Origin of the sequence: Vescimonas sanitatis (assembly GCF_049060325.1) — a bacterium.
GTDB classification, from domain to species: Bacteria; Bacillota; Clostridia; order Oscillospirales; family Oscillospiraceae; genus Vescimonas; species Vescimonas sanitatis.
In genome coordinates, this window is sequence record NZ_JBMGPW010000001.1 from 281,745 (window position 1) to 336,881 (window position 55,137).

Sequence of the window (55,137 nt, forward strand, 5' to 3'; positions counted from 1 at the left end):
ATGACAGCCCGCAACGCGACGCTGACCTCGGACAACTCACCGGCGGCTTTCTCCAAGCCGATGACCTGCACTTTGCCCATGTTGGCAAGGACGGTGAGGCGGTTGATGTTGCTGCCGATGCCCTTGAGCTGGCGGAGCAGTTCTTTTTGCCCGTCGATGACAACGATCCGCTTGCCGAGGCAGCAGGCGGTGACGTAATCGCTCATGGACATGTGGGCCTTCGCTGCCAGCGCCCTGATCTTCTCACGGTCAGCGGACGCCATGCGCGTGCTGAATTTGATATCTTTTTTCATGGTTTTCTCCAATCGTAGCTTTAAGTGGGTCCGGGCTTCCGCCCGGAATTTGGGTGCAGGGCTTTGCCCGCCCAGAGCGTTTGGCAGGGCAGCGGCTTCGCCGCAGACCAGACAAATGCGATGCTGGCCGTCGTCCGAGCGGACGACAAATCCCTCGTCCCGCCGCAAGCGGCAGGACTCGCTCTCTCTGTCGCTCGTCCTCTTCCCACCGAAACCGCTTCGCTGGGTTTCGGCGGGAGCCCTGTTGGGGGAGGTGATAAGACTCCCGTTTTGCATTTTCGGCATTTCCGTGTGGGGGGTGGTATCATTACCCTCGGCGTGCGCTTCATGCCGTTGAAACGCTGGACGCGCGGGGGGTTTGGCGGCGTATTCGTCGTTTTTATGCCGTCTCGGAATTTGCCCCGTGCGGGCTGAATCTCCCCTCGTCGGGTACACACACCACCCCAGCCTTTAACCGCGCACACAGCGGCTCACAGGGCGAAACAGGGGGCATTTTCACTGCCTAAGACATCGGCAGGGTCGATAGGGTCAACAGCTTGGGTACCCTGTGCATCGTCACTTTCGGCACGGCGCAGCTCAATGAGCCGCTTGCCGTTGCTGCGGCGCACCACGGCGGAAATGCCAATTTTTCTTAGTGCGGCAACGCTTTGCAGGATTAGACGGGATACCTTCTTCGGCGTGATGCCCTCGCTGCCCGCAGGGTCGATCTGCGCGGACAGCTCCGTGGGAGTGCCGATAAATTCCGTGCGGTCACGCATCAGCTCAGAGAGAAGAATGACGATCCGGCCACCCAACAGCTCCGGCTGCGTCCGGCTGTCCGACACCAGCTCCCACACATTTTCCGCGTTGCGCTCCAGCGTCAGCTCCCGGTACTCGATGTCACGCCCGATGCAGGAGAGAGTTGCCTTGCCGCTGCCGCGCTTGTCCTCTACCAGCGTGAAGCTGGAATCCACCGCGCCGCTAATGGCAGTCGTACCGGAGATGCGGCTGAACACATCGTCGGCAAACTCCTTCCGCAGATGGTGGATCAGAAGGATGGCGATGCCGTGGGTGTCCGCAATACGCTTCAGCGTGGAGAGGTCACGGTAGTCATTTGCATAGGTGTTGTCATAACCGGTGCCGCGGATCATTTGCAGCGTGTCGATGATGACCAGCACCGTGTCGGGGTGCTCAGAGAGGAACGCGCAGAGCTGCTCCTCCAAGCCCTTGCCAAGGGTGTCGCTGTTGGTGGAGAAGTGGACGTTGGCGGGAGCATCCTCCGTGATCTCAAACAGGCGGTTCTGGATGCGGAGGGTGGAGTCCTCCAGGCAGAGGTAGAGCGTGGTACCCTGTTTCACGCCCATGCCCCAAACGGCTTCGCCCTTCGCCACCGTGACCGCCAGCCACAGCGCCAGCCATGATTTTCCCACCTTGGGAGAGCCAGCAAGGATGTGCAGGCCCTGAGAGAGCAGCGTGTCCACCACGAAGTTCAGCGGCGTGAGCGGCTGACTCATCAGCGTTTCTCCGTCGATGGTCAGCAATCGGTTTTCTTTTTTCAATTTCGGATCCTCCTTAAAAATATTGCTCCCATCGGAACGATGAGAGCGAAAAAAGCAGAGGGGCGTTACCACGGGACGGCGCGTGGTTTCTTCCCTCTGCTTGTATTGTGGAGGAATTTATGCTATGCTGAGAAAAAGCATGGACAGATTAAAATTCATGTAGGACAGATTTTACCAGGAGGGGCACATATGGAGGGCAGCATCGTTTTCTACACCTATGGCAGTACGCTGGAGCTATACGGTCAGCAGTTCACTGCCGGTATGTTGACCGCCGATCTGCTGAACCTGTCGCCGGACGAATATCGACCCATGAGCAAACGCATGAAGCAGGTCACCAGCCTTGCGGAGGAATATGAGCAAAGCGGGAGCATAGAGCTTTGGTGGAAGCTGAATGAGGAGTTGGCGGCGCTATGCGGAGTGCTGCGCCGCTACGCTGTGTTCCGCCTGCTGCTGGACGAGAGCGAGGACGCTTTCTTCTCTGTCATACGGGAGGTCACGGGGCAGTTCGATTTGTTTCCGAAAGAGGAGCATGCGCCGTCAGAAGAGATACAACGGAAACGACTTGAGCGCGTGGCGAATGAAATCTCCGCGCGCAGTGAAACGGTCAAGGATGTTCCGCCTGACCTGTTCCATCCGAGCGAAGCAGCTTTGGAAAAAGGCGATGCCTTTTATTACGAAATGCTTCGTGCCATCGGCTCTACCAAGGGCGCATGGCGTGATTACAAAAAGTACATCCGCCGTTATGAAACATATCTTCACGACATTCGCGCTTTCAACGGTACTATTCGGAATTTCATCAGCTTTAGTCTGTCCAAGCTGAAGCATAACAGCCCAGAGGACTATGCCGCAGCACTCTACGGCTTCTACAATGATGAACGCATCGCAGAGAAGCTGATCGTCAATCCCATCCGCAACAACGGCGACTGCTATACGACCCACGATGCCTACGAGCTTTCCTATGTGCCGCGGCCGCTGCCGGACGGCTCTATCGCTATCTGTCAGGAGCATGTGACCGACAGCTTGCAGGCGCTGATGAAAGCGGATTATATGCTGGCGCTGAACAGTGGGCACAACATCCGCCGCTGCATCATCTGCGGACGGTATTTTCTGCTCAAGAGCGGTGTCCATGCTTTGTACTGCGAAGGGGCCTGTCCCCATGCGCCCGGCTACACCTGCCGGCAGTTCGGCACGGTGGAGGTGCAGAAGGAGCTGGCGAAGGACATTCCCAAGGTCAAAGTCAAGGTGACCGCCTTTGCCCGCATCACAAAGGATATGCAGCGGGGTGCGATCTCACAGGAGGACACAAGAAAAGCCAAGGACTATGTGCGGGATCTGCTCTATGACGCTCTACGTGACGCGAATATCTCCGTAGAGGCTTTCGAGCAGCGTATTTCCTCTGAGCGCGTTTACCAGCACTGTGGGATCACCAGAACGGCCAATCCGAGGGGCCGTCCGCCGAAGGAAAAGGCGGGTGAGCAATCATGACCAACGAGCAACTGGTTCGCCAATATTATGACGGCGATGATGCTGTGCTGGAAAAGCTGTACCATAAAAATATCGGTCTGATCCGCGGCATCGCCAAGGAAGCTGCGGCGGAGTTCAACTGCCTGATAATGGAGCAGCATCATCCGAATCAGTGTTCCGCGTATACGAAAACGATTCTGGACGATCTCTGCGGCGAGGGCGCCGTGGAGCTTCTGACACGGATTCAGAGCAGAGAATATGACGAGAGCCGCGCCGCGCTCACCACCTACCTTTACCCGCATTTGAAGGGGCGCATGACCCGCTGGCTGGAACAGAATATTGGCTGCATGGCACTGAGCAAGGACGAGATGTCTGCCGTCCGTCAGGCGCAGAGGCTGTATCATGCCGCATGGAAGGATACCGGTGAAATCGCGGAGGAGTTAGGCATCTCCGAGGCTCGTGTCAGCCGATATGTTCGCTACAACACCCATTTCCTCGGTGTGCATGATCTTGTTCCGGAGGGCTATGACGGCGATCCCTACGAGCGGCTGATGCCGGGGATGCTCTCCGTTTCGGCGGAGCAGGCCGTGTACCGCAAGGTCTGCATCGAACTCCTCCGGGAGCTGTTCGACACCCTGCCGAAGAAGGACAGGGACATTCTCGGCAAGACCTGCGGCGTGTTCGGATACCCGGAAGCAACTTTGAAAGAGATCGGGATGTATCACATGATGAAGGAGTCCGCCGTGGAGAAGGCGAAGAACCGCGCGGTCGAGAAGCTAAGAAAATCCTATCCCGGCAGCAGGCTCCAAGTGTGGAGGGCTGTTCATCGTATGATGCAGAGACCGATTCCGCTGCCGGGGGAGGACAGTGAGCTGCGGCGCAATTTTCCGCAGTATGTCCGCGCCTTGGCGGAGGTCTATGCTATACTGGAGGAAGCCGTTGCAAACGGAGAGCGATACTTAGGCGAGAATGAGAGCTCCAATACCTGTGAAAAGTAAAGCTGGAGGCGTATGTAAAGATTGTGGATGGTCCTCTTACTGCATAGCCGAATCTGCCGCCGACAGCGAAAACTGCCGAGCGGCAGTCTTGCAATATGGGAAGATAAGTAGTCAACTCAAAATTTTTTACAAAATTCTTTGTAAGATTTTTCGTTTTTCGCAGTCTTATAAGTGAACGGGACAAGGAGGTGAGCAGGTGACGGACTTTGAACAGATATACAAAGACTATTTTCGGGATGTGTTTCTCTATGTTCGACGGCTGTCCGGCGGGGACGAACGGCTGGCAGAGGATATTACCAGCGAAGCCTTCTTCCGTGCGCTTCGCCGCATTGACAGCTTTCGGGGGGATTGCGACATCCGGGTGTGGCTGTGTCAGATCGCAAAGAATTGTTACTATACCCATCTGAAACAAAGCCGCTGGACAGAGCATACAGCGGATATGGAACAGCTTATATCGGAAGCGGAGGAATCACCGGATGAAATGCTGCTGCGCAGCGAGAATGCCCAACAGGTAAAATATCTGCTACATGAGCTTCCCGATCCGTACAAAGAGGTTTTCATGTGGCGTACCCTTGGCGAATTGAGCTTTAAGGAGATCGGGAAGCTGTTTCACAAGACGGAAAACTGGGCGTGCGTCACCTATCACCGCGCACGAAAAATGATCCAAAAGGGAATGGAGGTTGACAAAGATGAAAAATGAATGCAGTATCATCCGCGATATTCTGCCGCTGTATGTGGAAAACATGGTATCGGAGGATACGTCGGAGTTTGTAAAGGAGCATCTGGAAAGCTGCCCCGCCTGCCGTGCGGAGCTTGAAAAACTGCGGGAGCCTGTGGAGGTGCAAACAGAGCCGCAGCCCGACATGGATGCCGCGCCGCTGAAACGCTTGAAAAAGGCACTGCTGATGAAAAAGGTGCAGACCATCCTATGCACGGCGGCGGTGCTGCTGGCGCTGATGCTGTCGGTCGTCTCCTTTCTGACTGCGCCGGAATACTTCGCCTATTCGCCAGAGCTGGTGACTGTGACAGAGGAAGCAAACGGTGCGGTGACGCTCTCTTTCAGCAACGAGGTCACGAATTATAAGCTCCAACAAATCGCCGACCCCGATGATCGCAACACTGTCTACCATCTTGAGGTGTGGACCTCCGTATGGGACAGAGCGTTCCATAAACCCGGCGCGCAGGCCGTGACCGCAGCGCCGGAGAGCGGCAAGCCGCTTCTCGTTTATTTCACGCAGTTTATCAACGGACACGCCGAAAGCTCCAGCAACAGCTCGGTGTGCATCTACGGCACCGCGCCCGACAGCGGCGGCTGGGTCGCTTTGGCGGGGCTTTCTTTGGGCTATTGGCTGCTATTCAACATCGCCCTGTTCCTGATCCTTATCGGGGTATGGTTCAAGCTGCGCAGGAAAGAAAAATCCCGCCGCCGGGTGGAGCACCTGCTCCCGATCCCTATCGCATACGGGCTGGGGCATCTGTGTGTTATGGGCTTTCGCACTGCATCCTGTTCGGAATGGCGCGACTTTCAACTGATCCTTGCAGTCGGTGTTCTGTTCTACTGCGCTATGCTGCTGGCATTGAGTATTTTTTATAACGTAAAAGAGCTGCGGGGTATAAAAAGAGAGGGTGAGAACGAATAGCGGTCTGACCATTTGGAAAGTAGGTGTACCATGAGAAAACTTGTGATCTTTTGCTTTGCCGTCTGTATGACCGTGCTTTCGGTACTATCCCTGTTCAATTTTGCACAGGACGCAGAGGAAAGTATGATACTGGATAAGCGGGCGGTAATCCTCGAAAAGCCGGAGACATTGAGCAACCGCGAATTTTTGGGACAGATAGATACTGCACTCGGAAAGATCGGCGCAGACATTATGTACCGCTACGCGGAGCTGGATGGGGACAAGCCACTGTACCGCTACTATAAGACCAGCCATACCGACAGCTTTCTTTCCGTTTCTACCGGGAAAGGGAGCGTGAGGCTGGAATCGGACGAGTTCTTTTCCACTGCAAAGCAGCCGGGAGCTATGGCACTGCATCTGTCCTCGCTGTTTCAAGATACCGCCATCTATCCACTCATGCAGGCGCGGCAGCATGACTTGACCGCCGCGACCTGGTATGTGGCGGAAGGGCAGCTTGACGCGGTGCTTCATGCGCTGAAAGGCTTGGGCTATTCCGTAACAGCAACCAACGAAAGGCTTTTGTCTACCAAACTGCCGCTTTATTTCCTGTTCATTCCTGCCTTTATGCTCTGCGTCAGTATCGTATTCTACACCCTGTCCGCAGGCAAAAAAAATGTGCTGAAAAAAATGGAGGGCTATACCACGGGGAATATCCTGCTGGGAGAGATCAAAGCCTTTGCCCCTGCTTTGTGTCTTTGCTTTCTGCTGATTTTTGCCGCCGCCATGATTTGCGCCGTGTGGCTTCATCCGGTGGCGACCTGGCAATTTGGGCTGTTCCTGCTGGGGGATTGTCTGTGGCTGCTCGTTCCTCTGATACTGGGCATCCTGCTCTCCCTGCTGTTCCTCTCTGGGCAGCGCAGCGCGGAGTATGTGAAGGGCAAAGTTCCAAAGCGCGGAATCTACATTACAAACACGCTTGCGAAAGCTGCTTTTCTAATCTTTATTCTATTCTCTCTCACCATTGCCATGCGGAACATCACGCAGATCTACAACACCTTCCATGCAGCGGAGTTCTGTTCGCAAAAGACAAAGGGCTATGTGACTGTCCCTCTGAACAATGTTAATTCCGGCAGAGCACCGGAGGGCGCGGATTATCTGGCGTTCTATTATGCCACAGTGGATCGCTACAATGGAATACTCATGGCAGCCAACGATTTTAATTACGACCTGTTTGAAGGGAAAATGCTGGGAGAGGCATACGGTCAGGATTATGCCCACATCAACCGAAACTACCTTGCGTTCAACCCCATCTATGCGCCGGACGGGGAGCAGATCGGTGACGCTCTGCTTTCCGATACCCATGTGAATATTCTGCTTCCGAAGTCCAAGGAATACAGGCGGGATGAGGTACGGGAGCGCGGCGCGAGCTGGGGAAATTCCGGGGATGTGAATATTGTCCTCTACGATGATAAAGCGTCTGACATATACTCCTATAACGCCAGCACAGGGCTTGGGGGAAACGGCGCTCTGCCCGCGCCCATCCTTGTAGTCAAGGAAGGTGACCTGCTGGACGGGCTTTTCATCGAAGCATGGTGTTCACAGGGGGCGTATTTCCTCTATGTTCCCACTGATGATCCGTATGCGGAGCTGCTGCCCATCCTGCGGGAAACGGGTATTGACGCGGCGACCGTTTCCACACCGACCGTCGCCGCCACCTTTGATAAAATGCTCCATCATCTGACCTATATGCTGATGATTTGGGGCGTACAGGCTTTGGTGCTGCTGATCGGGCTGTTCTGCCTGATCTTATTCGGCGCAAGGCTCTATTGCGACAATTACAGGGACAGGATCGCCTGTCGCCTGATTGAAGGGCATTCCCTTTTGAGCTGTATTCGCACCCATCTCGTGCTGACGGTGCTGTACTATGGGGCGGTAGCGGCAGGGCTGCTGCTCTTAAAGCTCGCCATCGAGCTTGACTACAATATCCTGCTGGGTACGCTTCTCGCGGAGCTGCTGATCACGCTGTTGGCTTGCGGCAGCATTGCCCGGAAGAACCTCTATCAGATTGTGAAAGGAGCGGAAGCATGACTGCCATCACTTTATCCAATATCAATAAACGCTTCGGGGAAAAAGTCCTGTTTCGGGATTACTCGCTGCATATTGAAGCCGGAGAGTTTGTCGCCATCAAGGGCGAAAGCGGAGCCGGAAAAACAACTCTCCTGAACATCATAGGACTGCTGGAAACGCCGGACAGCGGCAGCGTCACCCTCTGCGGCGCAAGAAACCCGTCCTTTTCCTCCCGCGCTGCGGTTCATCTGCGGCGGCACAAGCTGTCCTACCTGTTTCAGAATTACGGGCTGGTGGACACCGACACCGTGGAAGCCAACATGAAGCTCGCCACCCGGTTCGGTAAAGCAAAGGGCAAGGCAGAGAAAGAACGCATCGCGGATGCGCTGGCACAGGTGGGGCTTTCGGGCTATGAGCGTCGTAAGGTCTACACCTTGAGCGGCGGTGAGCAGCAGCGGGTGGCGCTGGCAAAAATCATTGCAAAATCCCCCGACATTATCCTTGCGGATGAGCCTACGGGCAGTCTGGACGAGCGCAACCGCAGCTATGTGATGGACATTCTCAAAGAGCTGAACCGACAAGGAAAAACCATTGTTGTTGTGACCCATGATCCCTATGTGAGCGATTGCGCCACACGGCATATTGCGCTGTGAGAGGACGGAGGGTAAAGCTATGCGAAAAAAGAGCTGGGCTGCCCTGCTGTGCTCGATCCTGATTCTTGCGAGCATAGGGCTTGGCATTTCCATCATTTACTCGGACTACTATTTCAGCCCCGTGTCGGGCTTGCAATCCTTTACTGTCGCGGACGTCTCCCGGACATACCTTCATCCGGAGGAGGACGCAGGCACGCCAAGCGCCGCCGCGCCGTCCGATGAGCTTTATGTGCTCCTGGAACACTGGGCATTGGAAAACGAGGTGACAATCCTATACAAGAACGGGTTTGCCGCAGGCTGCGGCATTCTGGACGGTTCGGATTGGCTCCGTGAAGCCATCGGGCTTTCGCTGCCTTGTGATGCGCAGGGCGTATTAACCGCAGAGGACGCGGCTTTTTCGGAAACCTATGTGCGCGACGGACGGTTTTTGCCGGACGCGCTGGGGCTGCCTGTACTGGGAACCTATCGGGAACAGGATGTGCCTTCCGTTATCTCCAATGCAGGGTTTCTCTATCCGTTGTCCATGAGCGAGGCGAAGGATGGAATGTACTTCACAGATGGCACGGACACCAGTGGTCTGACGGCACTATTTGAGAATAGCGGCTATACGGTCACTGACCAGCGGCAGCGTTTGAGCCTTCCCGCGCTGGCGGCGAAGCTTCTGACGGACAGCGTTCTTTCCAGAGCGATTTCCGCTGCCATGCTCGGTTTGATCTTTTGCTTCTCCTATGTGGTGCTGACCATGTATCGGGAAAATGACCGCCGCTATCAAATCTATCATTTGTTTGGGCTGTCAAAAGCACGGCTGTTCCTCCGCTCCACCCTTACGGCGATGGGTATTGCACTGACGGCTGCTCTGCTTTTCGGCGTGGCGCTGTACCAGGGGCTGACCTATATGCCGGACAGTGATCTGACCACGCTGCTGATAGGTACTACGGCAGGGTTTGTACTGTTCTCACTGATTTTGAACTGGGCGGGCTACTGCGGAACAGCCGCACGGTTGGGGAAAGGGGGAAGATGATATGACACTGATCAGGCAGGTGATCCGGGATTTGGTCAAGGATGCCGGATGGGTCATTTTTTACGGCTTTTTAACCGCAATGTCCATTATGGCTTTCGTGCTGGTGGGATTGAGCTACCAGCATGTCGCGTCACAAAATGATGCAATCCGTCGCTTTACGCAAAACGATGTGAGCATGGTGCGGGTAAAGGATTTGAGCAGTCTTATGACAGCGGCTGACCGGAAAGCTACCGCACAGCCTATCAGCACAGGCAGTGGGCGGCAGCAGGGCCTCGTGGATCTGTTTCAAAAGCATGACAACCTCGGCAGCCTCGTCCTTCTCCCCGGCATCGGCGGGTATCAGCAGACCATCGTTTATGTGGGCGCCTATACTCGGCTGACAGCATTCCCGTTTCCGGCAGGCAGCGATGCACCCATCGCCGCGGTTTCGCCGGACTGCGCCGGGGACAAAGGAAAGACGCTCCGCATCGGAGATCACGAATGCACAGTGACCGTTGTTCCATCCGATATGGACGTTTACCATCCGCTGCACTACATTCCGCCCGCATCGGAGAATTTGAAGAAAACGCTCTATGTTTTCTCGCCATCCTGTGGGGATGCCCTTTCCCTCGCGGCGTTTCCACACGTATCGGTGGACATGTTCATAGACCGTCTGATTCTTGCCGAACCCACAGAGGAAAGCACCGCCGATGTCAGGTCGTTCCTGTATCAAAACTATTCCGCCTATGCGGAGATACAGTCAACGGAAAACTTTTTGCGGCTTTCCGCCGCAAGCAGCACCCGCACCCATCAGGCGTATCTTCTGTTCTACATCATGTCCACGCTGGTTTTATTCGGTGCGCTGCTGCTGAACACCTATCGCATCTTGCGACGCAGGATCCCGGAATATGCGGTGCATCATCTGTTTGGCGCAACACAGCGGTTTATCTTTGCAAGGATGTATCTGTTCGTGTTGGGATACCATGTGATCCCGCTTGCGGGAACGCTCCTGATCCTGTCATTGAACAGGCTTGCGTCGCCGCTGAATCTTCTCATGGTATTCGCAGCCACCATGGGCTCGGCGTTCCTTGTCACAAGTATTGTGCAGCAGCGTTTTGTATCTAAATTTTCACAGGGATTAAGGAGGGAATGAACTATGCCGGGAATCACCGTTACACAAGCCTGCAAGAGCTATGAAACCAGCCACTATACCGTAAAAGCGGTGAATCACGCCGATCTTTCCGTGGAAAGCGGCGAAGCCGTCGCCATTGTCGGACCTTCCGGCAGCGGCAAGTCCACACTTTTGAACATTATCGGTCTGATTTTGAAGCCGGATTCCGGAAGCGTCGCCGTGAACGGAAAGGAAGTCCTGAACATGAGCGACAGGCGGTGCAGCGCTTTCCGAAATGCCTCGTTCGGCTATATTGTGCAGGACTTCGCCCTGCTGGACGATGAAACCGTATATCACAACATCCGAATCCCCTTGCTTTACAACAGGCAGATCAAGCGCAGGGAGCACAAGCCCCGAATCAGGGAGATCGCGCAGAAGCTGGACATATCAGACAAGCTGAACCGCAAGGCAGGCAAATTGTCCGGTGGAGAGCGGCAGCGGGTGGCAATCGCCCGTGCAATCGTCTGTGACCAGCCGATCATCCTTGCGGACGAACCCACCGGTTCACTGGACGCGGCGAACAAAGCGAATGTCATGGACATCCTCATGCGGCTCTGCAAGGAAAGCGGCAAGACGCTGATCATCGTTACGCACGACCCTTCGATTGCCGAACGCTGTGACAGGATCGTTCAGATGGTGGATGGCTGCATTGAGGGAAACGGAGAAACTTTGCTGTGAGAGGGTGTGCGCCCATTACCAGGGATTTCAGAGTCAAACAGCCGCAAGCCACCATTTTTGATGACTTGCGGCTGTTCTGTTCAGCAGCTCTTTTGGTAACTCTCCATCTTGTACGCTTTGCTTCGCCGAAGCGCTGGAAGTGGACGATCTCCCGGGCACGCAGGAACTTGATGGCATCGTTGACGTCCGGATCATCGGACAGGCGCAGAATGTTGTCGTAGGTCAGGCGCGCCTTCTGTTCGGCGGCCAGATCCTCCGTCAGGTCGGCGATCATGTCGCCGGTAACGCCGATGGAGCCTGCCGACCAGGGAAAACCGGACGCCGCGGTGGGATAGACTCCCGTAGTATGGTCCACAAAGTAGGCGTCAAATCCGGCAGTCCGGATGTCCTCGTCGGACAGGTTTCGCGTCAACTGGTGAACAATAGTCCCCACCATCTCCAGGTGTCCCAGTTCCTCTGTGCCGATGTCGGTAAGCAGGCCCTTCAACTCAGCGTAGGGCATGGAGTACCGCTGGCTGAGATAGCGCAGAGAAGCTCCCAATTCACCGTCCGGGCCACCGGATGGTAACAGACTACGATTAGGGGCAAAAATTATTCCAGCATGAGCCGGTAGTGGATGGTTAGGAGGTTCTGCGCCTTGTCCCATGTGATGCGGTCGATGATGGATCGGGCGGCGTTGCAGCGCTGCTCCAGCGAGGCGTCCTCGTTCTCGATGACTGCCAGGGCGTCGCTGATGGCGGAGCGCATGATTGAGACATCACCGGCCCGGCGGTTCTCTGCGGCGGCCGCGGAAAGTTCCTGGTCGATGCGCTGGATCTGTGCCTGTGCGTCCTCCTTCAACTGCCGGTATTCCTCCACGGTATCGACGCCGGCGAGGAAGGCCTCACGAAGGCGCTCCAGACGGCGCTCCAGCGACGCACGCTGTGTCCGAAGGGCGGCGGTGGTATCACCGTCACGCCCATTGACGCGCAGCACCTCGTAGCTCAGAGGGGCGGACGCCGCAGCGTCCATGTGGAGCCGGTCGAGGATGGCTTTTTTCAGCAGATCGGAGGAAATGTGCTGGGAGGCGCGGCAGCGGCCACGCACATAGTTGTTGCACTTCCAATAATGGGGCTTGGCAAAGATAAGCGTGGAACCGCAGGAAGCGCAGCGGACCAAGCCGCTGATCCAGTCCTTGTTGCTGCCGAGGGGCCGGGCCTTGTAGGGCATGGCGGCCTTCAGCTGCGCGATGCGCGTCTGCGCCTGCTGGAATGTTTCCTCAGAGACAAGGGGCTCATGCTTGCCGTCAGTCACGATGATATTCGGATCCGCATAGTCCCGGCGGCTACGGCCGGCAGGGTTCCATCGCAGCTTGCCTATGTACACCGGATTACGGAGGATGTATTCGACGGTTCGGTTTGCGAAGGTGCTGCCGCGGTGCGTCTTGACGCCCATGGAGTTGAGCCACCTTGCGATGGAGTAAAAACCCTCACCGGAAACGAAGCGGGAGAATATCTCCTGCACATATACGGCTTCCTCCGGCACAGGGACCAACACATTGTCGAGGACGGTGTACCCGAAGGACGGCGTGGCCTGCAGCTCGCCACGGCGGTGCTTTTCCTCCATGCCGCGCTTAACGTCCTCGGCCAGGTTGATGGAGTAATACTCATCCATGGCCTCGATCATGGACTCCATAATGACGCCCATTTTGCCGTCCTCGATGGGTTCCTTGATGGAGATGACCTCGATCTTCAGCTGCTTGCGGAGGATGGACTTATAGTATACTGCATCGTCCCGGTTGCGTGCGAAGCGGGAGAACTTCCACAGGAGGATGGCGTCAAAGGGCTTGGGTTTGGTCTTGGCGGTGGCGATGAGCCGGCGGAACTCGTCACGCCCGGTGACCTTACGCCCGGACTTCGCCTCGTCCACGAAAACGAACTCGTCGGGGACAAGGTATCCATTGGCCGTGCCCCACTTGCGTATCTCCACCAGCTGGGAGGCGGGGGAGAGCTCCACCTGATCATCGGTGGAAACGCGGATATAGGCTGCGGCGATTTTCAAATCAGTCATGCTCGTCACCTCCCGGCTCGTGGCCGATGAAAACGGTGTGGGATCGCTTGGTATACAGGGAGGACATACGAAGCAGGCAGCGGACCATGACGTAAACGGCGATCAGCACAGTCAGCAACACGAACCACGCGCCCGGAGACATATTGCCGCCGATGACAAGACCGGCGGTGGGGAGGTGAAAGTCCCAGATGAGGTAGCCTGCGGCAACGATGGACAGCAGCGAGCACAAGATGATGAGCACATAGACTTGCCTGGTCAACTCGTACCGGAGGATGCTGCTGCCGTCCCGCAGACTGCGGATCTCGCCGTTGCGGTCCGCCAGCTCCAGCTCAAGAGCACGGATACGCTGCTCCAGCTCTGCACGCTGCTGCTCCGCCTCCGGCTTGACCGCACCGAACATCTCATCGATGGACAGGCTCAGGACGCGGGCCAGCGCTGCCGCCTGCACGATGGTAACACCGCCGTTGCCGCTTTGCGCGTTGCGGACGGTGGAGTAGGGAACGCCGGAGCGCTCGGACAATTCCTCGTTGGTGAGGCCGCAGCGGGCCCGCGCCGTGCGGAAAGCTTCGGGGTATGCGCGGATGTATGGGGATAACTCGTCAATAACGGACATAGTGCCCCTCCTTACATGAATTACCCATATTGGGGAGCAATTCCCCAATATGGACAATTATTTGCCCGCATACGGGCAGGAAAAAAGCGAGAAAAAACGCGAATTGTTAAAATAGAGCAGAAATTGTCATGATAGCTCATTGACTTTTGCGATGCGCCGGCAGGATAATGAATGCAGAAGGGCGCAGGAAGCCGGACGTAAAGGGGAGAGAAATGAGTTTAGATGACAGAATACTGGAAAGGTTCCAACTACTGACAGAGGACGAGAAGGTCCTCATCCTCGTTGGCTTAATAGAGTCTCTATCTGGGCCAGCAGCAGACACTTCTGATCCTCGGTCAGACAGTGCAGCAGCTCGATCAGCTTGACATCCAGAGGGGAAAGACCGTCGCCGGGCATGGCGGCGGTTTTTTCATAGCTGGCACCAAAGAGGAGCTCACTCTTATCGACACCGAAGAACGCGGCCAGCTTTTCCACTGCGCCCATTCTGGGCTCACGTTTGCCGGACTCCCATGTGGATACAGCTTTGTCCGAGACACCGACGGCGTCGCCTAATTGTGCCTGTGTGAGGCCGCGAGACTCGCGTAAACTCTTGATATTTTCACCGATGGGCATAAGCATCACCTCCGTGTTTATGGGTACAGCATATACTAAATGTAGGAAAATTGCAACATCAAAAAATAATATTCCTACAAAAAGTTCTTGACATCCTACATATTGTAGAGTATAGTGTGAGGCAGAAGGAGGTGAACGAGATGCAATTCTCACCCAAAATGGCACGGCAATTCGCCGGACTGACGCAGATGGAAATGGCTGAAAGACTGGGCGTTTCCCGCGATACCTACAGGCGCATAGAGGCACATCCGGAGACAGCGACCATCTCGCAGGGAAAGATGATCGCGGCGGTCACCGGCGTAAGTTTCGATACTATTTTTTTTGGCGGAACTCTACAAAAAGTAGAGTTTCGACATAAATAAGACCGCGCCCGGAAGGACGCGGTCGGCAGGGGACTATTTCTTTTTCTTCCGGGAACGCATGGCCCACTCGTAGATGATGACCGGGATCGCAAAGGCAATGACAGTCTCCACGATGCCGAGCCAGAACTTGGTACTCGTGACGAGCAAAACGAGATCGTCCCATGCCAAGTAGCAAAAGAGCAGTGCCGAGAGCGCTACGAGCAGTTTCTTCAAGGCGAAGCACCTCCCATTTACGCCGGTATATCACGGCGTGGGGGCCGCAAGGAGCTTGCTGACTTCGATCCATTGGCCGGTAAATGGGGCTAAAACACAGATGGCCTTGTCGCCGATGCACTCGAAAAAGGGAAAACGATTATCGCCATCGGGGATGTATCTCACGGGGACATCGGAGTTCTCTTTTGCGAATACGAGAATTGTGTTGGATATGGCAAGCTCGTCTTCGGAGCCGCGCTTCTGTAATCCTTGGCATAGCGTATCCATAGGAACCTCGTAATTGACGCCTAATGGAGCGTCGAGCTGAGGATCGTTTAGGTAAACCTTATCATCTGCCACATAGGACACAAAAGAGTAATGGGCCGAAGGATCTTTGGGATCCGGATGGTAATTCACAAACAGCTCAAGCCCCTGTTCGAGACAAAAAGGGATAAAAGTTCGCGGGTCTCTCGCGGAAACGACCGAACAATATAGGCCGCGCTTCTGTGCGTATCGGGCGATAAGGCTGTTATAGCACATTGGTTCTCCGTTCCAACCAGGGGCGGAGACTTGAGATGTGATTTCTTTCAATTTGCTTGGCCGAATTTTGTAATGCTCAAGCAGCATGGCAAGGCAAGCTGCGCCACAGTTTCGCCCCTGGTCAGACTGCCTGCGATGGGGCAGACGGCGAGAAGTAATCATATTATTCGATCCCCTTTCATTTTAGCATACCGCACCAGCGTGGCTGATCGCTGGTCAATGCGCTGGCTCCATAGAAGCGGCGTCCTCGACGACGAGCTCCATCCCGATAAAATGCACCATGGCTTGAATAAAGCTTTTCATATCTGCTATATCACGATCCTCGTGCTTTCGAGTGTAATGCGCTTCATCGTTGCCGATCCAAGCGGCACGGCTGGCGAGTGTCTGGATCGATTGCTGCGGAATGAACTTAATAATGCACGTTTTCAGCCAAGTGCGCTCTATCTCGTCGCTTTCGCCGGGATGCATGTGTTTGCAATAGTCCTTGACCAAGAACTCCAGGGCCTTCCGATAACCGATACCGGCAATTTCGTCAAGCTGCTGGTTCTCCGCCTCAAAGGCTTGGTTGTAAATTTTTACGAACTGGGGCGATAAACCTTGAATATTGACATCGAACTGCTGCTCGGAATATAGCTTAGGCCCGCAGTAATCAAGCTGGGGCTGCATAGTCTTACCCTCTGGGTCGCTGTCAATGAAATGAGCAACAAAGGGGCGGCAGCAGTGCGGGCAGGTATAAAGGATCGCGAGGTGTCGTTTACCTCCGTTATCTCTATACCACGAAGTTCCAATTAAGTTAGGTAAAATGGCATAGTGGCAAAGGGGACAGGTTTCTGACTCATCGTAGAAAACCACTGCGTTCATTTCGCCTTGGAACTGGGTAGCGATACTTTTCTCCATAAATAATCCCACCTTTCAAATTGATTATATCACATTTGCGAAAGACTGGCAAGAAGCCATAGGACAATCCCGGCGGGGCATAGGATGGCAGGAAAGGGGAGTGACAATATGTCGAAGCGGGAACGGCCGCCCATCACGGTGAAGGCCTATGTGAAGGTGAACGGCGTGGAGACCGATGTGGACACGCTGGACGAAGCCCGGCGGGGCCAGCTGGCGACGGCTATCCAGGTCACGGTGCTGAATACCTTTTTTGCCGGACGTGCGAATTTCTACCCGGCGGAGGCCGGGGGAAAATAATCAACAACAGGAGGAAAACAACATGAAACATGAGACTTTGACCATTTGGAGCGCGGAGGACTTCACCCGCCCGGAGAAGCTGGCGGCGCTGCGCGTGGGTGACGAGGTCGCCTTCCAACTCAAGAACGGCAAGGACGCCGCCTTTGTGGTGGCGGACATCGCCGACGGCGTCCTTACCGGCTGCCTTTTTAAGGGCGTGCGGGACATGGCCATGTACGACGGCCGCCGCTGGTGGAACACCGACTATGTGAACTATCCGGAGAGCGACGCCAGAGAGCGCCTCAACGAGGAGCTCCTGCCCCTGCTGCCGGAGGAGATGGCGGCGCTGCTGCTTGCGCGCACTATCGTACAGACGGTGGACGGCGAGGTGTACACCTGCACGGACAAGCTGTGGCCCATGTCCGCGGTGGAGGTGTTCGGCAAGGACGCGCCGGACTGGATGCAGCGGGACGATACGCCGGACAAGCCCCTGCCGTTCTTTGCCGAGAGTCAGGCCGACCGGAAAGCGTACCTGTGGTATGCCTGGCTGCGCTCGCCGTATGCCAGCACCAGCAGCATTTTCTGCTATGTGTACACGTCGGGCGCCGCGAACTACTACCCTGCCGGCTTTTCGCTTGGCGTCGCCCCCGGCTTTCGCATCGGCATCAAGGCCAAGACGGCGGAGCCGGCGCAGGACTGATCGAAAAGGCCATCCCCCGGCGCAAGCCGGGGATACGAAAGGAGCAGAGCATGAACAAGAGAAAGAGCCGCGGCGCCAAGTTCGCCGAAGGGGAGCAGACGGTGTGCCTCACCCCGGCGGCTGCGGAGAGAAACGGCGGGCACCCGCCCATAGGCACGGTACTCCGGGCCACGAAGCGGAACGGCGCGTGGGCCTACCAGGTGCAGGTGCGGGACACGGACCGCATCGAGACCTGGTCGGAGGACACGATGGGGAGGCTGGCGGTATGAGCGCCTTCGGATGGATATGCGCCTATATCGGCGCGGCGTGGCTGGCTGGGGCGGTGCTGAAATGCGTGGAGGCGCTGGGCCGGTGACAGAGACACGGATGGAACGGAACCGGCGGGCGCGGGCCTACAGCCACGCCTGCCGCATCCGGCGGCTGCGGAATGCCCTGTGGGCGGTGGCCGCCGTGCTGACGGTGCTGCTGGCGGTGGAGCTGATCTGGCTGCTAAGCAGCAGACCGGCACCGGAGGGCACCGCGCAGGAGCCGCAGGAGATGGCGGTCCTGCTGGAGCCGGAGGTCACGGAAAGCACCGGCGTGTTCACGGTGACGGGCTACTGCGCCTGCTGCACGCCGTACAGCCACCTCAACCGCTGCGGCGACCTTGTGCTGACCGCCAGCGGAGAGTGGGTACACCCCGGCGAGGCGGTGGCGGTGGATCCGGACATCATCCCGCTGGGCAGCACCGTGACTATAGGCGAAAAGACCTACAAGGCGCTGGACACTGGCGTGCGCGGCTATGTGGTGGATGTGCTGATGAGCCACGAGGACGCCGCCGCGGCCGGCGCCAGAAGGGAGCTGGTAACATGGACAACCGACCTAAGACAGGGAGAAATGCCGAGCTGAAGCCCTGCCTGCACTGCACGGAACGCTACGTCGGCTGCCACGGAAGGAACGAGGACGGGAGCTACCGCTGCGGGAAGTACGCCGAGGTGGAGGCCGCCAGGGCAGAGGAACGGGTGAAGCTGACCGCCTACCGGCGGGAGAAGGAGATAGACCGCTACCAGCGGCGCAAGATCAACGAGTTCAGCACCAAGGCCGAAAAGGCCCGGATGCGCGGAAGGGGACGGTGAATATGGCCGAGGGAAAGGGCAAAAAAGACGACTTCCTGTGGTGGGTACAGTGCGATGGCCACTACGACGTGCCGGTGATCGCCCCCAACTGGGAGCTGGCCACGGTGGAGGCGGCGCACCTGTGGGGTGTGCCGTGGGCCAAGGTGGCCGCCCGGTGCGAGCTGCGGGAGAAGCTGCCTGTGGTGCGGAACGTGTGCCAGCGGTGCGGCAAGATCTTTCACGGCTCCGGCCCGCTGTGCGACGACTGCATCAGCATCATCCGCATAGAGGAGCAGCGGAGGGCCGCCGCCAGGAAGGACTACTTCCGGCGGCTATATGCCGGATACTGAGGGGCCGGGCGAGAGACAAACAGACAAACAGGAGGAACTGTGCGATGAACGAGTATTTAGACAGGGCGCTGGGCAAGCTGCACGGCGCCAAGACGCCGACGGGCCAACGGGAGGCCGTGGTGTTCAAACCGGTGGTGGCGGCGCTGGAGGACTTCTGCCGACAGGATGCGGAGTTCGCCCAGGCGGTGGCACAGGGCGGCAGCGTGGAGGACTGCGTCAAGACCGTACTGAAGGGCGTGGGCGGCAGCCTGAGCGACCTTGAGGCCTACAAGCGGGCGGCGGCGTTCTTCTTCCCCGGCTGCGTGGTGACCATGAAGCTGTCCATTGCCATGTGCGAGCACGACGTAGTCCCGGCGGCACCCCAGGAGCGCAAGGCCGTGGTGCTGGATCTGGCGGACTTCTGGTGAGCGCCATGATGGACGAAAAGGAGAGGGCCTCCAAGCTGGAGCGACTGGCCCCGAAGCCCACAGCGCAGGAGATGGAGGCGGTCAACGGACTGTTCCGGCACTTCCTGTTCAAGCGCTGCGGCAAGGGCGAGATATGGACTACCTGCTGCCGGCGGCATACCTTCGTCAAGCCGGACACGGACAACGCCGACGAGCTGAGAGCGCTACACGCGCCCCACACGCCGGAGCCCCGGAACGGCTGGGACCACTCGCCCACGGTGAAAAGGCGCTGCAGGTGCCCATACTGCGGCGCGGAGGTCACCGTGAAGGAACTGCGGTACTCCGGCGGGCGGGCCAACCTGTGGAGCTTCCGGCGAGCGGTCATCCTGCGGCAGTGGCGGGGCGCCCTATGGGCCACGGCGTGGGACTGTGAGAAGAACTACAGCCGCGTCGGTATGAACGGTGAGCCGGTACTGACTGAGCTTCCGGAGATGAAACTGCTGGGTGTGTACCGCTTCGCGCCGGGCGTGGCGGAGCAGGCCACGCGGCCGTGGTGGTGCAGCGGCGGCACACCCATGAGCTACCACCGCCAGATTACGCCCGGCAAGAGCAACGGGCGCAAGGGCGGGCTGTGGAAAGTGCATTCGCCCTACACCTACTGCGCCGAACTGGGCAGCAGCTATGACGTGATCGGGCTGCTGGAGGCGGACAAGGGCTTTATGCGCTGGTGCGGCCTTAGAAAGATACATCTCCCCTCGGATGACTTCATTGAGCTGCTGACGGCGTGCTGCTTTTACCCCCGCCAGATCGAAATGCTGGTGAAGCTGGGGCTGGAGGACGCGGTGAAGGACCTTGTGGGGCGCGGCGTGCGGAACGCCGACATCATCAAATGGGACGCGGACAAGCCCAGGAACTTTATGAAATGCACGCCCAAGGAAGCGATGGCGGCGTGTTCCGTGGGAGAGCCGATGCGGGTGCTGCGGCTGTATATCCGGCACAGGGACACGCCGCTGAAAATGACCATAGAAACCGCGGCGTGGCTCGCTGAGGCCACCATCGGCCGCGGCGAGGAGAACTACGCCGTGCGCCTGCTGAAGCGGCTGGACATCACGGCGGAGAAGCTGACGGCCTATCTGGAAAAGAACCGGGTAGCGCTGCAGGAAGGCGGCAGGCCCGGCTCCAGCACCCGGAGAGGGGTGCTGGAGCTATACAAGGACTATCTGGACGCGGCGGAGCACTGCGGGATGGACATGGAAAACCCCCTGATCCTCATGCCGCGGGACCTTGTGGAAAAGCATGACCGGGTGACAGCGGCGTGGAGCGCCATACAGCGCCAGTACCGGAAGGCGGAGGACACAGCGGCGCAGAAAGCCGCCGCGGAGGCCTACAGGAAGCGGCTGCGCGCCCTGTCTGAAAAGTATCTATTCTGGACGGACGACTTCCTTATCCGCGCGCCGGTCAACGCCGATGAGATCGTGGACGAGGGCAAGGCGCTAAAGCACTGCGTAGGCGGCTACGCTGCCCGGCACATGACGGGGGCGACAACCATCCTGTTCCTGCGCCGGCGGGACAGGCCCCACACGCCGCTGGCAACCATCGAGATGAACGGCAACACAGTCGTGCAGGTACACGGCTACCGGAACGAGCTGGAGGGCTGCGCCGATAACCCGGACCGGGAGAGTGCCAGAAAGCTGTACGCCGGGGTGCTGGATCCGTGGCTGAAATGGCTGAAGGCCGGAAGCAAACGAGATGAGGACGGCAGGCCGAAGCTGCCGAAAAAGAGAGCGAGGAGGAACGCGGCATGAGTATGTATGACATGGTAGACACCACGCCGGAGGGGTATTCTGAGGGCGAGGAACTGAGCAAGATGTTCAGCGAGGATGATATGAGCGAGGCCTTTGAGGAGCGCGACATCGACGTCATCACGGAGGAGATCAACTTCTACAAGCAGCAGGCCGGCATGGCCATTCTGGAGATTGGCAAGCGGCTGGTGGAGGCCAAGGCACAACTCTCCCACGGGGAGTGGCTGCCGTGGCTGGAGAAAAAGGTGGAGTTCTCCGAGCGCAGCGCGCAGCAGTATATCCGGCTGTGGAAAGAGTACGGCAAATCCGCAACCGTTGCGGATTTGGGCGTGCGGAAAGCCTTGGTATTGCTGGCTTTGCCGGACACGGAACGCGACAGCTTCGCCGGCGAAAAGCATGAGGTGAACGGCGAGGAGAAGACCGCGGCGGAGATGACGGTGAAGGAGCTGGAAAAGGCCGTAGCAGAGCGCAACACCGCCCGCCAGGAGGCGGAACAGGCCAAGGCGGACCTGTACGCCGCTCGCGAAGCCGCCAGGGAGGCGCGGGATCATGTGGAAGCCCTGCGGGGAGAGCTGGAGGCACTGAAGAACCGGCCCACGGAGGTGGCCATTGAACAGAGGGACGCCACAGAGGAGCAGCTGGCCGCTGCCCGGCAGGAGGCCGAGGACGCCGCTGCCCGGCAGGTGGCGGCGCTGGAAAAGGCGCTGGAGAAGGCGCGCGGCGAGGCGGCGGCTGCCGAGGAGAGGAAGGAGGCCGCCGAGTCGGAGCTGCAGGACGCTGAACGGGAGCGCGACAGCGCACTGGACGCCGCCAAGGGCTACAAGGCCGAGGCGGAGGCCGCCCACAAGCTGGCCGCCGCGGCCAGCAGCGAGGGTATGGCCAAGTTCAAGGTGGTGTTCGATCAGACGGTGGAAAACGTGAACACCCTGGCCGCACTGCTGCAGGCGCTGCCGGACAGCCAGCAGGAGAAGCTGCGGCGGGCGCTGCTGGCACTGGCCGACCAGGTGCGGAAGGTGGGCGCTTGATATGGCGGAGCACTGCAGAAGCTGCGTGTGGCGCTCCGGCCGGGATGGGTACAAATGCGACTACGCCGGCAAGACGAACCACACACGAAAGGCGGAGTCCCCGAATGGGTGTACCTACTATCTGCGGGGCGACATCGTAACGGACGACCGGACAGCCCAGCGGCTGTATCGCAAGGTCGTGGCAAAGAGAGAAGCGGCGGGGCTGGCGTGGGCCGCCCCGTACCGCCCTCTTTTGAAAGCGGCTGCCCGATGAACGGGCGGCGGCTTTGAGGAGAGGAGGCGAGGGTGTGAACCTGCGGAACCCCAAGGAATACTGCGAGAACCTGCTGTGGATACGCACGAAAAAGCAGACGATGGCGCACCTGCGCTTCAACGACGCGCAGAACAACCTGTACGGCGTCATCCGCCAGCAGGCGGCGCAGGGGAGGCCCATTCGCCTGATCGTCCTCAAGGGGCGGCAGGAGGGTATCTCCACAGTGACAGAGGGGCTGATGTTCCAGGACACGGTGACGCGCCCCAACGTCAAGACGCTGATTGTGGCCCACGAAAACACGGCCACGGCCAACCTGTTCAAAATGAACAAGCTGTTCTACGACAGCCTGCCGCCCGGCGCACAGCCCATGCGGAAGAACTCCAACGCCAAGGAGCTGGTGTTCGAGAACCCCACCAAGGACGAGAAGGAGAAGCGCCGCCGGCCGGGCCTGCGGAGCTCTATCCGCTGCCAGACGGCGGGAAAGGGCGGCGTGGGCCGAAGCGATACGCTGACCAATGTACATATCTCCGAATACGCCTTCTGGCCCAAAAACAAGGACGAGCTGCTGCTGGGCATCATGCAGGCGGTGCCGGATGAGCCGGACACGATGGTGGTCATCGAGTCCACAGCCAACGGCTACGACCACTTCAAAACCCTGTGGGACGACGCGGTGGCAGGCGTCAACGCATGGACGCCGGTATTTCTGCCGTGGTATCTGGAGCCGGGGTATCGGAAAAGCGTGCCGGCGGGCACCGTGTGGAGCGACGAGGAGGAGAAGCTGCGGCAGGACTTCGGGCTGGACAACGAGCAGCTCATGTGGCGCCGCTGGTGCATCAAGGCCAACTGCGGCAACGACGCGGCCATGTTCCGGCAGGAGTACCCCAACACGCCGGACGAGGCGTTCCTGCTCAGCGGTGAGGGCTACTTCGACAACGCGGCGCTGGGCCGCCAGCGGATGCACGCACCGGCGCCCGACTCCGTGGGCTGGTTCGTATTCGACGAGCCGGCGGAGCCGGGGGACGCGCCCCGGAACTGGCGGTACGAGCCTGGCGAGACCGGGGCGGTGCGTATCTGGCAGACGCCGGAGAAGGGCGCGCCCTATGTACTGGGCGGCGACACGGCCGGAGAGGGCAGCGACCGCTTCACGGCCTTTGTACTGGACAACCGCACCGGGGCGCAGGTAGCGGAGCTGCAGATGCCGCTGTCCGAGATACAGTATGCCCGGCAGATCTACTGCCTGGGCCGGTACTACAACGATGCGCTGGCGGCGGTGGAGGTCAACTTCTCCACCTACCCGGAGAACAAGCTGGAGGAATGGCACTATCCGACACTCTACCAGCGGGAGCGCTTCGACACCTTTAAGAATGTGATGGTCAAGTCTCAAGGATGGGTGACGTCCCCTAAGACGCGGCCTCAGATGCTGGCTACGCTGCACACGGTGATGGACGAGGAGCCGGGGCTGGTGATGTCGGCGTGGACACTGGGGGAGATGATCACCTTCGTGTACGACGAGAACCGTAAGCCGCAGGCGGCAGCGGGAGAGCACGACGACCTGGTGATGGCAGCGGCCATCGCCCACACGGCCCGCACCCAGCAGCGGTACACCTCCGACTCCGGCGGCGCGGACCGGCGGCACTGGACAAAGGATATGTGGGAGGACTGGCGCCGGGCGGATCCGGCGGCGCGGAAACAGTTGGAAGCGGAGTGGAAACGCTCCGAAAAATAAAAACAGGAGGAATGTGCGACATGGATTTTTTCAGTATCGTATGCGGCGCGGCGTCGCTGCTGTGGCTGGCGGCCGGTGCGCTGGCGGTGGAGGACCGCTGGCGGCAGCGGCGTCTGACCAAAAAGAGCGAGGAGGCACTGGACAAGCTGCTGGAGGAGGTGTTCTGCGATGAGCAAGACGACTGAGCTGGTGGAAAGGCTGCGGGAGTTGCCGCGAGACACGCGAAAAGCCACCGTGGAGATCTACGACCTGTGCATCGAGGCGTCGTATGAGATCGAGGAGCTGACGGACCGGTGTGCCCGGTACGCCGAGGAGATCGCGGTGCTGCAGGAAAAGCAGAAGTGGGTGGACGCCCATGGTGGAGGTGGTACTGGAGTGAAGGTGAACCGCGAGGAGCTGTACAGGAAGACGGTGTATTGTCCGACGTGCCGGGGCGTGACGCCACAGGGCTGCCCGCGCTGCGGCGGGGTGGGACTGGTGGTAGTGCCGGCCACAAGAGGCGACGTCCTCCGGCGGATGTCGGACCGGGAGCTGGCGGTGCAGCTGTTCGACTTTCGCTTTGACGGCTACGCCAAGGCGCAGGGCGCGGAGACCGTCCTGCCGGACACGATACAGAGCATAGAAAACTGGCTGAAGGAGGAGATGGGCAAATGAAAAACGAAGGAGGGGGGGCGGTGAGACACCTGCAGATGTCGGAGAGCGAGATCGTGAGCAGCTACCGCACCGCCCGCGATCCTAAGCGGCAGATCGGCATACTGGCGGAGCTGAACGCGGTGACGCCGCGGGAGATCCGAGAGGTGCTGGAGGCGGCCGGGGCACTAATGCTGAAGCCCCGGAGCCACGGCGGCGGGCGGCCTCTCAGCTTCGACGCCGCGGCAGCGCGGCAGATGTTTGAGGCAGGCCTCACCGACGAGGAGATGGCCCGGAAGCTGGGCGTGCCGGAGAAGCGCCTCGCCGAATGGCGGCGCCGGCAGGGGCTCATGCGGCCGAAGTACAGCAGGCCCCGCCCGGCGGCGGAGACAGAAAAAACAACGGTTCCGGCGGCTGTGCCGGAGCAGAAGGAGGAAACTATGGCGGTGATGACGAAAAGCGCCTCCGCGCCGGCGGAGAAGGACGACAAGGTGGTGACGGTGGAGACACTGTTCGACCTGCTGCGGGGCGCGGTGGACGCCGGGTACGGCGAGGCTCCTGTGACGGTGGAGCGCTGCCGCTTCACGGAGATGCGCCTGCGTGTGGAGCTGCTGATGACCGGCGGGCTGCGCGTAGGCGGCGAGCCGGTGGCGGTGGAGCTGGAGGGCGTGCCGGAGGCAGCGGCGGGGAAGGAGGACTAAACCATGGCGGATGTGAATGTGGCGCTGCTGGTCAGCCAGACGGTGACCGAGGCCCAGAGCCAGAGCCGGATCAAGATGGGCCGGGACTATGCCAGCTTCTATGAGGCGTGGGCGGTCCTGCGGCAACGGATCGAGGAGACCAAGCGGGACGCCAAGGCGCTGGAGAAGCTGCACAGCGAGCTGTGGGACGCCATCAAGGACGGCAACGAGGACGAGGCCCTCATTGAGATGGGCGCCATCAACGCCAGCGCCGCGGCGCTTTGCGCGGCCTTCGCGGGCATGGCGGCGGAGGCCCAGCGGGCGGTGGAGGAACAGACGTAAATGAGAAAAAGCCCAGCCCCGGAAGGGGCTGGGCGATGGCATCGGCGGACATTGGTATAGCCGCCCTGGCGGGCTGAAGGACTGCGCTCATGCGTGGTGTACTGACGTAGGCAGGTCGGGGCGGCGATATGAGTGTCTGACTACCTTATATATAATACGCGCGGGCGCGTATCTGTGGGCTCGTTAAAAGCCTATGTTTGGCGGGAAGGCCGCTTGCAGCGGAGGAACGGCACCACGTGACGGCTCCTCCGTGGACGGCGGGCAGGCGGCTTTACCGGCGGGCGGAGAAATGAACAGGCGGCTCGTGCGGGCACGGGCGCGACCTATGCTATTTTATCGCGGGAGAGGGATGAGCAAACCATGACGACGGCGAAGGAGGGAATGTACATGATCACCAAGATCACCAGCGGCTCCGTGGTGGAGCGCCGCAAAGCCTATGTGGGGCGCAGGCCCTCCCGGCGGGGGGCGCGGATCAAGGGTGCCAGCAGCGAGAAGAAGCAGGAGAACAACCGGCAGCAGGCCATCCTCGCCCTGGCGCGGACACTGAACTGCAACTATACCAACGGCGACGGGTATCTGACGCTGTCCTTCACCGACGAGGCGCTGACCGCCTGCGGCGGCACGCTGGCAGGGGCCAAGAAGGAGGCGCGGAAGTTCGCGGACCGTGTGGCCTACCGGATGAAGAAGCACGGCAAGGCGCTGAAATGGGTGATCGTGCCCAGTGAGATGGACGGCGAGACCGGGGAGCTGGTGCGCGTCCACGTCCATGTTGTCATCTCCGGCCACGGCCTGCGGCTGGAGGACGGCGTGTTCTGGCTGTACGGCGAGAAGCTGGACGACGTGTGGGGCAACGGCACGGTGGACGTGCAGATCCTGCGGCGGCAGAAGGATTACTACCCGCTGGCCCGGTATCTCATCCTCCAGGCACGGGGCGTGGCGGACGAGAAGAAGTACAGCGTCAGCCGGAACATGGTCAAGCCGAAGGTGGAGCACCTGTACACCTGGTCACCCGCGCCGCTGCGGGTGCCGGCGGGGGCCTCGGCGCTGCCGGGGACGCGGTACGACCCGGAGGCCGGGGTGAACTTCGTGCGGTACATACCCGCCCAGCGGGATCCCGCCCGGAAGGTGGGCGGCAGCAAGGAGATGGCTGTGGCCTGTGCCGGGGAGCCGGTGGAGGGAGGTGACGGGGATGGGCTTTAAGAAGCTGCGGGGTGTGAAGCTGCCGGAGGAGAAGCAGGGCTTCATCCGCTACACCTGTCTGACGCTCTCGGAGCAGCCAAAGTGGATACAGGAGAAGGTCAAGTACACCTGCGACATGGTCGGAGGTGCGTACAGCCATGCTCTTTTTGAGCTGATGACCACCCGGAAAAGCGTGACGTCCATCTCGCTGGACCACGCCATCACGGAGAGCGTGCTGTACGACATGAGGAAGGCCTTTTACGAGAGCTGGTAAACGGCTCGTTTTCTGGGATAACTGACACGCTTTAACTGAATGAACTGCCCGGAAGCTTTGATTTTGCACGGCCTCCGGGCTTTTTGCGTTTTTCCGCATTTCCGTGATAACTGCACGTTGAAGTGTTGCACAATGGATAAAACGGAGAGTATTCACCGGCGGGAAAGGAGGCTGGCGGCGTGGCTGACAGGACGGAAAAACGGCTGGGTGAGAAGCAAAAACGCTTCGTGCGGGAGTGGCTTATCGATATGAACGGCACGAGGGCCGCTATCCGGGCCGGATACAGCGCAAAGAGCGCGGCCAACACGGCCAGCCGGTTGATGAAAGATGCGGCGGTGCAGGCCTACCGGGACGAGCTGCTGAAAACAGAGTTTGAGGCGCTGGGCGTAACGCGCCACTCGCTGGCGGTGGAGGTTTGGCGCGTGTACGAGCGGTGCAGCGCCGCCAAGCCGGTGATGCAGTGGGACAGCGAATTAAGGGCCTACGTGGAAAGCGGCCAATGGCAGTTTGACTCCAAGGGCTGTTTGAAGGCGCTGGGGATGCTGCACGACATGATCGAGCGCATGAACCGACAGGACGACGAGGACGAGGGCGCGGACTACGAAACGATGCTGACAGGCGGGGGCCGGGAATTTTGATGGGAGGAAGCCATGAACATGAACAGGAAGGACCAAGAGAAGCTGCAGGTGTGGCAGGAGCGTCTGACGCTGGCGGAGAACGCCATCGCCGGGGAACGCGAGAGGATGCTCCGGCGGGAGCAGCAGTACGAGGGCGGGCACACCATCTACGCCCCGGACGGCACCAAGGCCAGGGAGAGCCTTGCCAGCCATGTGCGGAACGTGAGCTTTGAGATCATCGAAACGCAGATAGACAGCACCATCCCTTCACCGAAGGTGACGGCGGTGCGGGAGGAGGACGAGTGGCTGGCGGACGTGATCGAGGCCATGCTGCGGGATGTGATGGACCGGCTGCCCTCGGAGCGCATGAACGACGAGGGCGAGAGACTGAGCCCGGTGCAGGGCGGCTACGGCCTGCTGGTGGACTGGCTGGACAGCGTCAGCGGGAAAGACTGGCTGGGTGATCTGAAGGTGAGTCTCGTCCACCCCTATGGCATCGTACCGCAGGCCGGCATGACGCAGGTGGCGGACATGGATTTCTTTTTCCTCAAGACGCCGCAGACGAAGCGACAGATCCGAAAGTTCTACGGCGTGGACGTCAACAACGAGAACGAGAGCGATCCGGGCGCCCGGCGGCTGGGCGCATCGGCGGACACCACGGACCAGCTGGTGACGATGGTGACCGCCTACTACCGCAACGGCAAGGGCGGCATCGGGCGGCTGCGCTGGGTGAACGACGTGGTGCTGGAGGACCTGGAGGACTATCAGCTCCGGCGGGTACACCGCTGCACCGCCTGCGGCGCCGTGGGCGACGGCAAGAAGTGCGCCTACTGCGGCTCCAAGAAGTTTGAGGATGAGGTCATGGAGTACGAGGAGCTGACGGAGGACATCGTGCTGCGGAATGGCGCGGTGATCCCGGCGGTGAGCACCGTGCGGGACGAGATGGGCCAGCCGGTGGCACTGGAGGCGGGCGTGCTGTTGCCGCAGATGCAGCCGGGCGGCGGTCCGGCGGTGGCCATGACGGAGGCGGCCTACCGGCAGGAGCAGACGCGCATCCCCTACTACAAGCCGGACGTGTTCCCGCTGGTCATACGCAAAAACGTGAGTATGCCGGGGCGGTTCTGGGGCAGCAGCGACCTTGACGCCATCTTTGACCAGCAGAACAGCCTAAACAAGCTCTGCACGAAGTTGAACACAAAGGTGCTGTCCGGCGGCAGCTTCACCACCGTGCCGCCCGGCGCGCAGTTCATCACCGACAAAGACGGCGTGCGGGTAGAGCTGCAGAACCCGGCGCAGGTGGAGATGATCAAGACCTTCAACACGCAGGTGGACATCAACACAGATCTGGCCATGATGGCGCAGATCTACGAGCAGGCACGGCAGACCATCGGCATCACGGACAGTATGCAGGGGCGGAAGGACCCAACGGCCACCAGCGCCGTGGCCAAGGAGTTCAGCGCCCAGCAGGCGGCTGGGCGTCTGGAGAGCAAGCGGGTGATGAAGCGGGCCATGTATCAAGACCTGTTTGAAGCCATCTTCAAATGGATGCTGGCCTACTGCGATGAGCCGCGGACCATCCGGCGGACGGACGAACACGGCGACGTGGAGTATGTGACCTTCGACCGCCACGACTTCCTGTACCAGGACGAGGCGGGGGACTGGCAGTACAACACGGACTTTCTGTTCTCCTGCGACAGCTCGGCGCCGCTGGCCTCGGACCGGCAGGCGCTTTGGAAGGAGACGCGGATGAACTTCCAGGAGGGCGCCATGGGCAGCCCCACGGAGATCACGACGCTGCTGCGGTTCTGGGAGCAGATGGAGAAGCTGCACTACCCCATGGCCGGGGATATGGTCAAGAGCCTGCGGGATCAGATGGAGAGCCAGCAGGCACGGCAGGCCCAACAGACGCCGCCGACGGCGCCGGACAGCCCCGGCGGCAGCGGCGGCACGGAACCCACGGCGGAGGAGCTGCTGACGATGGCGGCACAGCAGGGAGGGGGCGAGATGGCATGAAGTGCCCGGAATGCGGACTGGAGATGATGATCTACAGCGCCACGGTGAACGCGGACGGCGGCAGCGAGACCGCCTATGTGTGCCGGAACCCGCAATGTGCCCGGTACGACCGGCGGCTCAGAAAAAAGAAGGACGCTCCGGCGGCGGACGGCGCGGCCGAAGCGTGAGGCGGCCATCCGGGGCCGCGGTGGGTGGTTTCGCACGCCGCCCGGAGCCAGACAGATTTTCCTCCTGTCTTACTACCGGACGCCCTGCCGAAGGGCGGGGCATCCACCGCAGCCCCGGAGCTGCACAGGACAACGTTTCGCCGGCGGGACGGCGGGAAAAACCCGAATACGGCGAAAGGAGGACATGAGGCATGGAGAAAAAGAAAGGCTACATCGGCAGCATCGCCAACGTGGGCAGCCAGCGCGTGGAAGCGCCCGCCCAGAAGGCAGCGCCTGCCCAGAAGGGCACCGTGCGCTTCACCGGCACCGACCTTCGGACCGGGAATGGCGGCAGCAAGGATAAGCGCAAGTAAGCGCGTCCTGCTGGCACCGACGACACATCACCGCCTGCGGGCGGGACATTTCGCTTGGCCCCGGCGGAAAAGGGGCGTATTCGCACCGAACGCGGAAAAATCGGAAAGGAGAACACCATGAACGGATTGACGGAACAGGACTATGCGGAGGCCTTCGGCGTGGAGCTGCCCGATGAGGGCGGCGCAGCGGACGGCGGCACGCAGGAGCCTGTGGAAAACGGTACCGGCGGCGCCGGAGAAGAAAGCGCGGCACAGAAGCCGGGCACGGAGGCCCATGAGGACGGCGGAGATCCTGAAGAAGCGGGAGGCGGCGCAGCAGCGCCGGGCGCGGAAGCGGGACAGAACGCCGAGGAGCGCAGCCGGCAGGCCTACGGACGCCGGGCACGGGAGCGCGAGGCGGAACGGCAGGCCCTGACAGCGGCGGCGCAGGCCCGCGTGGACGCGGTGTATGCCGACCTGTTCGCGGGCCAGACGAACCCCTACACCGGCCAGCCCATCCGCACGGAGGCGGACTTCCAGGCCTATCAGGAGGCCAAGGCCAGACAGGAGCGCGAGGAGCAGATGCTCTCCGCCGGCGTGGATCCGGCGGCACTGCAGGGCATGGTGGACGACGCCGTGAAGCCCCTGCGGGAGCAGGTGCAGCGCCAGCGCCTGGAGGGCATGAGCGCTGAAGCGCGGAACGTGACCGCACAGGCACAGGCGGCCATCCGGCAGGGCCTTGAGGCGGTGCGCGTGAAGTACGACGGCAGCGTCCAGAGCCTTGAGGACATCGTGGCCATGCCCACCGGGGAAGCCTTCCGCGGCTATGTGGAAAAGGGGTTGTCCATCGAGGACGCCTTCTATATGGCCAACCGCGCCGCCGTGGACAAGCGGCGCATGGAGGCAGCCAAGCAGGCGGGCATCAAGCAGGCAAGCGGCAAGCGCCACATGGCCCCGGTGCCCGGCGCTGCGGGTGAGGCGCCCTATGTGGCCACGCCGCGGCAGAAGGAGTTGTACCGCGAGATCAATCCCAATGCGACGGACGACGAGATCAACGCCGCATACGGAGAATTCTACAAACAGTAAAGCCCCGACATGGGGCGGGAAAGGAGATAACAAACTATGTTCATGCTTAGCAGAATGCTGGTGGGCAATACGCCCCCCATCGTGTATATGCAGCCCACTGACGGCGAGACCTACCAGGTGGGCGAGGCGCTGAAGCTGGCCAGCGGCAAGGTGACGCTGTGCAGCGGCGCTGTGGCGCCCAGCCATGTGTGCGTGGGCCCCATCGACGACAACGGCGTGGTGCCGTGCGTGGAGGTGCAGAAGTACATGGAGTTCGAGACCACCCTCGGCGTGGCCCCCGCGGACTCCGCGACCGTCGGCGTGGGCGACAAGGTCACCCTGCACACCGACGGTATGCAGGTCACCGCCACCAAGACCAGCGGTGTGGCAGAGGTCACCGGCATCGACGGCCAGACCGTCGGTTCCCACGTGACGGTGAAGTTCTGAGCGAAGAAAGGAGATACATAACATGAGTGGTTTTCTGACCGTTTCTATCGGTTCCGGGCTGAACGGGACCATCTACGGCGATTGCCAGGTGCCGCTGAAGGCATTTCTGGAGAGCCGGGGCGAGGCGTTCCAGCGGGAGAGCCTGCTGCCCTATCTGTACCGCATGGAAAAGAGCCGCCACTGGGCGGAGCGCTATTCCAGCGAGACCGCCATGGGCGACTTCGAGCCCGTGGGAGAAGGCGGCGATTATCCCAAGACCGGCTTTGAGGATGGCTACTTCCGGGACATCGTGAACATGACGTTCAAGCAGTCCTTCTCCGTGACAAAGGAGCTGGTGGAGGACTGCCTGCTGGGCACCATGAAGCAGCGCGCCAACAAGCTGGTGACCGCCTACGGCCGCACCCGCGAGAAGTTCGGGCGTATCCTGTACGCTGGCGGCCTGTACGGCACCACCGTTTCCTACAAGGGCAAGACCTTCGCCTGCGGCAGCGCCGACGGGCAGGCCCTGTTCTCCAAGACCCACCCCAACAAGGTCGACGGCGCCAAGCAGACCAACCTGTACAAGGGCACCTTCACCAACACCCTGTTGGGCAAGATCGAGACCGAGATGCAGAACATCAAGGGCGACAACGGCGAGCTGCTGGGCGTGGCCCCGGACACCATCTGGATCCCCAACGACGGCGCGCTGAAGGACGCCGTGTTCTCCGCCGTGGGCGCCGACAAGGAGCCCACCTCCGGCAACAACGCCTTCAACTACCAGTTCGGCCGCTGGAACATCATCGTGGATCCCTACCTGACCGCCGCGCTGGCCGACATGGGCAAGAGCAGCGAAAAGCCCTTCTTCCTGCTGGACAGCAAGTTCATTGAGCTGAACGACGGCCCCATCTTCCAGGACCGCGTGCCGCTGGAGGTCAAGTCCATCATCGACACCAACAACGACAACAACGTCTGGCAGGGCCGCGCCCGCTTCGGCGCCGGTTTCGTGGACTGGCGGTTCATCGCTGCGGGCAATATGTCCACCGGCACCGACCTCACCTAAGAGGAAGGCGGTGGCGGCATGACATGGGGAGATGTGAAACTGGCTGCACTGCAGACCATGTACTCCAACGAGGGCGCTGTGCTGACAGAGGACGACATCAACCGTGAGTATATCAATGCCATGCCCGCCAAGGCCAACGAGGCGCTGCAGCAGATCGCGTCCGTTGGCCGCCCCATCCTCAAGTCGTGGCAGATCGAGATCGACGCCGACACCGACGAGCCGGTGGTGACGGCGGAGAAGCTGATCCTGCCCAAGACAAAGGACCTTTACAAGATACCCTTGCAGGACTACCTGCCGCGCTTCCGCTGCCTGAACAGCAGCGAGGTCATGTTCGCCGACGGCACCGCCTACGGTACCGCGGAGGACTGGAGCATGGAGGGTGACGACGTGTTCGTCATCCCCGGAAGCGTGGTGGGCACCTATACGCTGTGGTACAAGGCGTACCCGCAGACCGTCACGGCGGACACGCCGGACGAGGAGGAGATCGACCTGGCGGCGGAGGCCGCTGTACTGATCCCGCTGTACATCGCGGCCGAGCTGTACAAGGAGGACGATATCTCCATAGCGACCATACTGCGGAATGAATACGAGGACGGTCTTGTGAAGGTGCAGACGGCTTACGCATCCAGCGGATCGGGCATCCGGTCCGCTGGTGTTCGTAATACGACAGGGTGGTGGTAAGGTATGGCACAATTCACGGTACCGGCGGCAAGCAAGAAGTACAGCATAGTCATTGAGGCGTTCCGGGGCGTGGACCTGAACAACAGCCCCAGCAACGTGGACAAGTCCCGGTCCCCGGAGGCGCCCAACATGATACGCGACCAGGTGGGCAAGGTCCGGAAGCGGACCGGCTACACCACGATGGTAACAGCCTACGGCAACGCGGCCATCAACGGCATCCATCGGCTGAACGGAGAGGTACTGGTCCACGCCGGCGGGAAACTGTACCGGCGGAACATCGACACGGACGGCACGTGGACGCTGGAGGTCATAGGGGACATGGCGGACGCCAGGAGCCGCAGCTTCGTGTTTGATGAGAAGCTGTATCTGCTGGACGGCAGCGTGTACCGCGTCTATGACGGCACGACGCTCTCGGCGGTGAGCGACAACGCCACGGTGCCGACGATCATCATCTCCCGCCGCCCCACCGGCGGTGGAACGGCCTATCAGGGGCTGAACCTCATCGGAAAGAAGTGGACGGAGAGCTTCCTCGGCACGAAGGATGCCACGGTGTACCAGCTGACCACGGAGGGGCTGGACAGTGATCCTGTGACGGCAGAGGTACTGAACAGCGACGGCGAATGGGTGGCCAAGGTGGAAAACACGGACTTCACCGTGGACAGGCAAGCGGGGAAGGTGACGTTCAACACCGCGCCGGGCGAGAGCCCGGTGACCGGACAGGACAACGTACACATCACCGCCTCCAAGACGCGGGAGGGGTACGCGGACACCATCAACCACTGCACCATCCCGGCGGTGTACGGCGTGGGCGGCGCCACGGACCGGGCGTTTCTCAGCGGGAACAGCGAAAAAAAGGGCACGGACTTCTACAGCGAGTTCGACGATCCGGCCTTTTTCCCGGACACCAACTACACCAAGATCGCCCGCGACGGCGGCGAGGTGGTGGGCTACACCGTACTCAGCAATACGCTGGCGGCGTTCCTCACCGGCAGCGCCGACGGCCGGAACGTGGTGGTGCGTACCGGCTCGCTGAACGAGGACGGCGAGGCGGTGTTCCGCATCACCAACACCATCATCGGACAGGACGCGGTGGCGCCGGACACCTTCTGCCGGACGGACAAGGAGCCGCTGTTTCTGACGGACCGCGGCGTGTTCGCCATCACGGCGGAGGAGCTGACCGGGGAGAAGTACAGCCAGGAACGCAGCTACTACATCGGCAGCGCCATCCGCGAGGCGGGGGACCGCGGAGCGGCCAGCGCGTGCATCTACGGCGACTTCTACGCCATGGCGCTGGACGGCACGGTGTATCTGCTGGACCTGCAGCAGAAGACCTACGAGAAAAACAGCCCCTACAGCAGCTTTCAGTATGAGTGCTACTACTTCCCGGACATCCCGGCCTGCGTCATGTTCACGGACGAGGACGGCGCACTGTGCTTCGGCACGGCGGACGGGAAACTGTGCCGGTTCGCGTCGGATCCGGACAGCCCGGCCAGCTACAACGATGACGGCGCGGCCATCACGGCGTACTGGGACACTGCGGACTTCGACGGCAACCTGTTCTTCCAGACAAAGTCGTTCACAGGTGTGGCCGCCCGGCTGGCGGCGGCACCTGTTACCGGCGTGAAGATCTACGCGCTGGTGCGGGGTATTTGGAAACAGGTGTACGACGCCAAGAGCAAGGCCCGGTATCTGAGCTTCGAGTACATCGACTTCGGAAAGTTCACCTTCAGCGGAGATCAGACGCCGCGCACGCTGTACGGCAAAGTGAAGCTGAAAAAGGTGGACAAGGTGCGGTTCCGGCTGCGGAACGACGAGGTGAACGAGCCCTTCGGCCTGTACGCCTTCGGCGTGCAGTACAAGGAACCGGGCACCAACTACAGGAGATAAGGCGGTGAACACATGGTACTGAGCGATTTCAAGATCACGGATGCCGACATTACCAGTAAAGGCGTACAGGCATCCCCGGACCAACTCAGCGGCACGGCTGAGGAAAACAAAAAGGTCTTTGACCGGCTCACCTCCGGGCCGGTGAGGGACGGGCACAACAAGCTCATCGACGCGCTGGTCGCGCTGGGCGTGGAGCAGCTCATCCAGTACGGCAGCGAGGACATCAAGTATATCCGGCTGAATGCGGACGAGCACATCGAGGTATCCTCGGACGGCGCGACATGGACGGAGGTGGCCTCGTCCGGGCACCTGATCTACGACGCGGCGGGGCGGCAGATGCCGCAGCGGAGCCGGCTAAAGTTCGGCGGGGCAAGCGTGGTGACGGACGACGGCACCTACACCATCGTATCCGGCGTAAAGGGCGACAAGGGCGATACCGGCGCGAAGGGCGACAAGGGCGAGAAGGGCGACACCGGCGACCAGGGGCCGCAGGGCGCGGCATGGTATCCGGCGGTGGACGGACTGGGCAACCTGACGTTCGTACTGAGCGAAACGGCCACGCCGCCGCCCGCCTACAACATCCGCGGCCCACAGGGCCCCCAGGGCGTGCAGGGTTTGCAGGGTGCCGCGGGCGCCACCGGCCCGCAGGGCATCCAGGGCCCCCGCGGTTTGCAGGGCGCCAAGGGTGAAAAGGGTGCCACCGGCGCCACAGGTGCCACCGGCCCTGCCGGTCCTGCCGGCGCGCAGGGCGCACAGGGCATACAGGGCCCGCAGGGCGAGACCGGCCCGCAGGGCGCGACCGGTGCCACCGGCCCTGCCGGTCCTACCGGACCGCAGGGACAGAAGGGCGATCCCGGCGAGGACGGCAAGTCCTTCACCATTCAGGACATCTACCCGACGCTGGCGGCGCTGAAGCAGGCGTTCCCCACCGGAAACGAGTACGCCTACCAGGTGACGGCAGAGAATGACGAGATCTTTATATGGTCGGAGCTGTCCACGGACTGGGTGAGCCTCGGCAAACTTCAGGGACCGCAGGGACCACAAGGCCCCACCGGCGCCACCGGCGCACAGGGTCCTAAGGGAGACACCGGCGCTCAGGGGCCGCAGGGCGTACAGGGCATCCAGGGTGCAAAGGGAGACACCGGCGCTACCGGCGCGACGGGCCCCACCGGCCCTACCGGCCCGGAGGGACCGGAAGGCCCCCAGGGCCCCCAGGGCGAGACCGGCCCCCAGGGCGAGCAGGGCATCCAGGGCCCGCAGGGCGAGGCGGGCGAGAGCGCCTACACCGCCGCCAGCAAGGGCGGCTACACCGGCACGGAGACGCAGTTCAACAGCGACCTGGCCAAAATCGGGAACAAGGCGGACAAGACGGCGCCCGCGGCGGCGGGCAACCTGGCCACGCTGGACGCGGCGGGCAATCTGTCCGACAGCGGCAAGAAGCCCGCTGACTTTCAGGCCAAGGTGACGGCCAGCGGACTGCTGAAGGGCGACGGCGCCGGCGGCGTGACCGCGGCGGCGGAAGGCACGGATTACTCCGGCCCCAAGGCCACGGTGACGGCCACGCTGCTGGCGTCCGGCTGGACGGGCAGCGAAGCGCCCTTTGTGTACACGCTGGCCATCGCCGGTGTGACGGCCACCAGCTACCAGGAGCTGCTGCCGGCGGTGAACATCACGGCGGAGCAGCTGAAGGCATTGCAGGCGGCCAACATCACGGACGGCGGACAGGCGGCGGGCAGCATGACGCTGAAGGCCTACGGCAAGGTGCCCACCGTGGACATCCCCATCCGTGTCATCAAGGAGGGAGAGTAAAGAAATGCCTACTATCATTCGATTTGGCGGCGGCGCCGGGGACGGCGCGCAGAAGTTGGTGGTGAACGTGGACAGCGGCGCCACGGTGACTGCCAAAAAGGGCAGCGTGGCGGTGAGTGCCGTCAGTGAGAACGGCCAGGCGGTGCTGGAGCTGGACGAGGCGGGCACCTACACGGTGAGCGCCAGCAAGGATGGCACCACCACGCCGGACGTGAAGACGGCCACGGTGCCGCAGGAGCTTACCCTCAGCTTCGTGGCGGCGGAGCTGAACACCAACAGCTGGGAGATGATCAAGGCGGTATCGGATGCCGGGCAGGGGGCCAACTACTGGTCCGTGGGCGACACGAAGGACGTGACGCTCACCGGCAACTGGCAGGACCTCATCATGTCCAATGTGACCGTCAAGGCGTTCATCATCGGCTTTGACCATAACAGCGCTGTGGAGGGCACCAACCGCATCCACTTCCTTATGGGCAAGATCGGAACCAAGATGGTGGCCTTCTGCGACAACCTGTACGACCACAAGACCAGCGGCGCGTACTTCACCATGAACACCACGGACACCAACTCCGGCGGCTGGGAGGCCTCCCGAATGCGGAATACGGTGCTGGGCAACAGCAACACGCCGGACAACCCTCTGCAGGGCAGTCTCATGGCGGTGCTGCCGGAGGACCTGCGGGCGGTGATGAAGCCGGTGACGAAGTGGACGCAGAACAACTCGCCGTTGATGGCGACTGCCACCACGGATTACACGTTCCTCATGGCGGAGTTTGAGATCTTCGGCGCGCGGACGTATGCCAACAGCGACGAGCAAAGTAAGCAGGCGCAGTACGACTACTTCAAGGCGGGCAACCCCAAGGTGTTCTACAAGCACTCGGCGACCACCACGGCGGTCATTGCCTGGCTGCGCTCGCCGAATGCCAGCGGCAGCGCCTATTTCTGCTATGTGAACACGTCGGGCGCCGCGAACACCAACTTTGCCAGCTTTTCGCGTGGCGTCGCCCCCGGCTTTTGCGCGTGATCGGGCGAAGCCCGGCATCAGACAGACTATCCCCCGGCGAAAGCCGGGGGAGCGAAAGGAGAAGTATCCAAAATGAGCGTACCGGCCTATAAGAGACAGAAGCCGGATCCGAACAACCCGCGGGATCCGGAGTTCGTGCTGCTGAGCAAGAAGCTGTATGTAGAGGTCATCGACCTGCTCTCGTGCATGAGCGCACGGTACGGCCGGCTGATCGCCGTACCGACGGCGGAGCTGGCCGGGGAGGTACAGGACTACGCCGTGAAGGCCAACGACGTGTTCCCCAGCGACGGGCAGAAGCTGGCGCTGCGGCGGGAGTACCTGCTGCGCTGCCACGCTGCGGCCAAGGCGCTGGGCGAGCGCATGGACAAGGTACATGAGGTGCTGCGGTCCAACCCGGAGGGCGCCTTCCGCAACGGCAAGGGCGTTACGCTGGGCGCCGAGGCGGCGCTGAAGAAGCTGCACCGGATGGAAACGGACGTGGGCGCCGACTGCGTGGCGCTGCGTAAGAAGCTGGAGGCGGTGGCCGACAGCGACAAGCGCCGGTATCTGGCGCAGGAAAAGAAAAGGAAGTCATAAGAGTATGGGTGTGTCTCTGAATAAGTGCCCCGTCGTGTTGAGGGCGGGCGGCGGTCAATGCCTGGCTGCGCTCGCCGAATGCCAGCAACAGCAACAATTTCTGCAATGTGAACACGTCGGGCGCCGCGAACAACAACAATGCCAGCAATTCGCTTGGCGTGGCCCCCGGATTTCGTGCCCCCTCTACGCTTGGAGGGTGAGCAGGTCGAACAGCAACAGGACCTTGCGCGAAAGGAGAGGCACTTCCCGCGACGGCGCACGCCGTCCGAAACCGTCTTCCGCACCGCTGCACGGACGCTTGCTGGAACGCCAAGGAACGGCGTTCCGGCACACCCGCCGGGACTATGGCGGGCGCTTGCATGGCGGAGAATGTGCCTACCTCCGTTTCATGTGCCGCGGGAGAGCAGAGAACACGCCGGGCGGCACGGCCCGACGCTGCCGGGAGACTACCGTATGACAAGCGCGGAGCGCCGGGAGGGGCGCTATCAACGACGGAAGGCACGGCGGCAGGAGCGCAGGCAGCGGCGCATGGCGGCGCTGGGCACGATAGAGGACATCGCCCGGTTCGACCGGATGTACCAATGCGGAAAGGACTGCTGCCGGGGCGTGCGGTGGAAAACCAGCATACAGGCCTTTGAGGCGGAGCTGTTTATGCGGACAGCGCAGAGCTGCCGCCTGGTGGAAGGCGGCGCATGGCACCCGCAGCGGAGGCCGGTACACTTCACCGTGATGGAACGGGGCAAGGTACGGCCCATCGACGCGCCCCATGTGGACGACAGGCAGGTGCAGAAGGCACACAGCCGGTTTGTCCTCGCGCCGTGCTACGGCCCCGCCATGATCTACGACAACGGGGCCAGCCAGCAGGGCAAGGGCCTGGAGTTCGCCTACCGGCGGCTGAAAAGGGCGCTGATGCGGCACTACCGCCGCTATGGCCGGGAGGGCAGCGTGATCCTGTGCGACCTTAAGGAGTTCTTTCCCTCGGCGCCGCGCCGGGCACTGCTGGACCGCCACCGGCGGTATATGCCGGAGGGGCCCATCCGGGCACTGGCGGACGAGATGGTGCTGACGGCACCGGAGACTGAGCCGGGCCGGGGTATGCCGCTGGGCATGGAGCAGAGCCAACAGGAGATGGTGGCTCTGCCGTCGGCGGTGGACAACTGGCTGCGGTGCCAGATGCACATGGAGGCGCAGCACTACATGGACGACTATGTGATCCTGGTACCGCCGGGCGTGGACGCGGCGGCGGTGCTGGAGGCGTTCATCGCACGGTGCGAGGCGCTGGGGCTGCGTGTAAACCGCAGGAAGTGCCGCTATGCGCCGCTGCGGCGGCCCTTCCGCTACTGCAAGACGAAGTTTCGGCTGACGGAAACGGGCCGGGTGGTGACGCACCGCACCGGGGACGCACAGAGGCGCTGCCGGCGGAAAATGCGCCTGCTGGCCGCCAGGGGCGACTGGGAGGGCGTAAGGGCGCAGATCGTGAGCGCCAAGGGCTACTACAAGAGGCACAACGACAACGGACGCTTGACAGCGCTGCGGGCGCTGCACAGCGCGCTGCGAAAGGAGAGGGCAGCATGAGGTATGTATGTCACAGACGGGCGCGGTTCGAGGGCATATCCGGCAGGGTGAACATCCCCTACGGCGCCGCGCTGGAGAGGCGGGGCGACTTCCTGTACTACCAGGGACGGCAGCTCTGCGCGGCCGGGAGCCAGCGGGCCCATGAGCATTTCAAGCGGGACGACGATGGGCAGGGCCTGCGGCGCGGGGCGCTGACGGAGGCCATCTGCAAGACGCTGGAGCGCCGGGGCGCCGGGCACCAGGCCCGATGGGACCGGGTGTGGGCGGACAAGCTGTGCGGGAAGTACCGGCACCCGGACCACGAGGACCACTTCCTCTGGGGCAACGCCTTCTTTGAGGCACCCATCGCAGATCTGAACTACATCGCCGCGCTGGTGGGCGCGGGAAAGGAGCGCTAGACCATGTATGTATTCAAAAGGGACGGCCAGGAGGTGGCCGCGCAGGAATGGCCGGTATGGGTACAGCTGCAGGAAAACGGCTGCTACGGCCTCTGTAATGCCGCTGACGCGCAAGGCGTCGTGCTGGGCGGGGTGGTATACTCCCTGAGCAACCGGACGCCCATGGAGGGCACGGAGGAGGTCGCGGCGGAAGTCGTGGAGAGTGTGCCGTACCTGCGGGAGAAGGTGGACGCGCTGGAGAGCCGGCTGGCCGTGCAGACGGCGGCCACAGAGGTGGCCTTTGTGACGCTGGCGGAGGCGGGGACCATCGACGCCGTGACGGCGGGAGAACACCGGACGATGTTCGCCGCGTGGACCGCAGGCGTGGCCTATACGGTGGGCCAGCTCCGCAACTACGGAGAGAAGCTGTACCGCTGCGTACAGGCCCACACGTCCCAGACCGGCTGGGAGCCGGACAAGGCAGCGTCCCTGTGGGCGGTGGCGGCGGATCCAGCGGAGGCATGGCCGGCGTGGAGCCAGCCCACGGGCGCGCACGATGCCTACAGCGCCGGGGACAGAGTGAGCCACAACGGCAAGCACTGGACCAGCGACGCGGCCAACAACGTGTGGGAGCCTGGCGTGTACGGCTGGACGGAGAACGCCGATGGGTGAGCTGGAGGTCATTGAGGCGCTGTGCTGCCTGGTGGAACGCGCCGTGGCCGTGATACGAGATGAACAGACGAAGGAAGCGCTGCTGCGGGAGCTGGACGCTGCCACAGGGGCGGAGGACATGACGAAAGCGCCCTGACCGGGCGCGGAAAGGAGCGAGACATGAAAGAGACTATGAACCCTATTGCTGCGGTGACGGCCGCCGCGCTGGGCGTGCTGAGCGCCTATATGGTGCAGCTTTTTATCCCCCTGATCGTGCTGGTGATCGCCATGGTGGTGGACTACGGCACGGGGATGGCCAAGGCGTGGTCTGCCGGTGAGCTGTGCAGCCGGACGGGCATCAAAGGCATCATCAAGAAGGTGGGCTATCTTGTGATCGTGCTGGTGGCGATGGGCGCGGACTATCTGCTGCGCTACGGCATGGAGCAGGTGGGCATCCACATCAACGTGGATTTCCTCATCGCAGCTATTGTGATCGCATGGCTGATCATTAACGAATTGATCTCCATTCTCGAGAACGTGGCGGCCATCGGCGCGCCGGTGCCGAAGTTCCTGGTGACGCTCATTAAAAAGCTGAAGAACGTTACCGAGAGCCACGCGGAGACTGTGGCGGCGGACACGGAGGGCGCGAACGATGAAAATTAACGAGGTGGACTACAAGTGGAACGGCTCACTGATGAAGCGGGCCGCCACCACGCGGATCATCCTGCACCACGCAGCGGCTAAAATCTGCACGGCGCAGCAGATCCACAGCTGGCACCTGGCCAACGGCTGGGTGGGCATCGGGTACCACTTCTTTGTCCGCAAGGACGGCTCCGTCTACCGGGGCCGTCCGGAGGACACGGTGGGCGCCCACGCCGGCAACAACAACTACGACAGCATCGGCGTGTGCTTCGAGGGCAACTACATGACGGAGACCGCCATGCCGGAGGCCCAGCGGGCAGCGGGCGCGGAGCTGGTGGCCTATCTGAAGCAGAAGTACGGCATCACGAAGGTGCAGAAGCACCGGGACGTGAACGCCACCGGGTGCCCCGGCGACAACTTCCCCTTCGAGGCCATCGCCTACGGTACGCCGGAGGAGCCCTGCGTGAATATCACGCTGGCGCTGTATATGCTGGCCAAGGGCAGCAAGAGCCAGCAGGTGAAGCTGCTGCAGCGGACGCTGATCGGCTGGGGCTACAGCGTGGGCGTATACGGCGCGGACGGTGATTTCGGCGCGGCCACGGAGAAGGCGGTCAAGAAGTTCCAGACAGCCAACAAGCTGGCCGTTGACGGCATCGTGGGCAAGGACACATGGACGGCCCTGCTGAGGACGTAAGGAGGTAAGGGATATGGCAAGGTACAACGGAAACATCATCCAGACCACCAATAGGAACAAGAATAACAAGACCACCGGTACCGGGAACAACCTGGGAGGCACCAAAGCCGGGGGCAGTATCAACGGCGCGCTGACCGGCGCTGTCTCCGGCAGCGTGGGCACCGGGATCAAGGGCGGATCCTCCAGCGGGGGCAAGGGAGCGGTCTCTGCGCCTCCGGGCTATAAGACCGTACAGGTGGGGCGTCTTACCGGCGTAGCGAAGGATACGAGCTCCTCCGGCGGCACTACCAAAAGCAGCGGCAGCAGCGGTTCCGGCGGGAGCCTTGCCGGCGGCGTGGCCGGGGCCATCGCCGGTGCGGTGAAGGATGCTGCTAAGAACGTGGCGCAGGGCAGCTACTCCGGCGGGAGCTACGGTGGAAGCTACGGCAGTTCCAGCGGCTCCTCCGGCAGCGGCTACAACAACGGCGGCCTGAGCGCTGACCAGGTCCGGCAGATGCAGGAATACTACGGAACCACCGCGGACGGCCTGTGGGGCGCGAATTCCAAGGCGGCAGCGGGCGGCATGAGCGCCGCCGAGGCGTGGAACGCCTACCGGGAGGCACTGGCGCAGGACGAGCTGAACGGCGATATGTCGTGGGAGAACTTCCTGGACCGCATGGGCGGCACCGACTATGAGCGGCGGCTCCGCGATGCCGTCAACGCGCAGGTGCAGCAGGCCGTAAACGACTACAACCGCCAGATCGAGCAGGCGGGCACCAGTCATGAGGAAGCGGCGCGCCGGGCGTACATCAACAAAATGCTGTCCCAGCGGAACATGGAACAGGAGCTGGCGGCAAGCGGCGTGTACGGCGGCATGGCGGACAGCCAGCGGATCGCGGCGGAGGCCGACTATCAGAACGACCTCACCGACCTTGAGACACAGTACAACGACACGATGGCGCAGCTGCGGCAGGCCATCACGGCAGCCCGGCTGTCCGGCGACGCGCAGATCGCGGAGCAGATGGCAAACTACCTCAGCCAGGTACAGAGCGAGTACCGGAGCTATCTGCAGGAGCGCATGGCTGCCCGCCAGCAGTCCGCCGGCGGCACCGCGAGCTATCAGTCCTACGGCGGAGGCGGGGTGGCCACGCAGGAGCAGGGCAGCGCCGCAGGGGCCGGCACCGGCCTCGGCAATTACAACGCCGTGAAGAATAACATCATGCTGTACGCCTCCCGCGGTATGACCGGCGTGGCCAACCGCCTTATCCAGCAGGCGTGGGGGCAGCTGAGCACGGCACAGCAGAACGACCTCGCGGCGACCATGAGGCAGAACGGCTGGACAAGCTGACAGGAGGGCTCTATCATGGCTAAGAAGTCTATGGCTATGACCATCACCGAAAAAAAGACCAAGCAGAGCAAGGCAGGGGCGCGCATTGCGTCCCTGCCCTCTGCGCTTCCTGCGCTGCAGATGCCGAAGCTGAAGACTCCGGCAAAGACATCGGGGACGCAGATGCCCGTGCTGGGGAAAACTACGTCCAAGGGCGTGCAGTCCGTGGCGAACGGATCCGGCACACAGAGTGGCGGGAGAACCACGGCACCGAAGGTGAAGACCGTGAAGCCGGCGCAGCAGTCGGCGACAGACCGGGCGGCGAACATTCGCGCATTCGGCGCGGGTGACTACTCCGGCGGCGGGGAGCTGCTGGAAAAGACGTACAAGACCGCACGCGCCGCGGTAAAGGGCATCGGCTCCTCCTACGCCAACATCGGCGGCAGCATCGTGGAGGGCATGGGCAACCTGCAGGAGATCATGCAGAAAGGGGAAAACGACAACAAGATCCAGCAGATGAAGGACACCAAGGCCTTCTATGAGCAGGCTCTGAAAACCGGCGTCAACCCCAACACCGGCAAGAGGCTGACGGTGGACCAGAAAAGCCGGTACTACAAGATACTCAACACGCAGTACACCGACGGCAAGATCGCCGAGATGGAGAACATCTACAAGGACGCCACGGCGAGCCAAAAGGCCCGGACGATGGAGACCGCCAACGATGCCTTCGCCGCTTCGGACCGCCTGAAGGCCAGCGCCGACAAGGACGTGGCCGCCGCCAAGGAGGGCAGCGGCAAGGTGGGGCAATTCCTTGTGGATCTGGGCTACACCGGCACGCAGCTCCTGGCCGACCTGGCGGCGAACTACATCGCGCCGGGTGCGGGCATGGTATCCATGGCCAGCCGCGTATACGGCGACGCCTCCGCCGAGGCCCGGCGGGAGGGTAAGACAGCCGGGCAGCAGGCATTGTCCGGCCTGAAAGGCGCCACCATTGAGGTGCTGACGGAAAAGCTGTTCGGCGGTCTCGCCAAGGCTTACGGCGCCGGTACGGCGGACGAGCTTGTGGAAAAAGTGGCCGACAAGCTGACCAAGACAGAAGCAGGCCAGCGGGCCGCTGTGTGGCTCATCAACTCCGGCGGTGAAGGCCTTGAAGAAGTCGTTTCCGACGTGTTGAACCCGCTGGCGGACCGGGCGCTGGGGCTGGACGACGGCACCGGGGCCATCTTCACGACGGACGACGCGGCGCAGATGGCCTATGATTTCCTGCTGGGCGGCACTATGGGGCTTATCGGCAGCAGCGGTCAGCTGCGGAGAGGGCGGACGGTGCAGATGCCGACGCTGGAGCGCACGCAGGATACCAGCACGGCGGAAATGCCGCAGTTTGCCACGGAACCGGCGGCACAGGACGCGCAGACGGCACCGGTCGTAAACTTTGACGCCGAAACGCAGAACGCCGCAGAGAGGCTTACAGAGCCGAATACGGCGGCGGGGAAAATCACCATGCCGCGGGTGACGGACGCCGCGGGGAATACATACGCCCAGCGGCAGGCGGCGGCGACGTTCAACGACGGCTCCAAGAGCGACGCAGAGGGCGTTCTTGGCCTGCTGCGGTCCAATATCCCTGCCCTTGAGGGCATAGAGCCGGTGGCCAATGTGACCGGCCAAGAGGTGGGGAAAACCGGCAGGGCCACAGACCGGGTGTATAACTTCTTCCAGAGCATCGGCGGGAAGGTGCGCCGCGAAGGCTTCGGTGACGTGCTGTTCTCCAAAAGCCGGGTGAGAAACAGCGTAGTCGGACACGGATCGGGAGAGGCAAAGATCCAACTGGCGGCGGCCGTACCCGGCGTAATAGAAAACGGTGTGCAGATCAACTACACACCGAACTGGAAGGGGAGAGGGTACGACAGCTATGTGTTTGCCGCGCCTGTGACCTATGATGGGAAACAGACCTATGTGACAGCCATCGTGACAAAGGATGATGCGAACCGCTATTATCTGCATGAGGCGCTGGACGCGGAGGGGAATGTGCTTTATAAAAAAGCAGAGGGCTACGACGCCGCCTCCGATAGGCCCACAGCAACACCGCAGGACACTATAGCTGACATCGAGCCCTCTGTTGATAGTATAGCACAGACGGAGGGAGCTGTCAACGAGGTGGAGATGCCGGTGATAGGGGAGAGTGCACCGAGCGCATTTGTGCGGGACGGCAATATCATCCGGCGGGATACCTCTGAGGCGACGCCGGCAGATGCCATGACGTGGCAGGATGCGTACAACTACGAGAGCCGCAGCGACGCACCGGCAGAGGTGACACAGGAGCCTGTCTCCGCGGCAGACCGGGCAGAGATGGATGCCTATATGGACGCGCTGGCGCAGGATGAGAACATCCTCACAGATGATCCGTACACGCCGGCGGATGCCGTGTATGACGCGCAGCTCCGACGGCTGGCGGAGAGCGAAGCACCTCCGGCAGCAGAACAGGAGCAGGTCCTGCAGGCCGACCTCGACGAGCTGGCCAGCCTGTACGCCGACCAGGCGGACGTGATCGGCCGCAGGGAGTACCTGCAGGACGCGACCTCTGACATGGTTACAGACAGGACCACGCCGAAAAAGCAGAGCAAGCGGGAGGCTGCCCGCGAAGCGTGGGATTTCTTCTACCGCAAGATGGTGGATGCCGGGCACAGCGTCACGAAGCTGTCCGAGGCGGTCGGCGATCCGTACCTGTATCAGTTCTACAACCAGGCACGGGCGTCGTCCTCTGCCGGGGTGAACATGATCACGGATGCCCAGACGGACGTGAGGGGCAGGAAGGTGGGGGACAGCCTCAACGATGTGTTCTCGCCCATCCGCGCAAGAGGGGAGGACCTCTACCACGACTTCCAGCTCTATATGTTCGACCTGCACAACATCGACCGCATGAGCCTCTCCGAAGGAAAAGCGGAAAAGGTGCTGGAGGCGAAGGCGGCGCTGCGCGACTTCGACACCGAAAATCCGGACATCCGGACGGACACCGCCGCCCAGCTTCACCGGCTGACGGAGGATCCGGATCCGGACATCGCGGCGCTGGCGCGTGAGAGGGAGAGGCTGCTGCGGAATTTGGACAAGGCCGAGGCCATCCAGGACAAGCCGGTGTTCGACTATGAATTTTCCGCAGAGGACAGCCGAGCCCGCGCCGAGAAGCTGCTGGCGCAGCACCCGGAGTTCGCGGAGTACCAGGCACAGGTACGGAAGTACATCGACAACATGATGCAGTACCGGGTGGACAGCGGGCTTATGACACAGGAGAACGCGGACTTCCTCAAGGAGTTCTATCCCAACTATGTGCCCACCATGCGCGTGCAGGACAAGGACGCCGCGGGCCGGGGCCGGGATCTGAACGCGGTGCGTATCGGCAAGACAGTGGGCCGCGCACAGGGCGGCACGGAACGCCTTGTGCCGCTGCATGAGGCGCTGGGCAAGCAGACGATGAAGGTCGTGCGTGAGGGAAGCAAAAACCGCTTCGCGGACCGGCTGCTGCGCGACTATCTCCGGACGGGCGACACGGACGCGGTAAACCGCTACGTCAAGGAGGCAAGCCAGTACGAGCATGAGTTCAACCCGGAGACACTGGACGATGCCGCCATCGAGAGGCCCAGCAAGGACAAGATCGTCACGGCCTATATGGATGGCAAGCTGTGGGAAATGACGGTGGACGACACGCTGTTCGATGCCGTGAAAGCGCTGTCGCCGGATACGGCGGAGAGCAACAAGCTGACGCGCGTGGCCCGCGGCGCCAACAACCTGTTCAAGTCGCTGGTAACGGGCTACAACCCGACGTTCCTTGCCAGGAACGTGATCCGGGACCTGCAGACTGCGGGACTGAATACGCGGGACGCTGCGGCGTTTGCGCGGAACTATCCGCGGGCACTGGCGGAGATAAAGAACAACGGGGAATACTGGCAGCTCTACAAGGCGCTGGGCGGCGTCTACTCCTCCGTGTTCGACTACACCACCGGCACCATCAAGGAGCCGAAGGGACGGATGGGCAAGGTGATGGCGCGTGTGGAGGCGCTGAACATGGCGGCGGAGCAGGCCCCGCGTCTGGCGGAGTTTATGGGCGTCATGCAGGAGGCGGAGGCCGCAAAACAGCGCGGCGAAGCGGTAAGCGACCTCGCGGCCGAGGCGGACGCGCTCTATGCCGCCGCCGATATCACCGTGAACTTCGGACGCTCCGGCTCGCTGGGCAAGGTGCTGAACGCCAACTATGTACCCTTCCTGAACCCCGGCGTGCAGGGGCTTGACAAGCTCGTCCGGCGGGTGACGGAGACCAAGGGCGCAAAGGAGTGGGCCAAGCTGGCGGCGCGGGCCGTGGCGCTGGGCATCGCTCCGTCCCTGCTGAACGCGCTGCTGTACCACGACGATGACGAGTGGGACGATCTGCGGGACAGCGACAAGGACACGAACTATATGTTCAAGCTGGGCAACGGCTACTGGCTGAAGATCCCGAAGGGACGCGAACTGTCCCTGCTGGGCATCACGGCGGACCGCGTGGCGGATGCGGTGAGGGGGGAGGACGTGGACATTCTCTCCACCATCAACACCATGGGCAACCAGGTCGCCCCGGCGAACCCGCTGACCAGCAACATCTTTTCCGCGCTCATCGACTCCCAGCTCCTCAACCCGGACAGTCCGGGGCGGACGTGGTACGGTGGAGACATTGAGAGCCGGCGCCTGCAGAACTACGCACCGGGCGAGCGCTACGACAGCAGTACGGACGTGTTCTCCAAGGCCGTGGGCAAGGCGCTGGGCATCTCGCCGAAAAAGCTGAACTATGTGCTGGATCAGTACAGCGGCGTACTGGGCGATTTCCTCCTGCCGGTGCTGACACCGCAGGCCGAGCGCGGTATGTTTGAAAAGGCCTTCACGGTGGACGTCATGAGCAGCAACCGCGTAAGCGGCGACTTCTACGACGAGGCCAACGAACTGAAGTATGCCAAGAACGCCGGCGACGTGGCATCCGGCGTGGTGAGCCGCTGGTGGAACAAGCAGCAGACCGCCTGTTCCGACCTGTGGAAACAGATCCGCGAGGTGGAAGCGTCCACGGAGCTGTCCGACAGTGAGAAAAAGCAGCAGACGCGAGAGCTGAAGGCCATCGTGACCGGCATCCAGAAAAACGCCATCGCGCAGGAAGACGTATTCCGCGCCGCTGTGGAAAGCCACCTTGCGGCCGGAGAGGATGAGGACACCGCGTACCGCGAGGCCAACAAGGACTGCTTCGGCGCCGAGTACGCCCTGCAGGTGTACAACAAGGATGTGTACGAGAGAGCGCGGGATGCGAAGGAGAATGGCGTGCCCTATGACGATTTCTATACATACTACTTCGGAACAAAGGGCATCAAGGCCACCAGCACGGAGAGCGCCGTGTCCCAGAAGTTCGACTACCTGCAGCGGTCCGGCATCAGCGAGGAAGCACAGGCGGAGATCTATTTCGCGGACATGGCCAGCGACAAGACGCTGCTCACACAGGCCGAGCTGGAAATGTCTGCGGGGATCACGGCGACGCAGTATTACAACTACAAGGCGGCCACGTCGTCCATGAGCAAGAAGGCCGAGAAGCTGGAGGTCATCGCGGCCATGGATCTGACCTCCGAGCAGAAGGATGCACTCTACTACTCGGAAGGGTGGGCCGAGAGCAAGATCTATGAAGCACCGTGGCGCTCCGGCAGATCCGCGGGCGTGTCTATGCCGGTGCTGGGCGGCAGCGGCGTGACCATGCCTGTGCTGGGTAGCCGGGAAAGCTCCGGCGTACAGATGCCTGTGCTGGGCGGCGGTACGGTGAAAATGCCGGTGCTGAAGTAAAGAAGGGCGCGAGGAATGCCTCGCGCCCTTCGGTTATTCGTTTGCGATTTTGACAAAGGCAGCGTTGACAGCGGGAACTCCGGTGGGTATAATGGGCATATCTTGAATGGGCGGGAGGAACGCGATATGCTGAACGAAAAAGATATGCAGGCGATATCGGAGTTGGTAGACGAGAAAATCGGCGCATCGGAGAAACGGATGTCTGAGATGATCGACGACCGTATCAGCGCGTCGGAACGGCGGATGCAGGTGTTGATCGAAAACACTGTGGCGCCCAAGTTCGATCTCGTGATGGAGGCCCTGGACGGCATCCGAGAACAACTCGTGCCGCGCTCTCGCGTTGATGACCTTGAAGATGAGGTGAAGTTCCTGAAGGTCGTTGTGCGGCAAATGTCTGAGCGCATGGCCGCGCTGGAAAAGGCCAACTGAATAAAATAGAGAAGCCGGAGAGCTGAGGCTCTCCGGCTTTGTGCTTGCGAGATTAGTTACCCAGGACTGGCATTTCAGCAATAGAACAGGAGGGACACGTTTTATACCCCTTACCTGCGGCAAGCTCTGTGTTGAATATCCAGTATCCGGCCGACAGGTCACATTTCGAGCAGGTGGGATCCCGGTGATACATACGGCCCCCGGTAGGAACTACACAGGCGTTGTCTGCGTAAAGAGAGAGGGCGTCAAGCTCGTCCCGTAGGCGCTTGACGGTGGACGTGAGGTTCGATATGCTGGTGCGCGCGTTGGCGTTGTTCTCCTGGGTATCAAGCAAGGCAGCACGGCACTCCGAGTAAGAGATCTCCCGTGCCACGCTGATAGCCAGGGAAGCAAGCAGCGCGACGGAAAGGACGATGACTGCCACAGAAGGCCTGCGCTTGCGGCGCTTCTTAGGGGCTACGGCACGCCGGGGATCATAGCCGCAATCGCAAGGGGAGCCGGAATGGTTTAGACAGCCGCAGGCCGGGCAGGTATACCATGTGTCCGTGATGGGCTCGTCCTGCACCTCGGTATATTCGACATCGACAAAATCCATAGCGATACCTCCTTTATGGCATTAGAATAGACGAGGCATCGGGATTTGTCAAATGCTATGAAGCGAAAACGAGAATTTTACGTTGCACTTTCGTAGTCTGTTGGTGTCCGGGCCACCATACTGACTGATAATGACCGCTGCCAGCTTGGGGTTGGGATTCTTGATCTTCACAGGGTATTGCAGCTTTTTCTCATAGACAAACATGGCTCAGTTCCCCTTTCCATCCCACGGCCACGGGTCGTTCAGCCATTGGTAGCTGCCCGGCGTGATATCCGTCTGCATCAACGGTCCGCACTTTTCCTGATAGCGTTTACGCCCCTCCTGGCCCAGCCGGATGTATGACCAGTACAGCTCCAAAGCCTGCTGGTCATCTGCGTGTGTGGTCAGGTACAGCCCCAGCTCATCAATGGCAAAATCCAGCGCCATCAGCTCCAGCAGGGGACCGTCTACCTGTGGAAAGCGGGACCGCAACTCCTTGTGGAAGGGAAGATCAAGGCCGGGAAAGAGTGTGCCCTGCCGCAGGGCCTCCTGGTCGTCGTAGCGCACGGGGTCTGTACCCTGCATGGCCACATAGGGGAAAGCCAGCGCACCGCAGGCCGGAAGCTGGCCGGTACCTTCGCCGCAGGCGGGCTGTGTTTCCGCCCGCGCTGCCGCCGTTTTCTCTGTATACAAGAGAATTTCCTCCTTTTGTCGGTAGTGGAGCCGTTCACAGCGGCTCGCTATATCTTATGCCTTGGCGGTTTGGACGGTGAAGAAAATCGTTTTCAATTTTGCTATGCTGTGTTACAATGAAGAAAACACACATAAACTCTCCCGGAGGGGAGGGAGGTCCATGGTGTTGCTGCTTCGCAAACGACATCTGCTGACAGTTGTGGCCGCGGCAGCGTTGTGCGGTGCACTGCTGCTGACCGCGCGTCCCGGGGCGGCGGCCGTTTCGGGCAGCGCTTCGCCACAGCGGGCGGTCATCTTGGATGCCGGCCACGGCGGCGCGGACGGCGGGGCGGTGTCGGACAGCGGTGTGGCCGAAAGCGGCCTGAATTTGGCCATTACCCTGCGCCTGGCGGATGTGCTGACCTTCTGCGGCTATGAAGTGCTGCTGACCCGGACAGGGGAGGAGGCCCTATGTGACGATCCTGCCGCTACGCTGCGGCAGCAGAAGGTATCCGACACGAAAAAGCGTGTTGAGATCATCAACAGCTGCGCTGACGCTTGGCTCATCAGTATCCACCAGAACAGCCTGCCGGGTCATCCCGGTGTCAGCGGTGCACAGGTCTTCCATAACGGACAGGACGGTGCAGAAGCGCTGGCGCTGTGCATTCAGAACGATCTGAATATGGCTGTTAATACCCGGGAAAAAGCAGCAAAGCGTATCGACGACAGCATTTACATCATGAAGCATGCGGACTGCCCCGCCGTGCTGGTGGAATGCGGATTTCTGTCAAACCCGGAGGAGACGGTGCTGCTTCAGCAGCCAGACTATCAACTGCACATGGCCGCTGCCATCGCAGCGGGTTTTTGCCAATACTGTACAAATGAGGGATGAAATATGAAGGCTAAGACCGTGTTTTTCTGCACCGAGTGCGGCAGCGAGAGTCCTCGCTGGTCCGGACGCTGCACGGTGTGCGGCGCATGGAATTCCATGGTGGAGCAGGCGGCGGAGCGTCCGTCCAAAAACAGCAAAATGTCCCGTGTAAATGCGCCTGTAAAGGTATCTCGCATTACGGATATGCAGGCGGACGAGGAAATACGTTTCTCCACCGGAATGGGTGAACTGGACCGCGTGCTGGGCGGCGGTGCGGTGAAGGGGTCGCTGGTGCTGGTGGGCGGCGCACCCGGTATCGGCAAATCTACCCTGATGCTGCAGATATGCCAGCAGTTGGGGAAGTTTGCTAAGGTGCTGTATGTATCCGGCGAGGAGTCTACCCGTCAGCTGAAGCTGCGGGCGGAGCGCCTGCGTGTGGACAGCGAAAACCTGTTTGTCCTGTCCGAAACGCGGCTGGGTGATGTGTTGGAGTGTGTACAGCAGGAGCAGCCCGACATCCTGATTGTGGATTCGATCCAGACCCTGTATAACGAGGAACTGGACGCACCCGCCGGCGGCGTGGGACAGGTGAAGGACTGCACCATGGCGTTGATGCAGCTGGCGAAGGGGCAGGGGGTCACGGTATTTGTCATTGGCCATGTGAACAAAGAAGGCTCTATCGCCGGACCCAAGGTCTTGGAACACATGGTGGACTGTGTGCTGTACTTCGAGGGCGACAGGCACATGACATACCGCATCCTGCGGGCGGCAAAAAACCGCTTCGGCGCCACCAACGAGATCGGCGTGTTCGAGATGCTGGACGCCGGGCTCCGTGAGGTGGAGAACCCCTCAGAAATGCTGCTTTCCGGCCGCCCCGCCGACGCCTCCGGCACCTGTGTTACCTGCGTGATGGAGGGCGCGCGGCCCGTGCTGGCGGAGGTGCAGGCCCTGCTGGCGCCCTGTGCCGGGGCACGTCCCATGCGCAGCAGCAACGGCTTTGACTACAACCGTGCCTCCATGCTGCTGGCGGTACTGGAAAAGCGTGGCAGCCTGAAAGTCAGCCAGTGTGATGCCTATCTGAATATCATCGGCGGCTTGACTTTGGATGAGCCTGCCGCCGACCTGGCGGCGGTGGTAGCCATCGCCTCCAGTTATTTGGATAAACCTGTCCCCAGCACGATGGCGGCGATAGGGGAGGTAGGTCTTTCCGGCGAGATACGCAGCATCACCCACATGGAACAACGCCTGTCGGAAGTAAAGCGTTTAGGCTTTACGCAATGCATGGTGCCAGCTCACAAGGTCAAAGATCTGAAGGCACCCGTTGGTTTGGAGCTTCTTCCGGTGGCGAATATCTCCCGGGCGTTGCAGCTGCTGGCTCGGGGACAATAGGCACATAATGGAGGCAAGGGTGGGAAGCGCTTGGTTGGCCAATCGCGTTGTCGCAGGTGTCCAGCGTGCACACGCCGTCCTGCTGCCAGCGACAGCTGTCGATGCAGGGTATCATACCATCACTCCTTTGCCGTAGTTTGGCCTATCATACGTCATTCTATGAAATCAACTGTTACTGCCGCGTAACCCTTTTGTAATTGACATTTTTTTGTATTTTGATATACTTTCTATATAGCGAGATGCAGCAATATCGGTATGTATCGGTATACAAGGAGGAACAAATATGAAACGTAAAAGTCTCTTCATTGTTCTATTTGTTGTGGTTTTTGTTGCGGTATACATGATCATGAGCTTTGCTATCCCCGGATTCCGCATCAAATTAGAGGCGGAGCCGGCCGTGGTCTTTGTGGAAACGCTGAAAATCCTCTGGCCCTTTAAGGCAGCAGTCTCCCTGATCGCGGCGGTACTTGTCGGCGGTCTGCCGCTGGTACTCGGAAAACGGAAATAAGAAAAAGCATCCCCCGGCGCATATGCCGGGGGATGCTTTTCGCTTATTTTTTCTTCTTGTCAATGGGCTTGCCGTCCATGCCCACGGGCCCCTTGCCGTTGATGGCGCGGTAGTGGTTCAGCTTGTCCACGCGCTTCTGGCGCTTAAGCTGCTTTTCCTTCTCCTTGGCCTTTTGAGCGGCAGCTTTTTTGTCTGCCTCTTTTTTCTTGCGATACTCGGCCTTCTGCGGATCTTCGTCTTCCACCAGGTCCTTGTACTTTTCCGGATGGCGTGCCCAGTCGATGCGGTAGATCGTCAGAGATACAAATAAAATCGCGCCCACGGCGATCATCCCGTAAAAAATAAAATTCCAGAACATGGTCAGCAGCGCCCTCCCAAACCTATTTTGTTCAGTATACCGTAAAATTGGCGGCAATGCAAGTAGTTTTACAAACATGGAGAAGGCCGTGTGGAATTTTCGGTTGTTTTTTGCGCCGGCAGGGGGTATAATGGGC

63 protein-coding genes and 2 pseudogenes (1 of these 65 cut by a window edge) are annotated in these 55,137 nt (G+C 61.0%); 52 read left to right on the forward strand and 13 right to left on the reverse strand.

Going from position 1 to position 55,137, the window contains the following annotated elements; translation table 11 throughout:
* Window positions 1–293, reverse strand: partial view of a MobC family plasmid mobilization relaxosome protein gene (locus ACOMDU_RS01480; RefSeq protein ID WP_421128707.1) — the 5' portion only. 13 nt of this gene lie to the left of the window's left edge; only the first 293 of its 306 coding nucleotides appear in the window; it begins with the start codon at window positions 291–293; the stop codon falls past the left edge of the window.
* A 470-nt stretch (window positions 294–763) separates the two neighbouring features.
* Window positions 764–1,831, reverse strand: a complete 1,068-nt coding sequence (locus ACOMDU_RS01485; RefSeq protein ID WP_421128708.1) for an AAA family ATPase — start codon at window positions 1,829–1,831, stop codon at window positions 764–766.
* Window positions 1,832–2,020: 189 nt separating this feature from the next.
* Here ACOMDU_RS01485 and ACOMDU_RS01490 point away from each other — a divergent pair, with 189 nt between their 5' ends.
* The 9 genes from ACOMDU_RS01490 (at window position 2,021) to ACOMDU_RS01530 (ending at window position 11,481) form a co-directional block, all read left to right on the forward strand.
* Window positions 2,021–3,316: a DUF6076 domain-containing protein gene (locus ACOMDU_RS01490; protein ID WP_421128709.1), complete on the forward strand. Its 1,296-nt coding sequence runs from the start codon at window positions 2,021–2,023 to the stop codon at window positions 3,314–3,316.
* Window positions 3,313–4,293, forward strand: coding sequence for a sigma-70 family RNA polymerase sigma factor (locus ACOMDU_RS01495; protein ID WP_421128710.1), 981 nt, complete (start codon window positions 3,313–3,315; stop codon window positions 4,291–4,293). The genes ACOMDU_RS01490 and ACOMDU_RS01495 overlap by 4 nt, the downstream gene beginning before the upstream one ends.
* Window positions 4,294–4,489: 196 nt before the next feature.
* A complete protein-coding gene (locus tag ACOMDU_RS01500; protein ID WP_421128711.1) occupies window positions 4,490–4,993 on the forward strand; it encodes an RNA polymerase sigma factor in 504 nt (167 codons plus the stop codon).
* Entirely contained in the window at window positions 4,983–5,933 is a 951-nt protein-coding gene (locus ACOMDU_RS01505; RefSeq protein WP_421128712.1) for a zf-HC2 domain-containing protein, read from the forward strand. Before ACOMDU_RS01500 ends, ACOMDU_RS01505 begins: the two co-directional genes overlap by 11 nt.
* Before the next feature lie 123 nt (window positions 5,934–6,056).
* The gene (locus ACOMDU_RS01510) at window positions 6,057–8,000 is read left to right on the forward strand and encodes a hypothetical protein (RefSeq protein WP_421128713.1); all 1,944 of its coding nucleotides are present in this window, start codon (window positions 6,057–6,059) and stop codon (window positions 7,998–8,000) included.
* Entirely contained in the window at window positions 7,997–8,632 is a 636-nt protein-coding gene (locus ACOMDU_RS01515) for an ABC transporter ATP-binding protein (RefSeq protein WP_177801878.1), read from the forward strand. Before ACOMDU_RS01510 ends, ACOMDU_RS01515 begins: the two co-directional genes overlap by 4 nt.
* Before the next feature lie 19 nt (window positions 8,633–8,651).
* Complete coding sequence (locus ACOMDU_RS01520) at window positions 8,652–9,653, forward strand: hypothetical protein (protein ID WP_421128714.1); 1,002 nt, start codon at window positions 8,652–8,654, stop codon at window positions 9,651–9,653.
* A 1-nt stretch (window position 9,654) separates the two neighbouring features.
* Window positions 9,655–10,785, forward strand: a complete 1,131-nt coding sequence (locus tag ACOMDU_RS01525) for a hypothetical protein (RefSeq protein ID WP_421128715.1) — start codon at window positions 9,655–9,657, stop codon at window positions 10,783–10,785.
* A 3-nt stretch (window positions 10,786–10,788) separates the two neighbouring features.
* A complete protein-coding gene (locus ACOMDU_RS01530) occupies window positions 10,789–11,481 on the forward strand; it encodes an ABC transporter ATP-binding protein (RefSeq protein WP_421128716.1) in 693 nt (230 codons plus the stop codon).
* A gap of 112 nt (window positions 11,482–11,593) precedes the next feature.
* Here ACOMDU_RS01530 and ACOMDU_RS01535 read toward each other — a convergent pair.
* From ACOMDU_RS01535 to ACOMDU_RS01550, 4 genes and pseudogenes are all read right to left on the reverse strand, one after another.
* Window positions 11,594–12,127 (reverse strand): annotated as a pseudogene (locus ACOMDU_RS01535) (manganese catalase family protein); the annotation flags it as partial.
* Window positions 12,073–13,530 carry a recombinase family protein gene (locus ACOMDU_RS01540; RefSeq protein WP_421128717.1) on the reverse strand — a complete coding sequence of 486 codons (1,458 nt, stop codon included), beginning with the start codon at window positions 13,528–13,530 and terminating at the stop codon, window positions 12,073–12,075. The gene ACOMDU_RS01540 and the pseudogene ACOMDU_RS01535, both read right to left, overlap by 55 nt.
* Window positions 13,523–14,143 (reverse strand): helix-turn-helix domain-containing protein, encoded by a 621-nt coding sequence (locus ACOMDU_RS01545; RefSeq protein WP_421128718.1) that lies wholly within the window; start codon window positions 14,141–14,143, stop codon window positions 13,523–13,525. The genes ACOMDU_RS01540 and ACOMDU_RS01545 overlap by 8 nt, the downstream gene beginning before the upstream one ends.
* Before the next feature lie 273 nt (window positions 14,144–14,416).
* Window positions 14,417–14,755 (reverse strand): helix-turn-helix transcriptional regulator, encoded by a 339-nt coding sequence (locus tag ACOMDU_RS01550; RefSeq protein ID WP_421128719.1) that lies wholly within the window; start codon window positions 14,753–14,755, stop codon window positions 14,417–14,419.
* 140 nt (window positions 14,756–14,895) lie between these two features.
* Here ACOMDU_RS01550 and ACOMDU_RS01555 point away from each other — a divergent pair, with 140 nt between their 5' ends.
* Window positions 14,896–15,117, forward strand: coding sequence for a helix-turn-helix transcriptional regulator (locus tag ACOMDU_RS01555; RefSeq protein ID WP_421128720.1), 222 nt, complete (start codon window positions 14,896–14,898; stop codon window positions 15,115–15,117).
* Between the two features lie 33 nt (window positions 15,118–15,150).
* Here ACOMDU_RS01555 and ACOMDU_RS01560 read toward each other — a convergent pair whose 3' ends face one another.
* The 3 genes from ACOMDU_RS01560 to ACOMDU_RS01570 are packed head-to-tail and all read right to left on the reverse strand — an operon-like array spanning window position 15,151 to window position 16,746.
* Complete coding sequence (locus ACOMDU_RS01560; protein WP_421128721.1) at window positions 15,151–15,330, reverse strand: hypothetical protein; 180 nt, start codon at window positions 15,328–15,330, stop codon at window positions 15,151–15,153.
* A gap of 30 nt (window positions 15,331–15,360) precedes the next feature.
* Window positions 15,361–16,011 (reverse strand): cysteine peptidase family C39 domain-containing protein, encoded by a 651-nt coding sequence (locus tag ACOMDU_RS01565; RefSeq protein ID WP_421128722.1) that lies wholly within the window; start codon window positions 16,009–16,011, stop codon window positions 15,361–15,363.
* Window positions 16,012–16,065: 54 nt separating this feature from the next.
* Window positions 16,066–16,746 (reverse strand): hypothetical protein, encoded by a 681-nt coding sequence (locus tag ACOMDU_RS01570; RefSeq protein ID WP_421128723.1) that lies wholly within the window; start codon window positions 16,744–16,746, stop codon window positions 16,066–16,068.
* Between the two features lie 108 nt (window positions 16,747–16,854).
* Between ACOMDU_RS01570 and ACOMDU_RS01575 the strand changes: the two genes are divergently transcribed.
* From ACOMDU_RS01575 to ACOMDU_RS01765, 39 genes are all read left to right on the forward strand, one after another.
* Window positions 16,855–17,043 (forward strand): hypothetical protein, encoded by a 189-nt coding sequence (locus ACOMDU_RS01575; protein ID WP_421128724.1) that lies wholly within the window; start codon window positions 16,855–16,857, stop codon window positions 17,041–17,043.
* A gap of 22 nt (window positions 17,044–17,065) precedes the next feature.
* Window positions 17,066–17,722 carry a DUF6273 domain-containing protein gene (locus tag ACOMDU_RS01580; RefSeq protein ID WP_421128725.1) on the forward strand — a complete coding sequence of 219 codons (657 nt, stop codon included), beginning with the start codon at window positions 17,066–17,068 and terminating at the stop codon, window positions 17,720–17,722.
* A 50-nt stretch (window positions 17,723–17,772) separates the two neighbouring features.
* A complete protein-coding gene (locus tag ACOMDU_RS01585) occupies window positions 17,773–17,991 on the forward strand; it encodes a hypothetical protein (RefSeq protein ID WP_421128726.1) in 219 nt (72 codons plus the stop codon).
* 82 nt (window positions 17,992–18,073) lie between these two features.
* A complete protein-coding gene (locus tag ACOMDU_RS01590; RefSeq protein WP_421128727.1) occupies window positions 18,074–18,610 on the forward strand; it encodes a 3D domain-containing protein in 537 nt (178 codons plus the stop codon).
* Window positions 18,571–18,837 carry a hypothetical protein gene (locus ACOMDU_RS01595; RefSeq protein WP_421128728.1) on the forward strand — a complete coding sequence of 89 codons (267 nt, stop codon included), beginning with the start codon at window positions 18,571–18,573 and terminating at the stop codon, window positions 18,835–18,837. The genes ACOMDU_RS01590 and ACOMDU_RS01595 overlap by 40 nt, the downstream gene beginning before the upstream one ends.
* Window positions 18,838–18,839: 2 nt before the next feature.
* Window positions 18,840–19,166 carry a hypothetical protein gene (locus ACOMDU_RS01600; protein WP_421128729.1) on the forward strand — a complete coding sequence of 109 codons (327 nt, stop codon included), beginning with the start codon at window positions 18,840–18,842 and terminating at the stop codon, window positions 19,164–19,166.
* Window positions 19,167–19,210: 44 nt separating this feature from the next.
* Window positions 19,211–19,573 carry a hypothetical protein gene (locus ACOMDU_RS01605; protein ID WP_421128730.1) on the forward strand — a complete coding sequence of 121 codons (363 nt, stop codon included), beginning with the start codon at window positions 19,211–19,213 and terminating at the stop codon, window positions 19,571–19,573.
* Window positions 19,574–19,578: 5 nt separating this feature from the next.
* Window positions 19,579–21,357 carry a PcfJ domain-containing protein gene (locus ACOMDU_RS01610; RefSeq protein WP_421128731.1) on the forward strand — a complete coding sequence of 593 codons (1,779 nt, stop codon included), beginning with the start codon at window positions 19,579–19,581 and terminating at the stop codon, window positions 21,355–21,357.
* Complete coding sequence (locus ACOMDU_RS01615; RefSeq protein WP_421128732.1) at window positions 21,354–22,379, forward strand: DUF3102 domain-containing protein; 1,026 nt, start codon at window positions 21,354–21,356, stop codon at window positions 22,377–22,379. Before ACOMDU_RS01610 ends, ACOMDU_RS01615 begins: the two co-directional genes overlap by 4 nt.
* A gap of 1 nt (window position 22,380) precedes the next feature.
* Window positions 22,381–22,632, forward strand: a complete 252-nt coding sequence (locus tag ACOMDU_RS01620) for a hypothetical protein (RefSeq protein ID WP_421128733.1) — start codon at window positions 22,381–22,383, stop codon at window positions 22,630–22,632.
* 34 nt (window positions 22,633–22,666) lie between these two features.
* Entirely contained in the window at window positions 22,667–24,358 is a 1,692-nt protein-coding gene (locus ACOMDU_RS01625; RefSeq protein ID WP_421128734.1) for a terminase large subunit, read from the forward strand.
* 20 nt (window positions 24,359–24,378) lie between these two features.
* The gene (locus ACOMDU_RS01630; RefSeq protein WP_421128735.1) at window positions 24,379–24,543 is read left to right on the forward strand and encodes a hypothetical protein; all 165 of its coding nucleotides are present in this window, start codon (window positions 24,379–24,381) and stop codon (window positions 24,541–24,543) included.
* Window positions 24,527–25,012 (forward strand): hypothetical protein, encoded by a 486-nt coding sequence (locus ACOMDU_RS01635; RefSeq protein WP_421128736.1) that lies wholly within the window; start codon window positions 24,527–24,529, stop codon window positions 25,010–25,012. The genes ACOMDU_RS01630 and ACOMDU_RS01635 overlap by 17 nt, the downstream gene beginning before the upstream one ends.
* Window positions 25,009–25,689: a transposase gene (locus tag ACOMDU_RS01640; protein WP_421128737.1), complete on the forward strand. Its 681-nt coding sequence runs from the start codon at window positions 25,009–25,011 to the stop codon at window positions 25,687–25,689. The genes ACOMDU_RS01635 and ACOMDU_RS01640 overlap by 4 nt, the downstream gene beginning before the upstream one ends.
* Before the next feature lie 3 nt (window positions 25,690–25,692).
* Complete coding sequence (locus ACOMDU_RS01645; RefSeq protein ID WP_421128738.1) at window positions 25,693–26,010, forward strand: hypothetical protein; 318 nt, start codon at window positions 25,693–25,695, stop codon at window positions 26,008–26,010.
* A gap of 360 nt (window positions 26,011–26,370) precedes the next feature.
* Window positions 26,371–27,210: a rolling circle replication-associated protein gene (locus ACOMDU_RS01650; RefSeq protein ID WP_421128739.1), complete on the forward strand. Its 840-nt coding sequence runs from the start codon at window positions 26,371–26,373 to the stop codon at window positions 27,208–27,210.
* Window positions 27,200–27,463 carry a hypothetical protein gene (locus ACOMDU_RS01655; protein WP_421128740.1) on the forward strand — a complete coding sequence of 88 codons (264 nt, stop codon included), beginning with the start codon at window positions 27,200–27,202 and terminating at the stop codon, window positions 27,461–27,463. The genes ACOMDU_RS01650 and ACOMDU_RS01655 overlap by 11 nt, the downstream gene beginning before the upstream one ends.
* 179 nt (window positions 27,464–27,642) lie before the next feature.
* The gene (locus ACOMDU_RS01660) at window positions 27,643–28,101 is read left to right on the forward strand and encodes a terminase small subunit (protein ID WP_421128741.1); all 459 of its coding nucleotides are present in this window, start codon (window positions 27,643–27,645) and stop codon (window positions 28,099–28,101) included.
* 12 nt (window positions 28,102–28,113) lie between these two features.
* On the forward strand, window positions 28,114–30,093 hold the full coding sequence (locus ACOMDU_RS01665) for a portal protein (protein ID WP_421128742.1): 1,980 nt from the start codon (window positions 28,114–28,116) through the stop codon (window positions 30,091–30,093).
* A complete protein-coding gene (locus tag ACOMDU_RS01670) occupies window positions 30,090–30,260 on the forward strand; it encodes a hypothetical protein (protein WP_421128743.1) in 171 nt (56 codons plus the stop codon). Before ACOMDU_RS01665 ends, ACOMDU_RS01670 begins: the two co-directional genes overlap by 4 nt.
* A 191-nt stretch (window positions 30,261–30,451) precedes the next feature.
* Window positions 30,452–30,613, forward strand: coding sequence for a hypothetical protein (locus tag ACOMDU_RS01675; protein WP_421128744.1), 162 nt, complete (start codon window positions 30,452–30,454; stop codon window positions 30,611–30,613).
* Window positions 30,614–30,730: 117 nt separating this feature from the next.
* Complete coding sequence (locus ACOMDU_RS01680; RefSeq protein WP_421128745.1) at window positions 30,731–31,678, forward strand: hypothetical protein; 948 nt, start codon at window positions 30,731–30,733, stop codon at window positions 31,676–31,678.
* Window positions 31,679–31,714: 36 nt separating this feature from the next.
* The gene (locus ACOMDU_RS01685) at window positions 31,715–32,104 is read left to right on the forward strand and encodes a hypothetical protein (protein WP_421128746.1); all 390 of its coding nucleotides are present in this window, start codon (window positions 31,715–31,717) and stop codon (window positions 32,102–32,104) included.
* 22 nt (window positions 32,105–32,126) lie between these two features.
* Window positions 32,127–33,143: a phage major capsid protein gene (locus ACOMDU_RS01690; RefSeq protein ID WP_421128747.1), complete on the forward strand. Its 1,017-nt coding sequence runs from the start codon at window positions 32,127–32,129 to the stop codon at window positions 33,141–33,143.
* Window positions 33,144–33,161: 18 nt separating this feature from the next.
* Complete coding sequence (locus ACOMDU_RS01695; protein ID WP_421128748.1) at window positions 33,162–33,824, forward strand: hypothetical protein; 663 nt, start codon at window positions 33,162–33,164, stop codon at window positions 33,822–33,824.
* Between the two features lie 3 nt (window positions 33,825–33,827).
* Complete coding sequence (locus ACOMDU_RS01700; protein ID WP_421128749.1) at window positions 33,828–35,711, forward strand: hypothetical protein; 1,884 nt, start codon at window positions 33,828–33,830, stop codon at window positions 35,709–35,711.
* Window positions 35,712–35,723: 12 nt separating this feature from the next.
* Entirely contained in the window at window positions 35,724–37,520 is a 1,797-nt protein-coding gene (locus ACOMDU_RS01705; RefSeq protein ID WP_421128750.1) for a hypothetical protein, read from the forward strand.
* A gap of 4 nt (window positions 37,521–37,524) precedes the next feature.
* A complete protein-coding gene (locus tag ACOMDU_RS01710) occupies window positions 37,525–38,541 on the forward strand; it encodes a DUF6273 domain-containing protein (RefSeq protein ID WP_421128751.1) in 1,017 nt (338 codons plus the stop codon).
* Between the two features lie 72 nt (window positions 38,542–38,613).
* On the forward strand, window positions 38,614–39,117 hold the full coding sequence (locus ACOMDU_RS01715) for a hypothetical protein (RefSeq protein ID WP_421128752.1): 504 nt from the start codon (window positions 38,614–38,616) through the stop codon (window positions 39,115–39,117).
* Between the two features lie 65 nt (window positions 39,118–39,182).
* On the forward strand, window positions 39,183–39,317 hold the full coding sequence (locus ACOMDU_RS01720) for a hypothetical protein (RefSeq protein ID WP_421128942.1): 135 nt from the start codon (window positions 39,183–39,185) through the stop codon (window positions 39,315–39,317).
* Window positions 39,318–39,570: 253 nt separating this feature from the next.
* Entirely contained in the window at window positions 39,571–40,692 is a 1,122-nt protein-coding gene (locus ACOMDU_RS01725) for a reverse transcriptase domain-containing protein (protein ID WP_421128753.1), read from the forward strand.
* Window positions 40,689–41,090: an isoaspartyl peptidase gene (locus ACOMDU_RS01730; protein ID WP_421128754.1), complete on the forward strand. Its 402-nt coding sequence runs from the start codon at window positions 40,689–40,691 to the stop codon at window positions 41,088–41,090. Before ACOMDU_RS01725 ends, ACOMDU_RS01730 begins: the two co-directional genes overlap by 4 nt.
* 3 nt (window positions 41,091–41,093) lie before the next feature.
* Window positions 41,094–41,741: a carbohydrate-binding protein gene (locus ACOMDU_RS01735; protein ID WP_421128755.1), complete on the forward strand. Its 648-nt coding sequence runs from the start codon at window positions 41,094–41,096 to the stop codon at window positions 41,739–41,741.
* Window positions 41,734–41,877, forward strand: a complete 144-nt coding sequence (locus ACOMDU_RS01740; protein WP_421128756.1) for a hypothetical protein — start codon at window positions 41,734–41,736, stop codon at window positions 41,875–41,877. Before ACOMDU_RS01735 ends, ACOMDU_RS01740 begins: the two co-directional genes overlap by 8 nt.
* Window positions 41,878–41,900: 23 nt before the next feature.
* The gene (locus ACOMDU_RS01745) at window positions 41,901–42,383 is read left to right on the forward strand and encodes a phage holin family protein (RefSeq protein ID WP_421128757.1); all 483 of its coding nucleotides are present in this window, start codon (window positions 41,901–41,903) and stop codon (window positions 42,381–42,383) included.
* Window positions 42,373–43,056 (forward strand): peptidoglycan recognition protein family protein, encoded by a 684-nt coding sequence (locus tag ACOMDU_RS01750; RefSeq protein ID WP_421128758.1) that lies wholly within the window; start codon window positions 42,373–42,375, stop codon window positions 43,054–43,056. Before ACOMDU_RS01745 ends, ACOMDU_RS01750 begins: the two co-directional genes overlap by 11 nt.
* 13 nt (window positions 43,057–43,069) lie before the next feature.
* Complete coding sequence (locus ACOMDU_RS01755) at window positions 43,070–44,383, forward strand: GumC domain-containing protein (RefSeq protein ID WP_421128759.1); 1,314 nt, start codon at window positions 43,070–43,072, stop codon at window positions 44,381–44,383.
* 15 nt (window positions 44,384–44,398) lie between these two features.
* Entirely contained in the window at window positions 44,399–50,200 is a 5,802-nt protein-coding gene (locus ACOMDU_RS01760; RefSeq protein ID WP_421128760.1) for an LPD38 domain-containing protein, read from the forward strand.
* 126 nt (window positions 50,201–50,326) lie between these two features.
* Window positions 50,327–50,629 (forward strand): hypothetical protein, encoded by a 303-nt coding sequence (locus ACOMDU_RS01765; RefSeq protein ID WP_421128761.1) that lies wholly within the window; start codon window positions 50,327–50,329, stop codon window positions 50,627–50,629.
* A 52-nt stretch (window positions 50,630–50,681) separates the two neighbouring features.
* Here the strand turns inward: ACOMDU_RS01765 and ACOMDU_RS01770 are convergent, their stop codons facing one another.
* The 3 genes and pseudogenes from ACOMDU_RS01770 to ACOMDU_RS01780 all read right to left on the reverse strand — a co-directional run bounded on the left by ACOMDU_RS01770 (window position 50,682) and on the right by ACOMDU_RS01780 (window position 51,896).
* Window positions 50,682–51,224 (reverse strand): hypothetical protein, encoded by a 543-nt coding sequence (locus ACOMDU_RS01770; protein WP_421128762.1) that lies wholly within the window; start codon window positions 51,222–51,224, stop codon window positions 50,682–50,684.
* A gap of 105 nt (window positions 51,225–51,329) precedes the next feature.
* A pseudogene (locus ACOMDU_RS01775) lies at window positions 51,330–51,428 on the reverse strand (manganese catalase family protein); the annotation flags it as partial.
* A 3-nt stretch (window positions 51,429–51,431) separates the two neighbouring features.
* Window positions 51,432–51,896, reverse strand: a complete 465-nt coding sequence (locus tag ACOMDU_RS01780) for a spore coat protein CotJB (protein ID WP_419027809.1) — start codon at window positions 51,894–51,896, stop codon at window positions 51,432–51,434.
* 160 nt (window positions 51,897–52,056) lie between these two features.
* Between ACOMDU_RS01780 and ACOMDU_RS01785 the strand changes: the two genes are divergently transcribed.
* From ACOMDU_RS01785 to ACOMDU_RS01795, 3 genes are all read left to right on the forward strand, one after another.
* A complete protein-coding gene (locus tag ACOMDU_RS01785) occupies window positions 52,057–52,767 on the forward strand; it encodes an N-acetylmuramoyl-L-alanine amidase (protein WP_421128763.1) in 711 nt (236 codons plus the stop codon).
* A gap of 3 nt (window positions 52,768–52,770) precedes the next feature.
* Window positions 52,771–54,135 (forward strand): DNA repair protein RadA, encoded by a 1,365-nt coding sequence (radA, locus tag ACOMDU_RS01790; RefSeq protein ID WP_421128764.1) that lies wholly within the window; start codon window positions 52,771–52,773, stop codon window positions 54,133–54,135.
* Window positions 54,136–54,418: 283 nt separating this feature from the next.
* Window positions 54,419–54,643: a hypothetical protein gene (locus tag ACOMDU_RS01795; RefSeq protein WP_421128765.1), complete on the forward strand. Its 225-nt coding sequence runs from the start codon at window positions 54,419–54,421 to the stop codon at window positions 54,641–54,643.
* A gap of 43 nt (window positions 54,644–54,686) precedes the next feature.
* Here ACOMDU_RS01795 and ACOMDU_RS01800 read toward each other — a convergent pair whose 3' ends face one another.
* The gene (locus ACOMDU_RS01800) at window positions 54,687–55,001 is read right to left on the reverse strand and encodes a hypothetical protein (protein ID WP_022135054.1); all 315 of its coding nucleotides are present in this window, start codon (window positions 54,999–55,001) and stop codon (window positions 54,687–54,689) included.
* Window positions 55,002–55,137 lie beyond the last annotated feature (136 nt).

Coding starts and splice junctions, on each gene's coding strand:
- ACOMDU_RS01565 (WP_421128722.1), bottom strand. CDS start 16,011: ATGATTACTTCTCGCCGTCTGCCCCATCGCAGGCAGTCTGACCAGGGG.
- ACOMDU_RS01640 (WP_421128737.1), top strand. CDS start 25,009: ATGAAAAACGAAGGAGGGGGGGCGGTGAGACACCTGCAGATGTCGGAG.
- ACOMDU_RS01520 (WP_421128714.1), top strand. CDS start 8,652: ATGCGAAAAAAGAGCTGGGCTGCCCTGCTGTGCTCGATCCTGATTCTT.
- ACOMDU_RS01545 (WP_421128718.1), bottom strand. CDS start 14,143: ATGTCCGTTATTGACGAGTTATCCCCATACATCCGCGCATACCCCGAA.
- ACOMDU_RS01490 (WP_421128709.1), top strand. CDS start 2,021: ATGGAGGGCAGCATCGTTTTCTACACCTATGGCAGTACGCTGGAGCTA.
- ACOMDU_RS01695 (WP_421128748.1), top strand. CDS start 33,162: ATGACATGGGGAGATGTGAAACTGGCTGCACTGCAGACCATGTACTCC.
- ACOMDU_RS01725 (WP_421128753.1), top strand. CDS start 39,571: ATGACAAGCGCGGAGCGCCGGGAGGGGCGCTATCAACGACGGAAGGCA.
- ACOMDU_RS01495 (WP_421128710.1), top strand. CDS start 3,313: ATGACCAACGAGCAACTGGTTCGCCAATATTATGACGGCGATGATGCT.
- ACOMDU_RS01690 (WP_421128747.1), top strand. CDS start 32,127: ATGAGTGGTTTTCTGACCGTTTCTATCGGTTCCGGGCTGAACGGGACC.
- ACOMDU_RS01710 (WP_421128751.1), top strand. CDS start 37,525: ATGCCTACTATCATTCGATTTGGCGGCGGCGCCGGGGACGGCGCGCAG.
- ACOMDU_RS01510 (WP_421128713.1), top strand. CDS start 6,057: ATGATACTGGATAAGCGGGCGGTAATCCTCGAAAAGCCGGAGACATTG.
- ACOMDU_RS01645 (WP_421128738.1), top strand. CDS start 25,693: ATGGCGGATGTGAATGTGGCGCTGCTGGTCAGCCAGACGGTGACCGAG.
- ACOMDU_RS01750 (WP_421128758.1), top strand. CDS start 42,373: ATGAAAATTAACGAGGTGGACTACAAGTGGAACGGCTCACTGATGAAG.
- ACOMDU_RS01745 (WP_421128757.1), top strand. CDS start 41,901: ATGAAAGAGACTATGAACCCTATTGCTGCGGTGACGGCCGCCGCGCTG.
- ACOMDU_RS01595 (WP_421128728.1), top strand. CDS start 18,571: ATGGACAACCGACCTAAGACAGGGAGAAATGCCGAGCTGAAGCCCTGC.
- ACOMDU_RS01730 (WP_421128754.1), top strand. CDS start 40,689: ATGAGGTATGTATGTCACAGACGGGCGCGGTTCGAGGGCATATCCGGC.
- ACOMDU_RS01670 (WP_421128743.1), top strand. CDS start 30,090: ATGAAGTGCCCGGAATGCGGACTGGAGATGATGATCTACAGCGCCACG.
- ACOMDU_RS01525 (WP_421128715.1), top strand. CDS start 9,655: ATGACACTGATCAGGCAGGTGATCCGGGATTTGGTCAAGGATGCCGGA.
- ACOMDU_RS01505 (WP_421128712.1), top strand. CDS start 4,983: ATGAAAAATGAATGCAGTATCATCCGCGATATTCTGCCGCTGTATGTG.
- ACOMDU_RS01635 (WP_421128736.1), top strand. CDS start 24,527: ATGAGCAAGACGACTGAGCTGGTGGAAAGGCTGCGGGAGTTGCCGCGA.
- ACOMDU_RS01550 (WP_421128719.1), bottom strand. CDS start 14,755: ATGCCCATCGGTGAAAATATCAAGAGTTTACGCGAGTCTCGCGGCCTC.
- ACOMDU_RS01680 (WP_421128745.1), top strand. CDS start 30,731: ATGAACGGATTGACGGAACAGGACTATGCGGAGGCCTTCGGCGTGGAG.
- ACOMDU_RS01770 (WP_421128762.1), bottom strand. CDS start 51,224: ATGGATTTTGTCGATGTCGAATATACCGAGGTGCAGGACGAGCCCATC.
- ACOMDU_RS01740 (WP_421128756.1), top strand. CDS start 41,734: ATGGGTGAGCTGGAGGTCATTGAGGCGCTGTGCTGCCTGGTGGAACGC.
- ACOMDU_RS01650 (WP_421128739.1), top strand. CDS start 26,371: ATGACGACGGCGAAGGAGGGAATGTACATGATCACCAAGATCACCAGC.
- ACOMDU_RS01685 (WP_421128746.1), top strand. CDS start 31,715: ATGTTCATGCTTAGCAGAATGCTGGTGGGCAATACGCCCCCCATCGTG.
- ACOMDU_RS01735 (WP_421128755.1), top strand. CDS start 41,094: ATGTATGTATTCAAAAGGGACGGCCAGGAGGTGGCCGCGCAGGAATGG.
- ACOMDU_RS01580 (WP_421128725.1), top strand. CDS start 17,066: ATGAAACATGAGACTTTGACCATTTGGAGCGCGGAGGACTTCACCCGC.
- ACOMDU_RS01800 (WP_022135054.1), bottom strand. CDS start 55,001: ATGTTCTGGAATTTTATTTTTTACGGGATGATCGCCGTGGGCGCGATT.
- radA (WP_421128764.1), top strand. CDS start 52,771: ATGAAGGCTAAGACCGTGTTTTTCTGCACCGAGTGCGGCAGCGAGAGT.
- ACOMDU_RS01785 (WP_421128763.1), top strand. CDS start 52,057: ATGGTGTTGCTGCTTCGCAAACGACATCTGCTGACAGTTGTGGCCGCG.
- ACOMDU_RS01540 (WP_421128717.1), bottom strand. CDS start 13,530: ATGACTGATTTGAAAATCGCCGCAGCCTATATCCGCGTTTCCACCGAT.
- ACOMDU_RS01675 (WP_421128744.1), top strand. CDS start 30,452: ATGGAGAAAAAGAAAGGCTACATCGGCAGCATCGCCAACGTGGGCAGC.
- ACOMDU_RS01795 (WP_421128765.1), top strand. CDS start 54,419: ATGAAACGTAAAAGTCTCTTCATTGTTCTATTTGTTGTGGTTTTTGTT.
- ACOMDU_RS01700 (WP_421128749.1), top strand. CDS start 33,828: ATGGCACAATTCACGGTACCGGCGGCAAGCAAGAAGTACAGCATAGTC.
- ACOMDU_RS01610 (WP_421128731.1), top strand. CDS start 19,579: ATGATGGACGAAAAGGAGAGGGCCTCCAAGCTGGAGCGACTGGCCCCG.
- ACOMDU_RS01585 (WP_421128726.1), top strand. CDS start 17,773: ATGAACAAGAGAAAGAGCCGCGGCGCCAAGTTCGCCGAAGGGGAGCAG.
- ACOMDU_RS01715 (WP_421128752.1), top strand. CDS start 38,614: ATGAGCGTACCGGCCTATAAGAGACAGAAGCCGGATCCGAACAACCCG.
- ACOMDU_RS01630 (WP_421128735.1), top strand. CDS start 24,379: ATGGATTTTTTCAGTATCGTATGCGGCGCGGCGTCGCTGCTGTGGCTG.
- ACOMDU_RS01765 (WP_421128761.1), top strand. CDS start 50,327: ATGCTGAACGAAAAAGATATGCAGGCGATATCGGAGTTGGTAGACGAG.
- ACOMDU_RS01705 (WP_421128750.1), top strand. CDS start 35,724: ATGGTACTGAGCGATTTCAAGATCACGGATGCCGACATTACCAGTAAA.
- ACOMDU_RS01515 (WP_177801878.1), top strand. CDS start 7,997: ATGACTGCCATCACTTTATCCAATATCAATAAACGCTTCGGGGAAAAA.
- ACOMDU_RS01605 (WP_421128730.1), top strand. CDS start 19,211: ATGAACGAGTATTTAGACAGGGCGCTGGGCAAGCTGCACGGCGCCAAG.
- ACOMDU_RS01575 (WP_421128724.1), top strand. CDS start 16,855: ATGTCGAAGCGGGAACGGCCGCCCATCACGGTGAAGGCCTATGTGAAG.
- ACOMDU_RS01555 (WP_421128720.1), top strand. CDS start 14,896: ATGCAATTCTCACCCAAAATGGCACGGCAATTCGCCGGACTGACGCAG.
- ACOMDU_RS01620 (WP_421128733.1), top strand. CDS start 22,381: ATGGCGGAGCACTGCAGAAGCTGCGTGTGGCGCTCCGGCCGGGATGGG.
- ACOMDU_RS01655 (WP_421128740.1), top strand. CDS start 27,200: ATGGGCTTTAAGAAGCTGCGGGGTGTGAAGCTGCCGGAGGAGAAGCAG.
- ACOMDU_RS01760 (WP_421128760.1), top strand. CDS start 44,399: ATGGCTAAGAAGTCTATGGCTATGACCATCACCGAAAAAAAGACCAAG.
- ACOMDU_RS01755 (WP_421128759.1), top strand. CDS start 43,070: ATGGCAAGGTACAACGGAAACATCATCCAGACCACCAATAGGAACAAG.
- ACOMDU_RS01600 (WP_421128729.1), top strand. CDS start 18,840: ATGGCCGAGGGAAAGGGCAAAAAAGACGACTTCCTGTGGTGGGTACAG.
- ACOMDU_RS01665 (WP_421128742.1), top strand. CDS start 28,114: ATGAACATGAACAGGAAGGACCAAGAGAAGCTGCAGGTGTGGCAGGAG.
- ACOMDU_RS01570 (WP_421128723.1), bottom strand. CDS start 16,746: ATGGAGAAAAGTATCGCTACCCAGTTCCAAGGCGAAATGAACGCAGTG.
- ACOMDU_RS01530 (WP_421128716.1), top strand. CDS start 10,789: ATGCCGGGAATCACCGTTACACAAGCCTGCAAGAGCTATGAAACCAGC.
- ACOMDU_RS01615 (WP_421128732.1), top strand. CDS start 21,354: ATGAGTATGTATGACATGGTAGACACCACGCCGGAGGGGTATTCTGAG.